Here is a 55,861-nt window from a genome sequence, read left to right as displayed (position 1 = left end):
TGCTGCAGGTATGTTCGAAAGAGTATGTGGAAAAGGGCCACTATCGAGTGGATGTTCAGGATGAGCAGTATGGCTATCTACCGCGGGTGGATTTTATGAGCGTTGGCACCTTTAAGCGTCGCTTTGGTTTGCCCGCCCAAGACATTCAACGCAATGTTCAAGAAGCCGACGTGCTAGTAGGCAAGGTTAAGCTGTGGCACGTGGCGCAATCGGAAACTCAAGGCCTGGAAAAAGTGCGGGTGTTTTTGGTTGACGACTTAAAAGCCTACTTTCAGATTGCCGAGCGTGAGCGCCTTGAGTGCTCCGTGTAACGGCTAAGTTGCGACTGAGACCCGCTAAAACGCTGCTTCGGCAGCGTTTTTTATTGCCCTAGATCATGCTGTTTTGCCCACGCCAGGATTAGTCTTTGCCCATGCGCTGCGAGCAGCGAGTTCAGAGACAACAGCCATGTTTAATTGCACATCCAAAGAGTACGTCGCTAAAGGTCATTACCGTGTCGATATCGACGCCAAGCAGGGCGGTTACTTTCCGCGTGTCGACTTTATGTCGGTGGGTACCTTTAAGCGCCGTTTTAATCTGCCCGATAGCCAAGACGTGCAGCGCAACGTGTTAGAAGGCGAATTGCTGGCGCGTAAGTTGGCCTTGTGGCACGAAGGCCAAGCGGAAACCCAAGGCGTGAGCAAATTAAAACTCTTTACCGTGGATGACCTAAAAGCCCATTATCGCCACCTGTTAAACCCTAAATAAGGTTTTAACAGGCAAAAAAAACCCGGGGATCACCCGGGTATAAAAAGCTCGCGCGCGGGGTGCGCGAGGCTAGGCTCGGTAAACGCCAGCACTTAAAAGTGCTGGCGTTGTTGTTTTTACGCGCTGTGCGCCAAGGGCAGTACGGCTTGCGCGTCTTGCGCGGCCACTTCGCCAATCACCAGCACCGCCGGGCTTTGCAGGGCCACTTGGGCAGCGGTGTGCTGCATCTCAGCCAAGGTGCTGCGGTATTCACGCTGGGTGGGCAGGGTGGCGTTTTCGATCATCGCCACCGGCATGTCATCGCGCATGCCACCGGCTAGCAGGCCGGCGCGGATATCACTCAGCTTGGCCACGCCCATGTACACCACTAAGGTGGTGCCGCTCTGCGCCAGTGCTGGCCAGTTAAGGCTGCTGTCGTCTTGGGTGTGCGCGGTGACTAAGGTCACGCCACGGCTCACGCCGCGCAGGGTCAGGCTGATGCCGCACTGGGTGGCGCCGGCCAAGCCTGCGGTAATGCCGTTGATGATTTGGCTGCTAACACCGTGACTGGCCAACCAGTCGGCTTCTTCCTGACCGCGACCAAAAATGCACGGGTCGCCGCCTTTCAGGCGCGCCACGCGCTTGCCTTGACGGGCATAGCGCAGCATCAGCCGGTGGATAAACGCTTGCGGGGTGCTGCGGCAGCCGCCGCGCTTGCCCACGCGCACCACACGGGCGTTGGGGCAGTGCTCGAGTACGGCCGGGTTAACCAGATCGTCGATCAACACCACATCGGCCTGCGCTAAGGCGCGCACGGCTTTTAGGGTGATCAGTTCCGGGTCGCCGGGGCCTGCGCCAATCAGGGCGACTGCGGGCAGGCTAGGGCAAGGCTTCGAGGACATAACTGGGCTCCTGCTTACAGTGCGGTGGCGAGTTGGCTGGCCTGACCTTGATTGATCAGGCGCTTGAGTTCGGGCACACAGCTGCCGCACTGAGTGCCGCAGCCGAGGTTTTGTTTCAGGCCGTCGAGGTCGGCGCCCGCGCCGATGGCGGCTTTAATGGCGTCTTCGTTGACGTTGACGCAGTTGCACACCACCTTGCTGGCCACCTTGTTGCCACCCGGCGGTGCGGACAGCGGGGCGAGCAGCCAGCGGCGCAGGCTGTCGTCGGTTTCGCCTTCTAAGTACAAGGCTTTCAGCCATTCACGGGCGGCGGATTCACCGGCTAAACGCAGTGCGGTGATGCGCCCGTCTTCCAGCTTGACGCGCTTGCCCACCGACTGACGCGGGTCGTCGTAGGCCATCACTGGGCCTTCGTCGAGGCCGAGCACTTCATCAATCGCCGCTAAGGTGGCTTTGTCCGGTGCACTGGTGTGTGCCGCGCGCATCACCACCGCCGGGGTGTCGCGGCCGACCAGTGACAGGCTCACGTAATCGCAACCATCGGCCAGTTCGCGCAGGCGGGTCAGGCGGTTTTGCACATCGCCTTCTACCAGCGCGTAGAGCGTCCACGGTAGCTCGACCGGCTTGACGGTGATGGCGCTGTGTTTGAGTTCCGGCTGCTGCGAATAGGGGTCGTAGTCGCCAAGGGTCAGGGTGTTGATACCCAGCGCCTTGAGGTAACGGCCGCCCCAGTGCATGGGCAGAAAGGCCTGCGCCATTTGCAGGCTGTCGTCGGCTTTAACCGGCAGAATCAGGCTGCCGCGGCGGCTTTTCACGCTCACCAGTTGGCCATCGCTGAGGTTACGCCGGCTTAGCTCACGCGGGTTTAGGCTCAGTACCGCTTCTTCGGTGTGGCTGAACAGGCGCGCGCAGGTGCCGGTACGGGTCATGCCGTGCCATTGGTCGCGCAGGCGGCCGGTCATCAGCGACAACTCGTAGCGCGCATCGCGGCGCTCGACGGTAGGCTCGTAGGCGCTGGCCATAAACTTGGCTTTGCCGTTGTCGGTGGCGAACTGGCGGTCTTGATACAAGCGCGCTGTGCCTTGCGCTGCGCCCTGCGGGAAGGGCCACTGCTGCGGGCCTTGGCTGTCGAGCACGGTGTAGTTGAGGCCGGACAAATCCAAGTCGCGCCCGGCGGTTAATGCTGCGTGCTCGAGGAAGATCTCTTCGGCGTGCTGGAACGGGAACAGGCTTGGTTGGTTGGCGCGCAGGCGCTGCTCTAGCCGCTTGGCAAAATCCACTGCAATGGCCCAGTCCGGGCGCGCTTCGCCGGGTGCCGGCACGGCGGCGCGCACGTGGCTGATGCGCCGCTCGGAGTTAGTCACGCTGCCTTCTTTCTCGCTCCAGCTAGCCGCTGGCAGCAGCAGGTCAGCGTAGGGCACGGTTTCGCTGGTGGTGAAGGCTTCTTGCACCACCACGAAGGGGCAGGCGGCCAGCGCTTCGTGAATCAGGGTTTGGTTGGGCAGCGACTGCGCTGGGTTGGTGCAGGCAATCCACAGCGCTTTGATCTTGCCGTCTTTGATCGCTTGGAACAGGTCGATGGCGGTCAGGCCGGGATTTTCCGGCAGGCTGTCGACACCCCAGAAGCGCGCGACTTCGGCGCGGTGCTCGGCGTTTTTCGGGTCGCGGTGGCCGGGCAGGATGCTTGCCATCGTGCCGGTTTCGCGGCCGCCCATGGCATTCGGCTGGCCGGTGAGCGAGAAGGGGCCGCTGCCGGGCTTGCCGATTTGTCCGGTGGCTAAGTGCAGATTGATCAGTGCGCCGACTTTATCGGTGCCGCAGCTCGACTGGTTAAGGCCCATGCACCACAGCGACAGAAAGCTCGGTGTGCTGCCAATCAGGCGCGCCACGTTGTGCAGGTCGCTGGCCTTGATGCCGCAGATCTCAGCAACGAGCTCGGGGGTGTAATCGCGCACTAAGGTTTTCAGCGCGTCGAAGCCTTCGGTGTGCGTCTCGATAAACGCGCGGTCGATCCAGCCTTCCCACAGCAAAATGTGCAGCAGGCCGTGACACAGCGCCACGTCGGTGCCGGGCTGAATGGGCAGGAAGATATCCGCCAGCTCTGCAGTGTCGGTGCGGCGTGGGTCGACCACGATCAGCTGCATGTCCGGGCGCGCGGCCTTGGCGGCCTCTAGGCGGCGGAACAACACCGGATGGGCGAAGGCCATGTTGGAGCCGATGATCAGCACACAATCGCTTTGCTCGATGTCTTCATACGAGCAGGGCGGGGCGTCGGCGCCTAAGGCTTTTTTGTAGCCGACCACCGCGCTGGACATACACAGGCGCGAGTTGCTGTCGACGTTATTGGTGCCCACCAAGCCGCGTACCAGCTTGTTGAAGGCAAAGTAATCTTCGGTCAGCAGCTGGCCCGATAGGTAAAACGCCACGCTGTCGGGGCCGTGTTCTGCGATGACCTGAGCGAACTGCTCGCTGGCGTGATCCAGCGCGGTGTCCCAATCGGTGCGGCTGCGGGCTAAGGTTTTGCCCAAACGCAGCTCGGGGTACAGGGCACGGGCGCTGCTGTCGCCGGTTAAGTGCAAGGTTGAGCCTTTGCTGCACAGGCGGCCTAAGTTGGCCGGGTGGTCAGGGTCACCGCTGACATTCAGCACCTTGGTGCCGTCGTGTTCGATCAACACGCCGCAGCCAACGCCGCAGTAACAACAGGTGGATTTGGTGATCTGACTCATCCGCTAATACTCCCGCGTGACGGCCGCTTATGTTTTGGTTTTATGCAGCCGGTATTGCCTTGGTGAAACAGGGCCTGACAGCGTGGCGATGGTCGTGGACACCGCTACGCTGTCAGGTAAAGCGCTTAGCGCTTAGCCGCGAGGGCCAAGCAACACTCGGCCGTTCTCGACCTTGGTCGGGTAACGGTGAGCGCAACCCACATCGGGGGCCAGGGCTTCGCCGCTGGCCAAGTCGATGTTCCAGCTGTGCAGCGGGCAGGTCACGGTTTTGCCGTGAATGATGCCTTGCGACAGCGGGCCGTGTTTGTGCGGGCAGCGGTCGGCGAGGGCAAACACTTCGTCATTGCTGGTGCGGAACAGGGCGATGTCGTGCTTTTCGCCTTTGATCACGCGGGAACCGAGCACCGGAATATCGGTGACGGCACAGATGTCTTGCCACTGGCTCATGCTGTTACCTCTTGAATCTGTACGGCAGGGATTACTTCAAATTCGCGCTTGAGCTCAGGCTGTTCGATACGCTCCAGCCATGGGTCTTTTTCCAGCGACAGGGTGTACTGCAGACGGGCATACAGGGCTTTACGGTTGGCTTCGTCTTCCAGCACGGCTTTCTTGATGTGCTCCATGCCGACGCGCTGCATGTAGTGCACGGTGCGTTCGAGGTAGAAGGCTTCTTCGCGGTACAGCTGCAAGAAGGCGCCGTTGTACTCCAACACTTCTTCTTCGGTTTTCAGCTTGACGAAGAACTCAGCCACTTCGGTTTTAATCCCGCCGTTACCGCCGATGTACATCTCCCAACCGGAGTCCACACCGATGATGCCAACGTCTTTAATCCCGGCCTCGGCGCAGTTACGCGGGCAACCGGACACAGCCAGTTTGACCTTGTGCGGCGACCACATGTTGAACAGGTCTTTCTCGAGCTTGACGCCCATGTCCATCGAACGCTGGGTGCCGAAGCGGCAGTGCTCGGCACCGACGCAGGTCTTCACGGTACGGATACTCTTGCCGTAGGCGTGGCCAGACGGCATGTCGAGGTCTTTCCAGATCGCCGGCAGGTCTTCTTTCTTGGCGCCGAGCAGGTCGATACGCTGGCCGCCGGTCACCTTCACGGTGGGGATGTTGTACTTCTCGGCTACGTCGGCAATGCGGCGCAGTTCGCTGGGGTTGGTCAGGCCGCCCCACATACGCGGTACCACCGAGTAGGTGCCGTCTTTCTGAATGTTGGCGTGGGCACGCTCGTTGATGAAGCGCGACTGCGGATCATCTTTGGCTTCACCCGGCCAGCTGGAGATCAGGTAGTAGTTCAGCGCAGGGCGACAGCTGGCACAGCCGTTGGGGGTGTGCCAGTTCATGTATTCGATGACCTGCGGAATGCTGGTCAGCTTCTGCTCGATGATGGCTTTGCGCACTTCGCCGTGGGTGTGGTCGGTACAACCACACATGGGCTTCTCGCTCTTGCCCTTCACATCGGCGGCGCCACCGACCGTGCTGATCAGAATCTGCTCGACCAAGCCGGTGCACGAACCGCAGCTGGAAGCCGCTTTGGTGTGCTTCTTCACTTCGTCAACACTGAACAGGCCTTGTTCTTTAATCGCCTTAACGATGGTGCCTTTGCACACGCCGTTACAGCCGCAGACTTCGGCTTCATCAGGCATAGCAGCGGCTTTGTCTTGGCCAGCATGGCCGACGTCACCGAGGCTGTTTTCACCAAACATCAGGTGATCGCGCATTTCGCTGATGTCATGGCCTTCGCGCAGCAGCTTGAAGTACCACGCACCATCAGCGGTGTCGCCGTACAGGCAAGCGCCGATCAGCTTGTTGTCGCGGATCACCAGCTTTTTGTACACGCCGCCGATGGGGTCGGCGAGGGTGATTTCTTCGCAGTCGTCACCGCCCATAAATTCGCCGGCGGAGAACAAGTCGATACCAGTCACTTTCAGCTTGGTGGAGGTTACCGAACCCTGATAGCGGGCAAAGCCCAGCTGCGCCAAGTGGTTAGCACACACTTTGGCTTGTTCAAACAGCGGGGCAACCAAACCGTAGGCAATGCCACGGTGGCTGGCGCATTCGCCGATGGCGTACACGCGCGGGTCGTAAGTTTGCAGGGTGTCGTTAACCAGAATGCCGCGGTTGCAGGCTAGGCCCGACTGCTCGGCCAGCTCAGTGTTGGGGCGAATACCAGCCGCCATCACTACGATGTCAGCCGGGATCACGTCGCCGTCTTTAAAGCGCACGCCGGCCACGTTGCCGTCGCCGTCATCCAGCAGAGCTTCGGTGAACTTCGGCAGGAGGAACTTCAGGCCACGGTCTTCCAAGGCTTTTTGCAGCAGCTTGCCGGAGGTCTTGTCCAGCTGGCGCTCCAGCAGCCAATCGGCGATGTGCACTACGGTCACATCCATGCCACGCAGCTTGAGGCCGTTGGCCGCTTCCAAGCCGAGCAGGCCACCGCCGATCACCACGGCGTGCTTCTTCACCTTGGCGGTGTCGATCATGGTTTGCGTGTCGGCGATGTCGCGGTAGCCAATCACGCCTTTCAAGTCATTACCGGGAATCGGCAGGATAAACGGGTTAGAGCCGGTGGCCATGAGCAGGCGGTCGTACTCGACTTCGCTGCCGTCATCGGCGATCACTTTGCGCTTGGCGCGGTCGATCTTGACCACTTTGCGGCCCAGACGCAGGTCGATGTTGTGCTCTTGGTACCAAGCCAGATCGTTAAGCACGATCTCATCGAAGGTCTGTTCGCCGGCCAGCACCGGGGACAACAGGATGCGGTTGTAGTTGGGGTGCGGCTCGGCGCCGAACACTGTGACGTCGTACAGGTCAGGGGTGAGCTTGAACAGCTCTTCCAGGGTGCGCACCCCGGCCATGCCGTTGCCCACCATCACCAATTTCAACTTTTGCATGCCTATCTCCCGTAATGCCGGCCGCGTGGTGTTTGCTTGGCCAGAAACAAAAAAAGCGCCTTGCCTGCTAGATGCAGAGAAGACGCCTTTGTCTTACTGCAGGTGCCATGCCCTGCGTATGTGTTGGGATCGCCATTGACCCCGTTGTTAACAGGGTTAAAGCAGATGTTGTGCCAAGTTTGTTAATGGTTAGGTTTTATAGGGCTTTTCAAGCTAGTTGAGAGTGGTTCTCAGCTGTTTTGGGTGCTTTTGCACCATGTTAGTGCGATATGCGCCAGCATGGCTCAGCCTTGCACCAGAAAGTAAAACAGCATGAGGTTAAGCAGCAGCGAGATCAGCGCGACGCTCTGCCAAACCTTGAGCGGCTCGCGTTCGATCAGCGGGCGATGCGCCGGCGCTTCGCGAATATCGCCACCGCGCTCCAGTGTTAGCAGCCATTCTTCGGCGGTTTCAAAACGCTGCTCGGGGTTGGCGGTGACCGCCTTGCTGAGCATATCGACCCACCAAGCCGGTAAGTCGGGGCGGTAACGGCTGGCGGCGGGTGCACTGCCAAAGCGCGGCGTTTGGAAGGGCTCGATTTCGCCGTAGGGATAATGGCCAGTGAGCAGGTAATAGAAAGTGACGCCGACAGCGTATAGATCGTTTTGCCGATCGGCTTCGGCGCCTTGGTAGCGTTCCGGGGCAATAAAGCTCGGGGTGCCGGGTTGGCTGCCGGGCTCGTCTTCGGTAAGGCCGGGGCAGTGCGCGACGCCGAAATCGAGAATGCGCAGCTCGCCATCGCTGCCTAAGTGCAGGTTCTCGGGTTTGATATCGCGGTGCAGAATATTCAGCCGGTGTAAGTTGCCTAGCCCGCGCAGCACGGCTTCCAGCTGCTCGTGGGCCTCACCCAAACTCATCGGACCTAAGCGCTTGTAGCGTGCAGCGAGGGTTTCGCCGCTGTGCTCGCGCATCACGTAATACAGGTGCTGGCGCTCGGGTAGCGGGCAGACCTCGGTAAAACTGCGTCCGCCTAGGCGTTTTAAAAACCATTCTTCTAACAGCAGGCGCTGCTGGGCGCGCTCGTCGCCGTCGTGGTTGCTCGGCAGGGTTTTTAGCAGCCAAGGCCGTTGCTGGTCGTCATACACGCGGTAGAGCAGCGAATGGCGTGACTCATGGATGAGTTTTTCTACGCGAAAGCCTTCAAAGCTTTGCTCGGCTTTGAGCTTGCCGGGTAACGGCCACTGCGCCAGTGAGGCGAGTTGGTCGTCCAGATCGCCATCGGGCAGGCTGTCGATACGCACAATAATGGCGCTGGCGTTGTCGTTGCTGCCGGCTTTGAAGGCGGTTTGCAGCATCAGTTGGCAGAGGTGTTCGGGGTTGTGCAGCTCGTTTTTCAGCATGTCGCTGAGCACGCCGTCGTTAAGTGCGGCCCACACGCCGTCAGACAGCAGCACGAAGCAGTCATCGACCTCTAGATCGCCTTCGCGGTAATCCACCACTAAGTGCTCATCGAGGCCCAAGGCGCGCTTGAGCACGTGCTCCATGCCCGGCTGGCTCCACACATGGTCTTCGGTGAGACGTTCTAAGCGCTGCTTACGCCAACGGTACAGGCGGCTGTCGCCGACGTGCGCCGCGGTGTAGCGGCGGCCGCGCAAAATAAGCCCAGTCAGGGTGGTCAGCAGTGGGCCTTGGCTACTTTGCGCGCGCAGCCAACGGTTATGGGCCACCAAGATGCGGTCTAGGGCTTGGCCAATCGCCCAAGTTTCTGGCGTGGCGTAGTAGTCGCTGGCCAGTGCTTGCACGCTGGCGCGCGCGGCGAGGCCGCCATCGGCACAACCGCTGACGCCATCGGCCAGCGCGAACACATACCCCTTGCTGGCCGCTAAGGCGGCGGGTGGAGTGACCACGCGCACGGCGTCTTGGTTGACGCTGCGCGGGCCTTTGGCGCTGGCTTCGGCAATGCTTAGGGTTAGGCTCATGGCGACGGCTCGTTGGGCAGAAGGACAATGCCTTGCAAGAAAAAAGCCCGCACAGAGAAAAATCAAGCTGTGCGGGCTGCGGGAGCTGAATCCTTCAGCAGATCAAGTCGGAGCAGCCGGGTGTCCTGCCCGGCTGTGCGGGGCTTAGACGCGTGCGCTGGTCATCGCGGCTGAACCCCAAGTGGTCCGCCAGCGCTGCTTCACGCTGAACAAACCGACGAAGGCCACCAGAGCCAAGCTGGCGAACAACCACAGGGCCAGCTGGTAGTTACCGGTGGAGGTTTTAATCGCGCCCATGCCGGCGGTCAGGCAGAAGCCGCCCACGCCACCGGCCATGCCGACCAAACCGGTCATCACGCCGATTTCGTTGCGGAAGCGCTGCGGCACCAGCTGGAACACCGCGCCATTGCCACTGCCCAAACCCAGCATGGCGACGATGAACAGGGTCAGAGCGGCGTACTGGCTCGACAGGTTGAAGCCAACGATAGCGATACAGCTAGCGGCGATGATGTACATGAACAGCAAGGTGCGGATACCGCCGATACGGTCGGCCAGCGCGCCGCCCAGCGGACGCATCAAGCTACCGCCCATAACGCAGGCAGCGGTGTAGAAGCCGGCTTTAACCGGGTCTAGGCCGTATTGGTCATAGAAGTAAGCAGGCAGCGAGCCGGCTAGGCCGACGAAGCCGCCGAAGGTCATGCTGTAGAAGAACATGAACCACCAGCTGTCTTTGTCGCCGAGGGCTTTCAGATAGTCGCTCATGGCTTTCGGAGCCGGACGATTCGGTGCGTTCTTAGCCATAAAGATGAACAGCACGAACACCACTGCCAGCGGAATCAGCGCCAGACCGAAGACGTTGTTCCAGCCGTAGGCCACGGCAAGGCCGGGGGCGAACAGGGCGGCCAGTACCGTGCCAGAGTTACCCGCGCCAGCAATACCCATGGCTTTGCCTTGGTGCTCCGGCGGATACCACTGCGAGGCCAGCGGCAGCGACACCGCGAACGAAGCGCCTGCCACGCCAAGGAACACGCCCAAGAGCAGTGCTTGCTCGTAGCTCTTCACTTCAAAGAACCATGCGGTGGCCAGTGCGCCCATCACAATCAGCTGCGAAATGATGGCGGTGGTTTTCGGGGAAATACGGTCGGCCATGTAGCCCAACACCAAACGCAGCACAGCGCCGCAGAGGATCGGTGTGGCGACCATCATTGAGCGCTGCTGGGCAGTCAGCTCCAGGGTGGCGGCAATTTGCACGGCCAGTGGGCCGAGCACGTACCAGACCATGAAGGCCAGGTCGAAGTAGAGGAAAGCGGCAAACAGCGTCGGCGTGTGGCCGGCTTTCCAGAAACTGCTGTTGTTGGACATACGTCACCTCAAGTGGTCGATATAAAGGGTCGGCCCAGACTGGCGGTATTGCTACGTCAGTCTGGGCGTTGACCAGCAGCTGGCTTGTGGCTGGCTGCAAGGTGAAACGAGTCACCGACTGATAATTGGGTCGGCATGCAGATGACGTCTGGATCACAGCCGTTATCTGCCCGGTATAAAACCGGCAGGCACAAAAAAGCGTCCGCGCGTTCACGCCATGCCAGTCAAGCCCGAGCCTTGTCTGGTTGGTGCGATTGCGGGGACGCCTGTGTCCTGTTGCCTATGACCGCCATTGGTCACTGCCCTGAATAAAGCAGATGGCGTGCCAAGATGTGTGGCGGCTTGTATTTAGTGGCTTTGCTAGGCGGCGGTGAGCGTTGTGCGCCGCAATGGTGCGCGCTGGCGGTGCGTGCGCAACCTATGCCTGCGTGATCTTGGTGCGCGGGCAGAGCTGCTTTGGTGCGCAGGGTTACTGCGGTGCGCAGTGATGCGCGATAAAGCAGCAGGCCGGCCTAGCGGGTGTTAGTCAGCAGCCGCTAGGCGCAGAGCTAGAGACAGAGATAGGCCGGCATAGATAGACGGCTTAGCGCGATTGGTTAGTCCTTTGCACCGAGCATGTGTTTGAAGTCCTGCGGAATGGGCGCAACTTTTTTGCCCGCATAGTCGAAAAATACAAAGCCCGATTTAGCCACGGCGATCAGGCGCTGATCGCTAGGGCGGGTGACTTTGAAGATGACGTCGCCGCCGTAGGCATTGAAGTCGGTCATGCCGAGGGCGAACTCAAGGGTGTCCCGCGCGTAAGCCTCGGCCTTATAAGTGGTGGCAAGATCGGTGACTATGATGCCCACGCTATTGTGCGGCGCTTCATCTACGCCGAGGGCGAATAAATAGCGCGCTCGTGCTTCGCTGAGCATGCTGATCATGGCGTCGTTGGCCAAGTGGTTGGCGGCATTGATATCGGTGATGCGCACCTGCATGGCGGTGGTGTAGGTGAATAACTCGGCGGGATAACTCAGGTCGATACGGGCCATGCGAACTGCTCAATAAGGCTGGGGGCGCTAGTTTACACCGCGCAGAAAGCACAACAGCCATCGGCTTGCGCACGATGGCTGTTGTTCAGCAGGTTTGTCGCTTTAGGCGTTATTGATTAGCCGTTGTAACGACGCAGAATCAGCGTGGCGTTAGTGCCGCCGAAGCCGAAGCTGTTGGACATCACCGTATCGATACGATGGTTTTCCAACGTTTCGCGCAGAATCGGCAGACCTTCGGCTTGCTCGTCCAAGGTTTCGACGTTGGCCGAGGCGGTCAGATAGTCGCCCTGCATCATCAGCAAGCTGTAGATGGCCTCATGTACGCCGGCAGCGCCGAGGGAGTGGCCGGACAAGCTCTTGGTCGAGCTAATCAGCGGCGCTTGCTCAGCAAACACAGCGCGAATGGCTTTCAGCTCGGCCACATCGCCCACTGGCGTTGAGGTGCCATGAGTGTTCAGGTAGTCGATCTTGCCGTCGGTCATGGCCAGCGCTTGCTGCATGCAGCGAATCGCGCCTTCGCCACTCGGGGCTACCATGTCGTAGCCATCGCTGGTGGCGCCGTAGCCGATGATTTCGGCATAAATCGGTGCGCCACGCTTGAGTGCGTGCTCCAGTTCTTCCACCACCACGATGCCGCCGCCACCGGCGATAACAAAACCGTCGCGGTTAGCGTCATAAGCGCGGGAGGCTTTCTCGGGGGTGTCGTTATAGCTGCTCGACAGCGCGCCCATGGCGTCGAACATGAACGACTGGCTCCAGTGTTCTTCTTCACCGCCGCCAGCAAACACGATGTCTTGCTTGCCGAGCTGGATCAGCTCCATCGCATGACCAATACAGTGCGCACTGGTGGCACAAGCCGAGGAAATCGAATAGTTCACGCCTTTGATCTGGAACGGTGTGGCCAAACAAGCCGACACTGTGCTGCCCATGGTGCGCGGCACGCGGTAGGGGCCAACGCGCTTAACGCCTTTCTCGCGCAGGGTGTCGACCGCTTCCATTTGGTTGAAGGTGGAGGCGCCACCGGAGCCAGCGACTAAGCCCGTGCGTACGTTAGAGACTTGCTCTTCAGACAGCTTGGCGTCTTCGATAGCTTGCTGCATGGCCAGATAGGCATAGGCAGCGGCATCGCCCATAAAGCGCTTCACTTTGCGGTCGATCAGTTCTTCCAGATTGATCTCGACGCTGCCAGAGACTTGGCTACGCAGGCCCATTTCGGCGTAGCTGGGGTTGGCACGAATGCCGCTTTTGCCTTGGCGCAGATTGCTGCTGACCGTGGCTTTGTCGTTACCCAGACACGAAACAATGCCTAGACCGGTAATCACGACACGACGCATGTCGGGCTCCTTAGAAATTGTCGGTAGAAGTAAACAGGCCTACGCGCAGGCCTTCAGCACTGTAAATTTCGCGGCCATCAACCGCTACGCTGCCATCGGCAATCGCCATGATCAGGGTGCGGTTGATCACGCGCTTAATATGCAGGGTGTAGGTGACTTTTTTCGCGCTGGGCAGTACTTGGCCGAAGAACTTAACCTCGCCAGAGCCCAACGCACGACCACGACCGGGGTGGCCCAGCCAGCCTAAGTGAAAGCCCACCAGTTGCCACATCGCATCTAGGCCTAAGCAGCCCGGCATTACAGGGTCGCCTTCGAAGTGACAACCGAAGAACCACAAATCAGGGGTGATATCCAGCTCGGCGACCACTTCGCCTTTGCCGTATTTGCCGCCGGTTTCGCTGATGTGAGTGATGCGGTCCATCATTAGCATGTTGGGTGCCGGCAGCTGGGCATTACCTGGGCCAAACAGTTCGCCGCGGCTGCAGCTTAAAAGTTCTTCCCGGGTATAGGCCGCTTGTTTGCTCATAAAAGCTCCTTGGTGGTCCCTGTGGCAGGGTGCGCGTAAGTCCAAACCCCTGAGCGTTGGGGCTGTGATCTTGTCATAGACAGCAGGTGGCTAGAGCGAGTCACAGTAAACTGAATCAGGATTCATTTTTTGTCGTGCTACCGCCACCGGCCATCGGTCGGGTTTTAAGCCAGTGAGCGATCAATTCTTGCAGGTCGGCGCGTTTGAAGGGCTTGGCCATGTAGTCGTCCATACCGGCGGCTAAACATTCTTCACGGTCACCCTGCAGCGCATTGGCGGTCAGGGCAATGATTGGGCACTGTGCCATGGGGTTGGCCAGCTGGCGAATGCGTCGGGTTGCTTCATAGCCATCCATTAAGGGAAGGCGGCAGTCCATCAAGATCAGGTCAAAGTGCTGCTCTTGCGCACGTTGTACCGCTTGGCTGCCGTCATCCACCAAGGTAACCGCGTAACCCAGCGACCGTAACATGGCCTCAATGACGGTTTGGTTAACGGGGTTGTCTTCAACCAGCAATATACGCTGCCCTTGGCCTTCGTCGCTGAGCGCGCGGCTGGCGGCTTTTTGCGCGGGCTTTTTGCTGTTAAAGGGCAGGGGGATTTCCAAAATAAACACTGAACCTGCGCCTTCTTGGCTGTGCGCTTGCAAGCTGCCGCCCATGTGCTCCGCTAAGGTGCGGGCGATGGCTAGACCAAGCCCGGTGCCGCCATAACGCCGCGAAGTGGAGGTGTCCGCTTGCTGAAAGGCATCGAACATGCGGCTGAGGTTGTCGGCGGAGATACCGATGCCGGTGTCGCGCACTTCACAGCTGAGCCAGAGGATATTTTCATCCAGACGCTGGCCTTTCACCGTCAAATACACCCCACCTTGCTCGGTGAACTTCAGTGCGTTGCCAATCAGGTTCACTAAGATTTGCCGTAGGCGCGTGGGGTCGCCGCGAACTTCTAGGGCGTCTAGCTCGGTGGCGTAATCCAGCTCTAAGGCTAAGTTGCGCTGCGCGGCGCTGTGCTGAAAAACCTGTACGGCGTTATGCACTAAGTCGTGCAAGTCAAAAGGAATGCGCTCAATTTCCAGCGCACCACGCTCGATACGGGAGAAGTCGAGAATGTCGTTGATGACTTTGAGCAAGTGCTCGGTGGACTCAGTCGCAACCGAGGTGTATTCGCTTTGCTCGTGGGTTTGTTCGGTGGTTTCGAGCAGCTGCAGCATACCCAGTACGCCGTTCATGGGGGTGCGCAGCTCGTGGCTCATCATGGCGAGAAATTCGCTTTTCGCTTGGTTGGCGGCTTCGGCGTCTTCGCGCGCGCGCACCAGCTCAGCAATGGCTTGCTCTTGCTGGGCTCGGCTGTGCGTCAAGGTTTGTGTCAGGGTGTTGATGTGTTCGGCGACTTGGCCGATTTCGCCTTCGTCAAAGCGCGGTAGGCGTTGATCGTATTGGCCGTCATTGAGGGCTTGTAGGCTGCTGCCCATCTGCGTGAGGGGTTTCGACAAGCTGGCAGCCAAGCGCCGCGCAACCACGTAGGTCAGGCTTAAGGCAAACAGCATCAGCGCGCCGGCCCTCAGCAGAATGTCACGCTGGCGCACTAAGTAGGCATCGTTGGAAACCCCGACCATCACCTTGCCAATGGTTGCGCCATAGTTGGTTTGTGGGCGGCTGGGTACATCGAACAGCTCGCTATCGACGCTGACCTGCTGAGAGCGGATCGGCGCGGAGAACACCGCCACGTCGCGGCTATGCTGGTCGTATTGGCTAGAGGCATGGAAGGCCAGCATCTGATTGCTGGCGTTGCGGATCTCAATAAAGCGGACTTGGGTGGTCTCGAGGGTGGCTTCTAACAGGCCTTCCACCGCGGTGAGGTTGCCGGAAATCACCGCGTATTCGACGGCGGGTGCCAGTTGCTCGGCAATCATTTGCCCGTTGCGCTCAAGCTCAATACGTAAATCGCTCAAACGCTGCTGCATAAAAAAGCCGGTTAATAAAATCGTCAGCAATACGGCCGGGCCAAGGCTAATAAACAGCGTGCGGGTACGGATGTCCCAGCTGTGTTTGAGCTTCATGGCTGTTCTCCTTGGCGCAACTGCTCGGCTAATTGCGCGGCGTCAGCATTGGTTAAGCCCAACGAGTGAGCAACCTGCTGGTTAAGCATGACTTTGAAATAGCGCGCAAAGGCGCTGCGCGGCCGTTGCTTGGCCGGCATGTCGAGCAGTTCGTTGAGCTGCTTGAGCCAGTCCTGCTGATCGCTATAAGTGCTGGCTAAGCTGCCAGCCTGTACATAGCCAGCGTTGGGGCCAATTAACACGCGCTTTTGCCGGTACGCACCGAGCAACAGGGGTTTGATGGTGGTCGGGTTGAAGAGGCTGGGGTCATCGAGGGCCAATAGCCACTGACTGTCTTCAAGAACCCGCTGCACTTGGCTAGAGGGGAAGGTGCCATCCCATGATTTGCTGACCAGTTTGATCTGCCGCTGCTGCGCGGTTTGCTCCAGTGCCCTCAATTGCTGCTGGCTCGCGGCGCTGAACAGTACCCCTACACGGCTATGCAGCGGCATTAATAGCTGCCCCAGCTTGAGTTGCCGGCTGGCCGGTGCCTCGCGCCAGAGTAAAGTCAGCGGCAGATTGGCTGGAATGTTCAGGTGTTGAGTTTGTTGCTGGCTAATTAGCAAAGCTAAAGCCGGGGCGCTGGCATTGTGTTGCAGGTGCCAGGTGAGAGCCTTATCGCCGAGTAAGATCCACGTACCTTGCGGCGAAGGCGTGGCTGCCGCTTGGTTTAAGGTCACTAGGCTGACGGTGTCTTGTCGGCGTTGTGCTTGCAGGGTGTGTTGGAAGCTTTGTACGGCGGCAGTGTCGTGCTCGGCCAACACCCATAAAGAAGCTGCCTGCAACATAGCGGCGCCGCCCAGCAGACTCATGCCGAGTAGCAGTTTGCAGAAGGTTTGCCACATCCATGTGCGCCGCATGCTTTAGAAGTCCAGCTCGGCGCTTAGCAGCCACTGCGAGCGGCTTCGCTGATTGTTTTCGGCCCAAGTAAGCGGCTCGTCATCAAGACGTAACTGCCACATCAAGGCGATTTCGAGACGTTGCTCATGAGCCAGCTGAAAGCGCTTGGCCAAGCGCCAATCCGTGCGGGCAAAGGGGTATTCGTTGAGCTGGTCGGCGCCGTAATAAAACACACTGGTGTGCCAATCATGATTCCATTCGTGCATCCAGCCGGCGCTACCGCTATGGCGGGCGGTGAGGCGTCGATCAATTTTATCGCTCGCGGTGTTATCGACATACGCATAGGTCAGGCGCAGTCGGTCACGCGGGCTGGCTTGCCAGTCTAATTGCCCTTCGGCGCCATGGAAGCGCGACTGGTTAGCATTGCTGGGGTTGAAGTTGTCTAGGCGCAGCGGTTCGCTGATCTGTTTGTGCAACTCTTCATAAAACAGACGAATGTCGCTGGAGAGCTGCCAGGTGCTCCAGTAGGCGTTCCAGCCTAATTCGCTGGCATGAATGTGCTCAGGCTCAAGGTCGCCCGGCGCGCGCGCGACTTGGTAATAGCTGGCGGTACTGCTGCCGCTAATCAGCGGCGACATATTGCGGCCCTGATAAGACCACACCGCGTTTTGCTCAAACATGTCGGGGCGGCGTACGGCTTCGGAATAAACCGCGCGCAGGCTTTGCTCGGGTACGAATAGCCAGTTCAATGCGATGCGTGGAGAGAAGTTGCTGCCCGACAGTTCGTCATGCTCAAACATGCCACCAGCGTTGAGCAGCCAATTCGGTGCAAAGCGCCATTCCGCGTTGCTGAAGGCTCGCCAACTGTCGTTGCTGACGGTGCCGCCTAAAAAAGTCTGCGAATCAGCGCGATCATGCCGCGCGCCTAAGCCGCTGACCAGCGAGAAGTTATCAAAGGGGCGCCAGGTGTCTTGCAGCTCTATATCGGTGCGGCGTTCGTGGGTGCGCGCTTGGGTAGTGCCGGTGCTTTCGTTGCATGAAGTCATGCAGTTGTTGTTTACCACCGTCATTTGAAACGCAGTTAGCAGTGCAGTCTCTTCAGGCGTAGTGCCGACAACAGCAAATGGGTTTTTAACGGTTGCATTCGCAAGCTGGGGATTTAATTGATAGAGCTTACCCAGCGACGGATCAAACAACGGAATCGGCACCCGTGTATGCCAATCTTGGCTGCGGTTTTGCTGTTGGATATACCCCTGTACCTGCAGCTCATGGCTGGTTGAAACCGCGCCTTTCCAGCGCATCAGACCAAAGTAGTCTTCGGCTTCGACATCTGGGTCGCTCAGGCCAAAGTCTTCCGTAGGGCGCTCGTTTTCACCTTGTTTGGCGCCCACTTGCCATTCCAGTGTTTGCTCGCCGACAAGGTTATGCAGGGCACTTAAGGTGAAATATTCGGCGTGGCTGCCATTGTGGTAATTGCTGCCGTCGGCGAGTTCATCGAAACCATCGAACTGGCGACTACCCAAGCTTAAACGCAGACTGGCGTTGCCGGCGGTAAAGCCATGCGAGCCGTAAAACTCACGCACGCCGCGCTCACCGACGGTGACTTTACTGCGTGTGCCGAGGCTGTCTTGTGGGTTGCGGGTGATGACATTGACCACGGCTTGCAGCGCGTTGGCGCCGTAAGTGACGGTATTGGGGCCGCGGAATACCTCAATGCGCTCGATATCTTCGATCGCCAGTGGAATATCTACCCAATCAACACTGGCAAGCCCCGGACGGTACACCGAGCGGCCATCGACCAGTACTTGCATGCGCCGTGCTTCAGTAATGCTAGTGCCGTGATAATTAACGTTGACCTGATTGCCGTTGCGATAGCCCACTTTCATGCCGGGCACTAAGCGCAAAAGCTCGGGAATAGAGCGTGCCCCAGAGGCGCGGATCAACTCGCGGTCTAGCACTGTGACGCTGCCGGGTACTTCAGTGGAGGGTTGCCGTAGGCGGGTGGCGGTGAGGACTTCAGGCACTTCACTGCTATTAGTGAACAGGTCCTCTGCGCCGATTGGCAGGGAAGTTACTGCTGAGCTGCCTGCGCAAAGCCATAAGGCTGCGCAAAGTGGTCGCAATCCTTGGCGCAATGGCAGCTCCTTAGTTAACTGTTGTTTCACCGTATCTTAACCCAAGCCTTTGATATTGCCAGTCTTTTGCCGGCATGCTGGGTGATCGGCAGAATCGTGGAAAAATACAGTCAAGGTTTTGCATCTAAGGTAATTAATCGCCATAGTGCGCGCATCGTTTTAACGACAAGCCTGAATAGCTAAGAGGCTGATTTTATGCAGGAAAAACAACCCGTTGCGGTACTTGGTGGTGGCAGCTTTGGCACCGCCTTGGCCAAGGTGTTGGCAGAAAATGGTCGTGAAGTCTTGTTTTGGATGCGCGATAGCGAGCAAGCGCAAGCCATTAATCTGGAACGCCGTAACCCGCGCTATTTAAGCCAAGTGGCGCTGCCGGAAGGTATTTTGGCAACCACCGATTTGCGCGCGGTGCTGCTGCAGTGCCAGCTTATTTTTGTCGCTTTGCCCTCGAGCGCGCTGCGCAGTGTGTTGCCTCCCATTGCGGCCAGCTTGCACGGCAAATACCTTGTCAGCACCACCAAAGGCATTGAACAGCACAGCTTCAAGCTGATGAGCCAAATCATCGAGGAAGTGGTTGCCGATGCTGCAATCGGTGTGCTGTCCGGCCCCAACCTTGCCGGCGAAATTGCCGCCAATGCACTCACCGCAACAGTGATTGCCAGTGAGGATGAGGCGCTTTGTAAAGCGGTGCAGTCCGCTTTGCATGGCCGCACCTTGCGGGTTTATGCCAGTCGTGATCGTTTTGGGGTTGAGCTGGGTGGTGCGCTAAAGAATGTCTACGCGATTATCGCCGGCATGGCCGCAGCGCTGGATATGGGTGAGAACACCAAAAGCATGCTGATCACTCGGGCGTTGGCGGAAATGACGCGGCTTGCCGTGCATTTGGGCGCAAACCCCATGACGTTCCTGGGTTTGGCTGGGGTGGGCGACTTGATCGTGACCTGCACCTCGCCGAAGAGCCGTAACTTTCAGGTGGGCTACGCTTTAGGGCAGGGCACTACGCTGGAGCAAGCGGTGAGCGAGCTTGGTCAGGTCGCCGAAGGGGTTAATACGCTTAAGGCCCTTAAGGAAAAAGCCGATGAGCTGGGGGTCTATATGCCCTTGGTGGCTGGCCTGTTTGCCGTTATTTTCCAAGGGATGACCTTGCAGCAAGTCATTGCGCAATTAATGAGCGGTGAAGCGAAAAGTGACGTTGATTTCATTCCGACACAAGGCTTTAGCGATCACGTTTAAACCATGCACAAGGGAGAGCTCTCGATGGATATGGCCAAACAGCAAGCACGCGAGTCATTGATTCTGCGGCTTGCATGGATGTTGTTCTTTTTTATCGCGTGGCACTTGGGCGAAATGCTCTTGGGTTTGGTGGTGCTTTTGCAGCTGGGCTACCGCCTGTTTTACGGCGCACCAAGCGCCAACTTGCTCAGCTTTGGTGACAGCTTGAGTCAGTTCATGGCGCACATCGGCCGCTTTATGACCTTTAACACCGATGAAAAGCCCTGGCCCGTGGCTGATTGGCCAACAGCCGCTGCCCCGCAGGGCGAGCCTGCGCATGTTGTACCGCCGGCTGCCCACCCGGCGCGCGATGAAGAACCCAAACTATGAAGGTTTGGGTTTTGCGCCATGGCGAAGCACAGGCTCAGGCCGCTAGCGATCGAGAGCGCCCGCTGACGTCAACGGGGCTCACTCAGGCGCAAGGGGTTGGGCAGTTTATCGCTCAGCATGCCGCTATAGATCGTGTCTTCGTCAGCCCTTACCTGCGTGCGCAGCAAACCTGCGCCGAAGTGCTGCGACCACTTGGGCTCACGGCGCAAACGGTCGACTGGCTAACCCCCGATGTTTCGCCTGAGCAGGTGATTGATGCGCTGGAGCGCATGCAGGGCGAAGAACAGGTTTGGGAGGTTTTGCTGGTCAGCCATCAACCCTTGGTGAGTCAGTTAGTCAGCCTATTGGTTGACGGGCATCTACAAGGCTATTACCCCATGGCGCCGGCAAGCTTAGTGGCGCTGGAGGGCGATTTTGTGGCGCCGGGACTCATGCACGTTGTGCAGACCCGCCACGCATAAATATTTTTTCGCCGTGCTTGTGTTTAGTTAAAGCTGGACTAGGGTTTGCTGTGCAGCTTCGGAAGTGCTGCATCCAACTTTCACAGGAGGTGAATCCTATGCGCAATCATGTGCACGCTGTTCTGTTGTCCCTTTCTTTGGCTATGGCTAACGCGGCAGTCGCTACGGAGCAACCCGTTGCGGCGGTGCAAGCCGAAGTGGCCACCATCAACATCAATACTGCTGACGAAACGACCCTCGATCGTGCTCTGCACGGCGTTGGCCCTGCCAAGGCGCAAGCGATTGTGGCCTACCGCAACGAACATGGGCCGTTTCAGACGTTGGATGAGTTGTTGGAAGTGAAGGGCATCGGGCCAGCGATTCTGGAAAACAATCGCACCCGATTGAGCTTGAAGTAACCCTTAGGGTTTACGGAGCAGGCGGCGTTGTTTGCGTTGCCGCCAGCTTTTAGCCACCCACCAGCGCCATAGCAGATGGGCGGTGAAATAGCCCAACACGGCCATGCCAAGGCCGATTACCACAGAGCCAGCATACAGCGGCTGCCAGTGTTCTAAGAAAATCTGCTCAAACCAAGCCAAGTCTAGTTTCTCTGGAAACGCTAACGGCGGCGTGTCGAGCATCCAAGCGCCGAGTTTATAGGTGCAATAAAAAATTGGCGGCATGGTCAGTGGGTTGGTCAGCCACACCAAGGCGATGGAAATGGGTAGGTTGGCCCGCCACATCACCGCAAAAATGGCGGCGGCGACCATTTGCATCGGCATGGGGATTAATGCCCAGAAGAGGCCCACTGCCATAGCCCGCGCAACGGAATGCCGATTGAGATGCCAAAGGTTTGGGTCATGAATCACGTCCCCCATAAAGCGCAAAGACTTGTTGCTTTTGATCGCTTCGGGGCTGGGCAAATAGCGCTTGATGATACGGCGGGGCATGTTCATTCGACTCGCTGAGGCGCGGCTATTATGCCGACAAAGCGCCGAGGGCTCTATATGCACAAAGGACTAATCGCCTTTGTTGTGGGCTTGCTGTGTATACGGGTGTTTCCGGCATCTCTTGAGTCTAGCCATCTTCTGTTGACGTTATTGTTGATCGGCTTCTTGGTTGCCAAGCGTTGGCTCGTTGTAGCCAGCTTATTTGCCGGCTTGGCAGTGGCGCAGTGGTCGCTATCGAGCTGGCAGGCTGACCGCTTAGAGCCGCGCTTCGATGGCGCACGTTTATGGGTAACCGCACAGATTGAGCACGCACCACAATGGCACGCCACAACGGCAGCGCTGTTGGTAGAGGGTGCCTATTCGCGACGGACACGTCTGCCAGAAAAAATATGGCTGGTGTGGCCAGAGGCGCCTGCGCTTAAGCAGGGCCAGCAATGGCGTTGGTTGGTTAGCCTGAGGCGCCAGGCTGGCTTGACCAGCTTCGCGGGCTTCGACAAAGCGCGCTGGTTGGCCAGCCAAGGGGTTGGTGCTTATGCCGTGGTTAAGCAGGCGCAGCTCTTGGAGGATGTGCCGCAGGCCAGCTTTCGCCAACGCTTGCGTGAGCAGTTATTAGCGCTCGATGTGCCCAATACCGATGCCTTGCTGGCGCTCACGCTGGCCGATGGCAGTGCAATGGCGGCTGAGCGCTGGGCGTTATTGCAGCAAACCGGCACGGTGCACTTGTTTGTGGTGTCTGGCTCACACATTGCGCTGCTGGCGGCGTTTGCCTTTGGCTTGGTCAGTGTGCTGCGACGCATCCCTTGGGTGCCCGCCAGTGAGTATTGGCGGGACGCCGCTTTTTGCGTGAGCTTGCTGTTGGCCACGCTGTACGCCTGGTTGGCTGCATGGTCTTTGCCGGTGCAACGTGCTTGGCTGATGTTGCTGGTGTTTCTGCTCTGCCGCTGGGGCGCGCGGGCCTTAAGCCCGTGGCTGGCGTGGTGGTTGGCGCTGCTCTTGGTGCTGCTATTACAGCCGATGGCGCCCTTGCAGGCAGGCTTTTGGCTGTCGTTCGTGGCGGTGGCGCTGCTCTTGGCATACGCCCACGGGCGCTTGCTCCGGCGGTCGTGGTGGCTCGAACTAATCGCCCTGCAATGGTTAATTGGCTGGGCCTTGCTGCCCTGGCTGAATTGGCACGACTTGCCCGGCAGTGGACTTGGCTTGTTGGCTAATTTAGTGGCCATCCCTTTGCTGGGGTTTGTGGTTGTACCGCTGGCTTTGCTGGGCTGCTTGCTATTGCCGGTCAGCAGTGCGGCTGAAGTCGTGCTGTCGCTGGCCGGTGCATTGCTAACGATGTGCTTTGCATTTTTTACCTGGCTTGTGGAGCACGCCGGCAGCTGGCCGCTGCCCATGATCAGTGGTTGGCAGTCTGCCTTGTTGTTGCTGGCCTCTTTATTACTGCTGTTGCCCAGAATCATGCCGCTTTATGGTTTGGCGGTTCCTTTGTTAGTGCTTGGGTTGCTCTGGCCTAAGGAGCGTCCGCCGCACGGTCAGGCGCAGATCACTGTATTAGATGTAGGGCAGGGGCTGGCTGTGCTGGTTGAAACGGCCGAGCAGGTGTTGCTTTACGACACCGGTAGCGCTTGGGCTGGCGGCAGTCGAGCGGAGCAGGTCGTTATCCCATATTTACGTCAACGCGGCTGGCCGGCGTTGGATGTTTTGCTCATCAGTCATGCCGACAATGACCACGCTGGAGGGCTGCAAGTGCTGACCCAGCAAATCCCAACCAAAGCAGTCATTGCCGGCGAGGCTTTGCCAGACAGTAGCCCCTGCTTAGCCCATCAAACATGGCAGTGGCAGGGGGTGAGCTTTAGGCTTTGGCAGGCCGAAGGCGAAGAGGGAAACGCCGCCTCGTGTGTACTGCACGTGCGTGCAAGAGATCAGTCGGTGTTGCTGACCGGTGATATCGGCCAGCGTGAAGAGGCAGCGCTACTTCGCGAAGCATGGCTGAGCGCCGATTGGCTGATTGCGCCGCATCATGGCAGCAACAGTTCATCATCGGCACGGTTTATTCAAACGCTTAAGCCGGCTCATGTCGTGTTTAGTCGCGGGGCGTATAACGCCTTTGCTCATCCGCATCCGGCGGTGTTGGCGCGCTACCGAGCAGCGGCAAGCCTGATATACGATACCGGCGTCGATGGCAGCCTACGTTGGCGTCTAGGTGGCGATAGCCCGCAGCCGGAGCGTGCCGTTGCCCGCTGGGGATTCTGGCGCGAAAAATGAGAGCTGCCGCGCTGTTGTCCAGTGCGCCTGTGCTACAGTGGCGCACCATTATAAGTCCATGATTTTTGGGGGATCTTGCTGTGTGGGAATTGGTCAAGGCAGGCGGTTGGATGATGCTGCCGATTATCTTGAGCTCGATCGTGGCGGCAGCCATTACGGCTGAGCGTTTATGGTCGCTGCGCCCCAGTAAGGTCACACCGGCGCACTTGGTCGGCCAAGTGTGGCGCTGGATCAAAGAGAAACAACTGAACAGTCAAAAGCTGCGCGAGCTGCGCTCCGACTCGCCGCTGGGGGAAATTCTTGCCGCCGGTTTGGCGAACTCCAAGCATGGTCGCGAGATCATGAAAGAGTGCATCGAAGAAGCCGCGCAGCGCGTGATTCACGACTTGGAAAAATACCTCAACGCCCTCGGCACTATTGCTGCGGTTGCGCCGCTGCTGGGCTTGCTCGGTACTGTGCTGGGGATGATCGAGATTTTTAGCGCCTTCACCGGTGCCGGCATGGCCAATGCGCCGATTCTCGCCAGTGGTATTTCGAAGGCCTTGATCACCACCGCCGCTGGTTTGATGGTGGCAATTCCTGCGCTGTTCTTCCATCGCTATTTGCAGCGCCGTGTCGACGAACTGGTCGTCGGTATGGAGCAAGAAGCGGTCAAGCTGGTGGAAGTCGTGCAAGGCAACCGTGACGTGGACATGGGCGAGGGCAAGGCGTGAAGTTCCGTCGCCGCCCCCGTGAAGAGGTCAGCATCAATCTGGCCTCACTCATCGATGTGGTGTTCATTCTGCTGCTGTTTTTCGTGGTGACCACCACGTTCACCCGCGAAACGCAGTTACGCGTTGATCTGCCGGAAGCCAGCAGCGCCGCGCCAGCTGAGCAAACCCCAGACACGCTGGAAATTTTGATCAGTGCCGGCGGTGAGTTTGCCCTTAACGGGCAAAACCTCAATAAGCACGATTTGAGCACCTTGATGGCCGCTTTACAGCGCGAATCCAAGGGCAATGCCGAGTTGCCTGTGGTGATCAGTGCCGATGCCAATACTCCGCACCAAGCCGTGGTGATTGCCATGGATGCCGCCGGCAAGCTGGGCTTTGCGCGCTTACGCATTACCACCGTTGAGGCCAGTGAGGCGCCGTAAGTGGGGCTTTCGCGCTGGTTGCAGCAGGCTTGGTATGAGGGGCACCCGCTGCTCAACGTACTCACTCCGCTGGAGGGCCTCTACCGCAAGGTGGTTGCCCGCCAGCGGCAGCAGTTTTTAAGCGGTGAGAAAGTCGTCTACCGCGCCCCTGTCCCTGTGCTGGTGGTGGGCAATATCACCGTCGGCGGCACGGGCAAGACGCCGACCATTCTCTGGCTAATCGAGCGCTGTCGGCAGCTGGGCTTGCGCGTTGGCGTGGTCAGTCGTGGTTATGGCGCTCAGCCGCCGAGTTATCCGTGGCGCGTTACCGCCGATGGCAAGGCTGCCGAATGTGGCGACGAGCCATTGATGCTGGTGCAGCGCAGCGGCGTGCCGTTGATGATCGACCCAGATCGTCCGCGTGCGGCGCAAGCGCTGCTTGCCCAAGAGCCGCTGGATATCCTCTTAAGTGACGATGGCTTGCAGCACCATGCGCTAGGTCGCGACCTAGAGCTGGTGGTGATTGATCATGCGCGCGGTTTAGGCAATGGTCGCTGTCTGCCGGCTGGGCCACTGCGTGAGCCGCTGGAGCGACTGCATGATGTCGATGCCTGCTTGCTCAACGGGGCATTGCAGGATGATGCCTCCGGCTACGCCATGCAGTTGCGCCCCATCATGCTGGTGAATGTGCGGAGCGGGCAGCGTGTTGCGCTCAGCCACTTTGCCAGCGGGCAAACCCTGCACGCGGTTGCTGGCATTGGCAATCCCGAGCGTTTCTTCACTACCTTGGAAGGGTTACACTGGCGCCCGATTCGGCATGCCTTCGCCGATCACGCTATCTATACCGCCGCGTCGTTGCCGGCTGATGAATTGCCGCTGGTGATGACCGAAAAAGACGCAGTTAAATGCCGCGCGTTTGCCCGCGATAACTGGTGGTATTTGGCCGTCGATGCGGAGCTGTCGGCAGCCTTCACCGCATGGCTGGATGAGCAACTCTTGGCGAAGGTGCGTACCCACTCTGTTTGAGGTGTCACCATGGACCCGAAACTGCTCGATATTCTCGCCTGCCCCCTGTGCAAAGGCCCGCTGAAGCTCAGCGACGATCAACACGAACTGATCTGCAAGGCCGATGGCTTGGCTTACCCGATTCGCGACGGTATTCCAGTGATGCTGGAAGGCGAAGCACGCACCTTAACCGTTGACGAACGTCTGGATAAATAACCCATGTTTACTGTGGTGATTCCGGCGCGTTATGCCTCGTCGCGCCTGCCCGGCAAACCGCTGCAAGAGATTGCCGGCCTGCCGATGATTCAGCATGTGTGGCAGCAGGCGAAAAAAAGCGCTGCCGGGCGTGTAGTGGTGGCAACGGACGACGCGCGCATTCAAGCCGCTTGCCAGGCCTTCGGTGCCGAAGTGGTGATGACCCGCGCCGAGCATAACTCTGGCACCGATCGCCTGGCTGAAGTCTCTGATCAGTTAGGTCTGCCTGACGATGCCTTGGTGGTGAATGTGCAGGGCGATGAGCCGTTGATTCCGCCGGCGATTATCGATCAAGTAGCGGCCAATTTAGCCGCGAACCCGCAAGCGGGGATTGCTACGCTGGCCGAGCCGATCAGCGATGCAGCGAGTCTGTTTAACCCTAACGTGGTGAAGGTGGTGAGCAATGCGCAAGGCTTGGCGCTGACCTTCTCGCGTGCGCCGCTACCGTGGGCACGCGATGCCTTCGCCGCTAATCGTGACGCGCTGCCGACGGGTGTGCCGTTCCGTCGCCATATCGGCATCTATGCCTACCGTGCTGGCTTCTTGCGTGACTTTGTGCGCTGGGGGCCGTGTGACTATGAAAACACCGAGTGCCTAGAGCAGCTGCGCGCCTTGTGGCATGGCGTGGCGATTCATGTGGCCGATGCGCTGGAAGCACCGCCAGCGGGCGTGGATACCGCAGAAGACTTAGCCCGCGTGCGGCAGCTGTTAGCAGGTCGTACATGATTCGTGTGCTGTTTGTTTGTTTAGGCAATATTTGTCGCTCGCCCACCGCCGAAGGCGTATTTCGCGCCAAAGTGGCAGCGGCGGGTTTGGCCGAGCACGTTGAGATCGACTCAGCCGGCACTGCGGCGTGGCATATCGGCAAATCGCCGGACAGCCGCACCCGTGCGGCAGCCAAGCAGCGCGGATACGATCTTGAGACTTTGCGTGCTCGCCAAGTGCAACCGACTGATTTTGCTCGGTTTGACTGGGTGTTAGCGATGGATCGCAGCAATCTGGCTGATCTGCAGAAGCTCCGTCAGTTCGCCGGTGGCACACAGCCGCAGTTGTTTTTGCCCTTGGCGGATTTAAGCGAAAGCGAAGTGCCAGACCCGTACTACGGCGGCGCCGATGGCTTTGAACAGGTGTTGGATTTGATCGAAGCGGCCAGCGATGCCTTGCTGCAAAGGGTTCGGGAGCAGCTGTGAAGTCCGTCAGCAATGCGTCACTGCGAGCACTGAATACCTTCGCCTTGCCGGCGAACGCCGCGCAGTTCTGCCGGCTAGAGGTGGCTGAGCAATTATCTGCAGCGCTTGAGCAGCAAGCGGCTTCTGGCTTGCCGCTGTTTGTGCTGGGTGGCGGTAGTAACTTATTACTGACACAAGACCTGCCGGCTTTTGTGCTGCACATGGCTACACGTGGCAAACGGGTGCTTGAACAGCAGGGCGAGCAAGCGATTATCGAGGCCGAAGCCGGTGAGGCTTGGCATCCGTTTGTGCAATGGACCTTAGCGCAGGGCTGGGCGGGGTTGGAAAACCTGTCTTTAATCCCCGGCACAGTCGGCGCCGCGCCGGTACAAAACATCGGTGCTTATGGTGTTGAGCTGGCAGATCGGCTGCATTCGCTGGATGCGTGGGATTGCCAGCGTGGCGAACAGGTCACGCTTCTGCCTCAGCAGTGCGCCTTTGCCTACCGTGACAGCTGCTTTAAGCGTGAGCCGGGGCGCTGGATTATCCTGCGTGTGCGCTTTTTACTCACCGCGCTGGAGCATGCCGAGCTTGCTGTGGATTACGGGCCAATTCGTCAGCGCTTAGCGGGCGTGCTTGCGCCGACAGCGCAAGACGTTGCTGCCGTGGTGTGCGCGGTGCGAAGTGAGAAGCTGCCAGACCCAGCCAAACTGGGTAACGCGGGTAGCTTCTTTAAAAATCCGTTGGTGAGTGCCGAGCAAGCCCAAGCGTTGTTGGCGCAATACCCAGCGATGCCGCATTACCCGCAAACTGGCGGGCAAGTGAAGTTGGCGGCGGGCTGGTTAATTGAGCAAGCGGGTTGGAAAGGGCACCGCGAGGGCGATGCCGGTGTGCATCGTGAGCAGGCTTTGGTGTTGGTAAATTACGGCAGTGCTACAGGGGCGCAGATTTATGCGCTGGCGCAGTCGATTCGTGCCGATATTGCCGCACGGTTTGCGGTGGATTTAGAGATTGAGCCGATCGTGATCTAGCACAGGCTAGGCAATTAGCTAAACAAGAACCGGCCTTGCGCCGGTTTTTTTATGCCTGCATTTAGTTGCTTAAAAAACGCGGCCAAGAAAAAGGCCACCCGAAGGTGGCCTCTCTCAAACACTAGGAACAGTCTGCTGAGTATCAGCCGAACTGGTTCATGGTGTTGTCTTTACCGCCGGCTTTCAGAGCGGCTTCGCCAGCGAAGTACTCTTTGTGGTTGTCGCCGATGTCGGAACCAGCCATGTTCTGGTGCTTCACGCAGGCGATGCCCTGACGGATTTCTTGACGCTGAACGCCCTTCACGTAGGCCAGCATGCCTTGGTCGGCGAAGTAGCCTTTGGCCAGGTTGTCGGTAGACAGGGCCGCAGTGTGGTAGGTCGGCAGAGTGATCAGGTGGTGGAAGATACCGGCCTGAGCAGAACCGTCGCGCTGGAAGGTACGGATCTTCTCATCAGCGGCAGCAGCCAGTTCGGTTTCGTCGTACTCAACGCTCATCAGGTTAGCGCGGTCGTAAGCAGAAACGTCCTTGCCTTCAGCAACCATGGCATCGAATACCTGCTGACGGAAGTTCAGAGTCCAGTTGAACGACGGGCTGTTGTTGTACACCAGCTTGGCGTTCGGGATGGTCTTACGAATTTCGTTAACCATTTCTGCGATCTGGCCAACGTGCGGCTTCTCGGTTTCGATCCACAGCAGGTCAGCGCCGTTCTGCAGCGAGGTGATGCAGTCCAGTACGCAGCGCGCTTCACCAGTGCCCTTACGGAACTGGAACAGGTTAGAAGGCAGACGCTTCGGACGCAGCAGCTTGCCGTCACGCTTGATCACTACGTCACCGTTGCCCAGCTCGGCTTCGGAGATTTCGTCGCAATCCAGGAACGAGTTGTACTGGTCGCCCAGGTCGCCCGGCTCGTTGGTTACAGCGATTTGCTTGGTCAGGCCAGCACCCAGGGAGTCAGTACGGGCAACGATCACGCCGTCATCAACGCCCAGCTCAAGGAAGGCGTAACGTACAGCGGCGATCTTGGCCAGGAAGTCAGCGTGCGGAACGGTTACTTTGCCGTCCTGGTGGCCACACTGCTTCTCGTCAGATACTTGGTTTTCGATCTGGATGCAGCAAGCACCGGCTTCGATCATCTTCTTAGCCAGCAGGTAGGTGGCTTCCGGGTTACCGAAACCAGCGTCGATGTCGGCGATGATCGGCACTACGTGAGTTTCGTAGTTGTCGATTTGCTTCTGGATTTCTTCAGCCTTGGCCTTGTCGCCAGCGTCGCGGGCAGCGTCCAGAGCGGTGAACAGCAGGTCCAGCTCACGGCTGTCAGCTTGACGCAGGAAGGTGTACAGCTCTTCGATCAGCGCAGCAACGGCAGTTTTCTCGTGCATGGACTGGTCAGGCAGCGGGCCGAACTCAGAACGCAGAGCAGCAACCATCCAGCCGGACAGGTACAGGTAGCGCTTGTTGGTGGTCTTCAGGTGCTTCTTGATGGAGATCAGCTTCTGCTGACCGATGAAGCCGTGCCAGCAACCCAGCGACTGGGTGTACACAGAAGAATCAGCATCGTACTCAGCCATGTCTTTGCGCATGATGGCCGCAGTGTACTTGGCAACGTCCAGACCGGTCTTGAAGCGGTTCTGGGCACGCATACGAGCTACGGATTCTGGGTTGATGGCGCTCCAGCTGCTGCCGAAAGTTTCTTTCAGAGCGGCAACGGCTTTGATGTCGTTTTGATATGCAGACATGGTCAATCCTACGTTAGTGATTGTTCAAGCACAGTCCGAAGCTAGGCTGGGGCAAACAAGACGATAGGATTGCGAATGGAGGCGGCGTACGAGGAGGCGATACACAGGGACGGCGCAAGGCCGTAACCACACAGTGTTCCCGTCCCTCAGGACGATCTGTTTCCAGTCGTAACCCTACTCAACTGCCTTGTGGGCCCCTGAGACACGAGAAACAACCTGGGGTGACCTGTTGTTTCACGGAGGCATCTAAGCGCCTCTGGCTATCGGGTGCGCAAATGATGCGCTGCAAACCGGCTGACGTCAAATCAATTTTGTAGTGAGTTTGTTGCTGGCACTACAAAAACGACGAGCGTCAGTTCATGGTCTCCACCTTGAGGCGCAAGGTAACGTCCTCACGGCCTTGGGTGGTTTTGTTGCGCAGAAAATCGCTGTCGTTGCCGCTTGATGATTCACTGATGCCGCCAAAGGTCACCCACTCGCCAAGTCGCGTGGTTAGACGCGTGTCGGTGCTCTGGGTGTCGATCACCCCGGGTTGGCTTTGGCTCAGGCGGTCGTTACGGCTGGAAAGGGTGATATGCGCGATATTGCCGCTTAAGGTGACGGTCACGTAGTAGCCGCGGGTGACGTCGCGGTATTGGGTATTACTCCAGCCGCCGTAGGGCGTCACGGTGTTGGTGGTCAGTGGCACGCTTTGGCCGATCTGAATAAACGCGGGATAGCCTTCAGTGGCTTGTACTTGTTGCTGGCCGCCGCCACGGGTTTCGGTGGTGCGGCGAATAATCCGTACTTGGTCTTTGTCGTCGATTTCGCCGTCACCACTGATCACGCTTACGCCGCCGGCGGAGAGTTCGCCGTCAACCCGATAGCCGCGCTCGTTGAGCTGGCTGTCGCTGCTGGTGTCCACGGTAATCAGCAAGCGTTGCGGGCTTTTGTCCAACTGGCGCAGCACGTCCTGCACTTCACGAATCTTCTGGTGTTCGGCATTGATAATCAGCTGATTGCCGTAAGCAGACACGCGGCCTTCGCTGCCCAAAATAGACTGCACTGTGGGCAGCAAATCTTCCGCGGTGTTGTAGTTGAGCTGAATAATCTCAGTGCGCGGCGCGGCCCAGCTTAAGGCGCTGAACAGGCAGAGGGTGAGGGCAAGCAAACGGATCACAGCGGCAGGCTCCGTAGGTTGGGATCGAATTGACTGGTATTCCAATGCTGTTCAAACAGATTAGCGCGCTGGCGGCCTTTTGCCGGCTCGTGATACCACGCGTAGCCGGCGTAGCTGTCGACTTCTGGGCGGCGCAGGTAGGCGCGCTGGTCGACCAGCAAATAGGCATCGCCGCTGTCGGGGTATTCGGGGTGGCGCAGGCGAATGTCGGTTTGCGAGGTGAACTTGCGGCAAAGCTGCAGCAGCACGTGGCCGTGGCGAATCATCCGTTGGCTGTCGCCGAGCAGAATGCGCAGGCGGGCTTTGGGGCTTTGCAGCAAAAAACGCTGGCAGGCGTCGCGTAGCGCGCTGTGGTTATACAGCCAAGGCTCGCCGTCGGGGCTGTACAGGCACAGCTCTAAACGGGCTTGCTGCACTAAAGCCAGTGCGTGGGCGCGGGCGGCGTTGGCTTCGCTAAAGCGCTCAAGACTTAGGTGTTCGCCCAGCACAAAGGGCGCTGGCTCTACGTGGGCGACGTCTTTGCTGATTTCTTCGGGGTTGTGAATGCTAAACCGCCCCGGGGATGCAAACTCGATAGCGGGCAGTTCTTCGCGGGTATCGGGGGCATCGCTGGGGCGGTCTTGGCTCATGCTGGGTGCTCGTAACGCATATCGACGTGGGGAATGCCAGCGTCGTCATAAGGCTCGCTGGTCACTTGATAGCCTAAGCGCTCATAGAAGGCGATGGCGTGAACCTGTGCAGAAAGCAGAAACACACGCATGCCTTGCTCAAGGCCTAACTGCATGGCGGCTTGCATCAACTTAAGGCCGACTTGATGACCGCGCCAGTCTTTTAATACCGCAACACGGCCAATATGCCCATCGGCGAGCAGGCGGGCGGTGCCAATCGCGGTATCGCCGGCCATGGCCAGCAAGTGCTGGCAGCGGGCGTCTTCGGCGTCCCACTCCAGCTCCGCTGGCACAGCTTGTTCGTCAATGAACACGGCTTGGCGAATGGCTGTCAGCAGCGCTTGGTCGGCCTGCCAGTCGGCGAGGCGTACGTGGATATCACTCATCGTCGGCAAACTCCAAGCTGCCTTGTTTGAGCAGTTCTACCAGCAGCAGGCGCGCGTCGTCGAACTCGATCCAATCCAGCAGGTTTTCTGCGTGCAGGCAGTCGGCGGTGCACACCAGTTTTAAGAAGTCGCGCAGCTCAACCGGCATGCCGCGCGATAAGCCGCTGACAAAGATCACTAGGTCATCGTCGCGTTCGGCCCAGGCCAGTCGCGCGCTGGGGTTGCGCACCAGCACGGCACCGTCTTCGAGGGCGTCGAGCAGTTGGTCTTCGTCGATGTCTTCGCCTTCCACCAGCTCCGGGTAGCGCGGCTCGGTCATAAACTGGCCGAACCAAGTCAGCAGCGCGCCTTTGTCTTGCATGTGCTTGTCGAGCAGGGCCTTGAGGCGCTCGAGCGATTCGCCGTCGATCTCGCTGGGGTCTTCTGCGGGCTTGCACGCAGCGTCGCTGTAGCGCTCTTCATCGGGCAAATGCTGAGCGAGGAAGTCGGTGAAGTGGGTCAGCACTTCGGCGGCGCTGGGCGCGCGGAAGCCCACCGAGTAGGTCATGCAATCGTCGCTGTCGGCGGTGCCGAAGTGCGCCAAGCGCGGCGGCAGATAGAGCATGTCGCCGGGGTTTAATACCCAGTCGTCGCTGCCGTTAAATTCGTTAAGAATGCGCAGGTCGCTGTGCTGCATCAGCGGCGAGGTGCTGTCGCACAGCTGGCCGACGCGCCAGCGGCGCTGGCCCATGCCTTGCAGGAGGAATACGTCGTAGTTGTCGTAATGCGGGCCAACGCCGCCGCCATAGGTGGCGTAGCTGATCATCACGTCGTCGATGCGCCAGCTGGGCAGAAAACGGAACTGCTCCAGCAGCTCGGCGACTTCCGGCACGAACTGATCAACCGCCTGCACTAGCAAGGTCCAGTGGCTTTTCGGCAGTTCTTGGAAGTCTTCTTCCACGAAGGGGCCGCGGCGCAGTTCGTAGGGCTCAACGCCTTTTTCCAGAATCAGCCGCGATTCGACTTCTTCTTCCAGCGCAAGACCAGCCAGCTCGTCGGGGCTTAGGGGGCTTTCGAAGTCTTCGATGGCGTTGCGCACCAGTAGCGGCTTTTGCTGCCAATAGTTACGCAGAAATTCGTCGGCAGTCAGGCCGCCCAAAAGGGCGAGGGGGATGTTGTGGGGCATGTTAACTCGCTAAAAAAACAAAAACGCCCGGCCGACTGGCCGGGCGTCGTAAGTGCTTGATTTGCCTTAGATAGCTTTGGCCTGCGCGACCGCGTTGCCGATGTAGTTGGCCGGGGTCATGGCGTGCAGCTCGTCTTTGGCTTGCTGCGGAATCTCAAGGCTGTCGATAAAGACCTTCAGCGCGTCGGCAGTGATGCCTTTGCCGCGGGTCATTTCCTTGAGCTTCTCGTACGGGTTGGCAACGCCGTAGCGGCGCATCACGGTCTGGATCGGCTCGGCGAGCACTTCCCAGCAATTGTTCAGGTCGTCGGCTAGGCGCTGCACGTTGATTTCCAGCTTGCCGATGCCTTTGAGGCTAGCTTCGTAGGCGATCAGGCTGTGCGCTAAGCCTACACCTAAGTTACGCAGTACGGTGGAGTCAGTCAGGTCGCGCTGCCAGCGGGAAATCGGCAACTTGCTGGCCAAGTGCTGCAGCAAGGCGTTGGCGATGCCCAGATTGCCTTCGCTGTTTTCGAAGTCGATCGGGTTGACCTTGTGCGGCATGGTGGACGAGCCCACTTCACCGGCGACGGTTTTTTGCTTGAAGAAGCCCAAGCTGATGTAGCCCCACACATCGCGATCGAAGTCGATCAGGATGGTGTTGAAGCGCGCTACTGCGTCGAACAGCTCGGCGATGTAGTCGTGCGGCTCGATCTGGGTGGTGTAGGGGTTCCATGCCAAGCCCAAATCTTGCTCGATAAAGGCTTGCGCGTTGGCTTGCCAGTCGATTTCGGGATAGGCCGACAGGTGCGCGTTGTAGTTGCCCACCGCGCCATTGATCTTGCCCAGCAGCGGTGCGGCAGCCACTTGAGCGATTTGCCGTTCAAGGCGGTACACGACGTTGGCCATTTCTTTGCCCATGGTGGAGGGCGATGCCGGCTGGCCGTGGGTGCGCGACAGCATGGGCACTTCGGCTTGCTGCTGGGCCAGGGCGCGGATGGCGTTAGCAACTTTGCGCATCAGTGGCAGCAATACTTGGTCGCGGCCTTCGCGCAGCATTAGGGCGTGGGACAGGTTGTTGATGTCCTCGCTGGTGCAGGCGAAGTGGATAAATTCGTTGATCTTGTCCAGCTCAGGCAGGTTTTTTACCTGTTCCTTGAGGAAGTACTCCACGGCTTTCACGTCGTGGTTAGTGGTGCGCTCGATTTCTTTGATGCGCTGCGCGTGTTCCACGTTGAAGTTGTCGGCCAAGTTGTTCAGCAGCGCTTGCGCTTCTGCCGAGAAGGGCGCGACTTCTTGCACTTGCGGGTGCGCGGCCAAGCGTTGCAGCCAGCGGATTTCCACAATAACGCGGAAACGAATCAAACCAAATTCACTGAAGATGGGGCGCAGGGCGTCGGCTTTGCTGGCGTAGCGGCCGTCGACGGGGGAAACCGCCGTGAGCGTGGAAAGCTGCATGGTTGTTCTCGTCAGGAGGGCAAGAAAAAAAGGCGGCAAACTATACACCAAAAGCGCCGTTGGCTCAGCCTTTGTTATTGCTTGGCTGACGATTGGCCCAGAGTGCCGCCAAGCTGGAAATAAAGATCAGCACAGCTCCTATGCAAGACGACAGGCTCGGCACCTCGTGCCACTGCCACCAAGCAATCAGCGCTGAGAACACAATGGCCAGATAAGCAAACGGGCCAATCACCCCTGGCGGCGCCAAACTGTAAGCCTTGGACATGATGATCTGGCTGGTGGTGGCCAACACGCCTACAAGCGCCAGCAGGCTTAACTGCTGCGCGTTAAGTGGCTGCCAAGCCCACAGCATAGGAATGGCCGAGAGCAGGGTGCTGAACAGGGCGAAATAAAACACAATGCGAAACGCCGGCTCGCTGTCACTCATTTCGCGAATCGAGACAAACGCAAAGGCGGCCAGAATGCTCGCGGCAAGGCCGACCAGTGCAATCGCTTCAAAAATTGCGTCCGATGGCTTGGCGACTAACAACACACCGCAAAAGCCGATGGCAGCCGCGGCGGCGATCTTTTTCGTCAGTGGCTCTTTAAGCCAAAAGTAGGCGATAAACGGGGTAAACACCGGCGCCGAATAGGTAAACAGCATGGCGTCGGCCAGCGGCAGGTGGGCGATGGCGTAGAAGAAGCAGTACATCGCCGCCAAGCCAAAAAAGGCCCGCCAAAGGTGTGAGCGTAGTCGCGTAGTTTTCAGTGGCGCCACGCCGCGCCAGAACACTAAAGGCAAGAAGAACAGCACGCCGACGAGATTGCGGAAAAACACCACTGACTCGTTATTCACAGTGGTTGAGAGTTCGCGAATACCCACACCCATGAGGGAGAACAATAACGCGGATAACGCCAGCAGCATGGCGCCGGGCAGAATGCGCTGCTGGCGTGTGGTGATCACTGGGGTTATTCCGGCTGCGTGTGGCGCATCAGGCTGTAGAGGGTTTTCAGCAGCTTGGCGCGGTAGAACACTAAGTGCCAGCGGCGGCCACCCACTTGATGCCACAAGCGTGCCGAACGAATGCCGCACAGCAGCAGGGCGCGTACCTTGTCGGCGTTTTGCGCGACTTGCAGGTGGCGCATATCACCTTGCACCTGAATGCGCAGGCTGAAGGTGCTTAGGGTGTCTTGATAGAGGCTGGCGCAGGCGGCGATCACGTTGTCGTTGACCAAGCCAAAGTGGCCGACTTGTTTCTCGATTTGCTCAAGGCGCCGGCCCATGACTTCCAGCATGTCGTCGCGTTTGGCGAGCATGCGCTCCAGTTGCAGCAGGTTGAGCGAGTAACGCAGCGGCTGACGCTGCAGGGCGTTGGGGTCGCGCTCCAGTGCTGAGGCCAGTGCGCGCATACCATCACGCAGCGCGGTGAAGTCATTGCCGTACACCGCGCCGGTGTCGGCGGGGTTACGCTCCAGCAGGCTATTGAGCATGCAGCTCAGCGGGGTTTCGGCAATGGTGCCGGTGCGCGCGAGCTTATCCACCAGGCTGGTGGCGGTGAACACGCCAACCAAGGCCAGCACTTGTTGTTCGTAGCGATTCATGGGCGCTGAATCCCCGCGTCAGCGGGTTCGGCTTGCTCAATTACACCGCCGCCTAAGCACACCTCGCCGTCGTAAAACACCACGGATTGCCCCGGCGTAACCGCGCGCTGCGGTTGCTCGAAAGTGACGCGATAGCCGTCAGCGGTTTTTTCCAGCACACAGGCTTGGTCGCTCTGCCGATAACGCACTTTGGCGGTTAAGCGGCGCGGGCTGGATAAGTCGATGGGGTTGACCCAGTAGATGTCGCTGGCGTGCAGGGTGCCGCTAAACAGCCAAGGATGATCGTTGCCTTGGCCGACAATCAGCACGTTGCGCGCTAGGTCTTTAGCGAGCACATACCAAGGCTCGTCACTGGCGTCTTTCATGCCGCCGATCCCCAAGCCCTGACGCTGACCGATAGTGTGGTACATCAAGCCGTGATGCTGGCCGATTTCTTCGCCATCAACAGTTTCGATTTTGCCGGGCTGAGCGGGCAGGTACTGCTTTAAGAAGTCACTGAAACGGCGTTCGCCGATAAAGCAAATACCGGTGGAGTCTTTCTTTTTCGCCGTGGCCAGACCGTGCTCTTCGGCAATGCGGCGCACTTTGGGTTTTTCCAGCTCGCCCACGGGGAACAAGGTTTTGCCGATTTGCTCGCCGCCTACCGCATGCAGAAAGTAGCTTTGGTCCTTGTTGCCATCCAAACCTTTAAGCAGCAGCGATTGGCCTTGGCTATCCCGGCGGCGCACATAGTGGCCGGTGGCGATCAGGTCGGCGCCAAGACTTAAGGCATAATCGAGAAAGGCTTTGAACTTGATCTCGCGGTTACACAGGATGTCCGGGTTCGGCGTGCGACCGGCTTTGTATTCAGCCAGAAAGTGCTCAAACACGTTGTCCCAGTATTCAGCGGCAAAGTTGGCGGTGTGCAGCTTCATGCCCAGCTTGTCAGCAACGGCTTGCGCATCGGCCAAGTCTTCTTTGGCGGTGCAGTAGTCGGTGCCGTCGTCTTCGTCCCAGTTTTTCATAAACAGGCCTTCGACCTGATAGCCCTGTTGCTGGAGCAGCAAGGCAGAAACTGAGGAATCTACGCCGCCGGACATGCCGACGATGACGCGGGTATTGGCTGGATCAGGCATGGTGTGTCGGGAATCTGTAAAAGCGCGCGATTGTACTACGAATACACTTAGGCTGGCGCAGCGCTTTCTGCGTGGCTGACTGGGCGCACCAGGCTTAATGGGTAGCGATGGCCGGCAAGGTAGTCGTCAATGCATTCCAGCAGCAAATGGCTGCGCCATTGTTCACGGCAGGCTAGTAGCTCGTCACGGGTTAGCCAGCGTGGGCCGAGAATGCCGTCGTCCAGCACCGCGTCGGGCACCTCGCGGATTGCCTTGGCGGCAAAGCACACGCGCTGATAGGTCACGCCATTAGCCGGCGCGGTGTACAGGTAAATGCCGACTACGCCGGTTAACTCAACCTGCCAGCCGGTTTCCTCAAGGGTTTCACGCAGGGCGGCTTCTAGCAGGGTTTCATCGGCATCCAAATGGCCGGCCGGTTGATTGAGCACCTGGCGGCCGCTGGCGATTTCTTCAACCAGTAAGAAACGGCCGTTATGTTCAACAACCGTTGCGACAGTGACATGGGGCGTGAAACGCATAGCAACATCCTTTCAAGGCAGATCGGGTAAACGCCTGCTAGGCTTTGCCGACACACAGCGGCGGCGGTCATTGTAGCGGTCTGTGGAACTTAGCGAGGTCATTACGATCTTAGCTTGCGGCTAAAGTTCGATGCGCTAAGTGCCTAAGGTGCGTGACTTTTTGTAAGAAAACTACAAAAATAGGCCGCTTCCCGAGCAAGCAAAACAATTTCAACGGCGCTGTATCTGTGACCCAGTACGGCGCTAGTCACCCTAAGCAACGGAGTCCAGCATGGGATACCAGAAGATTGTGGTGCCGGCGGACGGCGACAAAATCACCGTCAATGCCGACCAGTCCCTGAACGTACCGAACAACCCGATCATTCCTTTCATCGAAGGCGATGGCATCGGCGTTGATATCACCCCGGTAATGCAGAAAGTTGTTGATGCCTCAGTAGAGAAAGCCTACGGCGGCAGCAAGAAAATCGCTTGGATGGAAGTCTACGCCGGCGAAAAAGCTACCCGTGAATACACTCCAGACACTTGGCTGCCGGCCGAAACCCTCGAAGCCGTACGCGACTTCGTGGTGTCGATCAAAGGCCCGATGACCACCCCGGTTGGCGGTGGCATTCGCTCGCTGAACGTAGCGCTGCGTCAGGAACTTGACCTGTACGTATGTCTGCGTCCGGTGCGTTATTACGCCGGTACTCCGAGCCCGCTGAAGGCGCCGGAGAAGACCGACATGGTGATCTTCCGTGAGAACACTGAAGACATCTACTGCGGTATCGAATTCCAGGCCGAGACCGATTCGGCGCGCAAAGTAATCGAGTTCCTGCGCACTGAAATGGGCGTGAACAAGATTCGCTTCCCGGAAACTTCCGGTATCGGCGTGAAGCCGGTTTCCCGCGAAGGTACTGAGCGTCTGGTGCGCAAGGCCATTCAGTACGCGATCGACAACGACCGCGACTCTGTGACCTTGGTCCACAAGGGCAACATCATGAAGTTCACCGAAGGTGGCTTCCGTGATTGGGGCTACGGCTTGGCGCAGAAAGAGTTCGGCGCACAGCTGATCGACAACGGCCCGTGGTGCTCGTTCAAGAACCCGAAAACTGGCCGCGACATCGTGGTGAAAGACTCCATCGCCGACGCCTTCCTGCAGCAAATCCTGCTGCGTCCGGATGAGTACGATGTGATCGCGACCCTGAACCTGAACGGCGACTACGTGTCTGACGCACTGGCTGCACAAGTAGGCGGTATCGGTATTGCACCGGGCGCCAACCTGTCTGACAGCGTGGCTATGTTCGAGGCGACTCACGGTACTGCACCGAAGTACGCCGGTCAGGACAAAGTGAACCCCGGTTCGCTGATCCTGTCTGCGGAAATGATGCTGCGCCACATGGGTTGGACTGAAGCCGCCGACCTGATCGTCAAGGGCATGGAAGGCGCGATTGCTGCCAAGACCGTGACCTATGACTTCGAGCGTTTGATGGATGGCGCTAAGCTGCTGTCTTGCTCCGAGTTTGGCGACGCTATGATCGCCAACATGTAAGAGCCTCGCGCTTAACAACAAACCTCGGCCAAGTGCCGGGGTTTGTTGTTTTATTACCAGATTTTTTGTGTGGCTACCCAGCGCATGGCTGGATAGCTACATGGTTTTAGCGCAGCACAACGTTCAGTGCTTGGCTTTGCCCTTGCGTGGCAGCATTCACTAAACGTTCGCGGGCCTGGCTGTTTAGGTCAGCAAAACTCACGACGGTATGGCTATGCCCAAGGCGCAGCGCTTGTTCGGCCAGTTGCAGGGCGCTTTGCCCAGCTTTGGGCACCAGCATCAGAATGCGCTCACGGTTTACCCCGCTTTGTCGTAGCCACTGACGGTTCAGTGCTTTGGGTGGTGCAATCAGCGTCAGCCAGCGATCACCTTGCTCGGCGCTTAATTCACGCAACATTGGCGTGAGTAAGTGCAGGCTAAGACTGCTGCTGCCACTTAAGCTCAACTCGTTTAAGCGGTTTTCCGCGCTGGTGGCGTCTGCTTGAAACAGACCCAGCTGTGCCGAGTGGGTTTGCGGGGTAGCTGAGGAAAGCGCGTACTGCATCTGTGAGCCCTCACGATCAGTGGCGAATAACGCCGACACTTAAACCTTCGATAACAAATTCGTCGTTGGCTAAATCCACCTCAATCGGCGCGAACTCAGCGTTTTCGGCAAACAAAGTGACCTTGTTGCCTTGGCGATGGAAGCGTTTCACGGTGACTTCTTCACCGATACGCGCCACCACCACTTGGCCGTTGCGGGCCTCGCGGGTGATATGCACGGCGAGCAAATCGCCATCCAAAATACCGATGTCTTTCATGCTTTCGCCGCGTACCCGCAGCAGATAATCGGCACGCGGGTTAAAGAACTCTGGCGGAATCTTGCAGTGATCATCCACATGCTGTTCAGCCAGAATGGGGCTGCCAGCGGCGACGCGGCCAATCACCGGCAAGCCATCGTCGTTGGCAGCGGGGTGGTCATCGCACAGACGAATGCCGCGTGAGGCGCCGGGAATCATCTCAATCGCGCCTTTTTTCGCCAGCGCTTTTAAGTGTTCTTCAGCGGCGTTGGGCGAACGAAAGCCCAGTTCTTGGGCGATTTCCGCACGGGTAGGTGGGTAGCCGTTGTCTTCCACGCAGCGACGAATGAAGCCAAGGATTTCCGCTTGGCGGGGCGTCAGCTTGATCATGGATATTCCTCTGTTTGTTTATACAGTAATTGGGATTATATCCAGTGTTTTTGCCTCTGCAAGCGCTACTTTTACTGTGTTGGTTAACCTATTGATATGCAATAAAAAAGCCCTGCTAAACGAGATGTTTGCGCAGGGCCGTCCCAAACAGGTGCGGTTGGAATTAGGCTTTGCGCCGCTGCCGTTGCGCGAATAACCAGAGGCCGCTGGCGGCCAACAGCGCATTGGCTAAGGCGAAGAGGCTTAACAAGATGTCTTTGCCGAGCTTGCCGAACACTTCTAGCCACTGCGCTTTGTGCAGGTAGGCGAAGGCAAAGCCCTCGAAGCGATCGGCGCCTTGAATGCGTGCCGCTAGCGTGGCGTCGCTAGGGTCGATATACAGCGTGGTGCTGCGGGTATCGCCATAGCTGCTCGCCCACACCGGTAGGCGTTTGAAGATAAAGCCGTACTCATGGCTGAACTGGGTTTGCCAGTCTTGCTTGATTGCAGCCTTGAGGCCTAGGGCTTTGGCGTAGTGCTGCGCCCACAACGCACCCAAGTTAGCGCCAGTGTGCTCAGGCAACGGGCGGCCATCCAACGCATGCCAACGCGTGCTGATGCCTTGTGAACTTTGCACGCGTAGCGCCCATGCGTGCTGGCCGCCGGCCTCTAGCAGCGCTGCGCTTAACAGCTGCTCGCTGGGCAGTAGCCATGTTTGGCTGGGGGGCTGGGCGTGTTGCCAATCGAGCTGCATCACATACTGGGCTGGCAGTGGCGTGCCGGCTTTTTTGTGCACTAGGTGCCACAGGCCGGTGCTGGCAAAGGCGAGGGTGGATAAAGCAATGCCTAAGCCGCACCACGCATGCCAACGGCGGTGCCCTTGGCGGGCATGGCGAGCAACGGCGCGACGAGTAAAAAACAGCCCTAAACCCAGCGCCGTGGCGCACAGGCAGCTGAGCAGTAACAGGCCCATGATTAGCTCACGCACTAGCCCTAAGCCATTCAGTGGAGCAAAGTTATGCAGCAGCTTAAAGGCTTGGCTGTAGAGGGCTTTCGGCGTGTCGATTAGGCTGGCGAGGCGGTCGTTAAACACATCTACATACACCCGCAGGCCGTCGCTACGCGCGGTGTCGACGCGCGCCACCGGTAGTAAGCGGTTGATAAACACATATTCGTTATCAAAGCGGCTTTGCTGGCCGACGTATTTCAGCGGCTCTTGGCTGGCGAGATAGTGCTGGGCGAGCTGCTCGGCATGCTTAGCCAGTAGATCGTGCTCTTGGCCTGTGAGGGCATCGAAGTAGCGCGCGTGATTGGCACTGCGCACTTGATAGTAGGGCCGCTGATTAAGGCTGAGCAAGCGCAGCGCGGTAATGGGCTCAGTGCCGTTAAGCGCAAGCTGGGCAGGCGCCAGTAGCGGCTGTTGCAGGCTGATGGCGGTGCTCGGCGGGGTAAACACCGCAGGCTTAGGCTGTAACGCGCCCATTAGCGGGTGTAATAAGCCGCTGATGCTCCATGCCAGCACGGCAATACAGGCCGCCACGGCCAAGCGGCGGTGCCAAGTGAGCAGCACGCGCAGCCAGCGGCTACGCGTGCTGGTGAGGGTACTGGGTAAGGCGGCGGTCACAGGCGCCACTCCACGCCGGCAAATACCGCACGGCCATCGCCGGGCAGGAATTGCGCTTGGTCTTGGCCTTTGGCATCGGCCACCACGCCGGTGGTGGCGATGTAGGTTTTATCGCTTAAGTTGCGGCCTTCAACAAAGAAGCCAAAGCCGTGTGGCTGGCGATAACCCAACTTGGCGCCCCAGATGGCATAGCCTTTGGCATACAGGGTTTCGGCGTGGTCGACATTGTAGTGACCGGGCACCCATTCTAGCGTGGGGCCGGCGTACCAGCCGTTCTGCTGCCAGAGTACTTCACCTTTAACAAATTGCTTAGGAATGCCGCCTAAGCGATTGTCACCATAGACGTTATCGTTATCGAAACGGAAGTCGTTGAGCAGGTATTGGCCGCGCACCACGAACTGATCGAGCGTCCAGCTGCCGCCAAACTCGACACCTTGGTGCAAAGTACGGTCGGCGTTGATGGTGCCTAGAGCGTTGCCGTTGGCATCGTTTAAAGCCAGCAGCTCGTCACGAATCTCGCTGCGGTACACGGCCAAGTCTAAGTCCAGCGTGTCGTATTTCCAGCGCAGGCCCAGCTCTAGGGTGTTGGCGGTTTGCGCAGCGTTTTTATTGATGACTTGTGCGCCGGCCATTTCGCTTAACGTCGGCGGCTCGTGACTTTGACTGAGGTTGCCGTAGAACTGAATGCCCGGCGCGTAGTCGTGGCGCAGACCTAAACGCCCCACGCGGCCGGTGTAGCTTTGCTCAACGGACTCGTCTTGCTTTAAGCAAAAGCTGCTGACAAAAGCGTTGCACTGGAGGCGATCGTCAATTTGCCGATCGCTGTGCAGCCAAGCACCGCCCACGATAGCAGCCCAGCGTTCGGCTAGGGGGATTTCCAGCTCGCTGAAGACATTGCTGTTGCGCGCGGTGTTGTGTAGCTCGTTGACTTTGCGGCCTTTATTGCCGGCCACGTTGACGTAGCGGGAATCCCACGCGCGGCCGTGGCTGTGCTCGATGCCTGTGGCCAAGCGCCAGCCGTCGTGGCTGCGGTAGTGATGGGTTAAGCGCAGGCCGTAGTCTTCGTTGTGAATGTCGAGCACCTGAAAAATCGGGTGGTCGAGGTACTTGTCGGAGTAGAAACTCGCCAGCTCAAGGCTGTGCTCGTCGTTAAGGCTCAACGTGGTGAGGTTGCCGATACGGTTGAGCGTGAGGTTGCGCTGTTGATCGCCGGTGATATTGCCGGCAGCAGCTTGGCTGGCGTCGGCGCGCAGTTGGCTTTTGGTTAAGTTGCCGGGCAAGTCGGAATTGCTATTGATATTGCTGAAGTAAAACCGCGTGCTGACGCGCTCGTTAATGCGTCCGCCTAAGTTGGCGAAGTAGCGCTGGTTTTCTTGTTTGCTGTGATCGCGAAAGCCGTCTTGGCGGTAATCCGACACGCTGAACGTGCCGTCGGCCGCGCCAAAATCATGCCCGCCTGCGGCAAACAAACGGCGATAGCCAAAGCTGCCGCCCTCAGCGCGCAAGTCCAACGGCGCCATATCGTGCACACTGGGGGTGACGAAGTTAATCGCACCGCCCAAGTTGGCTGCGCCGTATTGCCACGCATTGGCACCGCGATAGACCTGAATGTGATCCAACGCGAGCGGCTCGATGGCTTGGAAGTCGCCACTGCCATCGGCCAAGTTGATGGGCACACCGTCTTGCATCAACAAGATGCCGCGCTGGTGAAAGGTGCGTTGAATGCCCGAGCCACGAATCGACAGGCGCGATTCTTCTGAGCCAAAGCGCGGCTGGACAAACACCCCGGTGGCCATGCCTAAGCTGTCTTGCAGGGTGCTGGCGCGGCCTTGTTTGTAGGTGCGCTCGGCATCCACTAAGGTGGCGCCGCCGGGAATGTGCGCCTGTTTGGCGCGCACGGCGTTCTTGCTCGGACGGGTTGGGTCGACTTGGTATTTGCCGTTTTTAATCAGCAGCGGTTTGGCGCTGTTATCGGCAAATTCGTCGTCAGGGTGGCCGGCTAACGCGGCGCCGGGCAGCAGCAACAAGGCCAAGGCGAGTGGGTGCAGGCGAAACTTAGGCAGGCGAGGGTGCATGCGTGGGCATCCTTTTCTTATCACGTGGCAGAATGCACGCACTCTAGAGACAGCGGCCCAAAGCGTGAATGCGACACAAGGTCGCATCAGGAATGGCTATGCGAATTAACTGCGCGCAGTGTCTGCGCCCCGAAGTACAGTGTTTGTGTGCCTACCTGCCACGCTTAGAGTCGCGTTGGCAGGTGCTGATTTTGCGCCACAGCAGTGAGGCCAAACATGCGCTGAATACTGCACGCTTAGCCGTGTTGGGCCTTAAGCAGTGCCGCTTGATGGATGGGGAAGTGTTTGCTCAGCTGCCCGCGCTGCTGGCCGAACCCGGTTGGCAGAATTGGCTGTTGTTTCCCGCTGCCAGCGCCCAGTTAGTGGAGCAGGGCGTGGCGAGTGAGGCCGGGCAACGGCAGCGCTTGATTGTGTTGGATGGCAGTTGGCGCAAGGCCAAGCGCCTGCTGCACTGCAATCCCTGTTTGGCTGCCTTGCCGCGATTAAGTTTTGCTTCGCCGCCGCCCTCGCGCTACCGGCTGCGCAAAGTGCCGACGGCGGAGGCGCTATCGACCATCGAGGCCATCACCTACGCCTTAGAGCAGTTAGAAGGGCGTAGTTTTCAGTCGTTATTAGCACCGTTTGAAGCGTTAATCGAGCAGCAGATAAGCGCCATGGGTAGCAAGCGTTATCAGGCCGATTTTGCCGCACGTAACGCGCATTTAGACGCTTAGTTATTGGCTTTATGGATGCTGGCTTGGCGTGACTATTCGCCAATCTGATGCAGCTGGGGTTTGCCGTGGGATTGCCTACACTGGCTGCAATCTACAACCACAAGGAAAACCCTTATGACCGCACAACGGGTAATGATTACCGGCGCAGGCTCTGGCTTAGGCCGCGAAATGGCACTGCGCTGGGCCAAGGAAGGCGCACAACTGGCGCTGAGCGATGTTAACGATGCCGGTTTGGCAGAGACATTAAGCATGGTCAAAGCCGCGGGCGGTAGTGGTTTTACCCGCCGTTGTGATGTGCGTGATTACAGCCAGCTGAGCGCCTTGGCCGAAGCCTGTGAAGCGCAATTGGGCGGCATTGATGTGATCATCAATAACGCTGGTGTGGCCTCGGGCGGTTTCTTTACTCAGCTGTCGTTGGACGATTGGGATTGGCAGCTGTCGATCAACCTGATGGGCGTGGTCAAAGGTTGTAAGGCCTTCTTGCCGATGCTGCTAAAAAGCCGCGGCAAGATCATCAACATTGCCTCAATGGCAGCGCTGATGCAGGGCCCGGCGATGAGTAACTACAATGTGGCCAAAGCCGGTGTGGTGGCCTTGTCGGAAAGCCTGCTGATTGAGCTCAAGCCCATGGGGGTGGATGTGCACGTGGTGTGCCCGTCGTTCTTCCAGACCAATCTGCTCGATTCGTTCCGTGGCCCAACCCCGGCCATGAAAGGTGAAGTAGCCAAGCTGCTGGCCGGCTCGCCGATCAGTGCCGAAGACATTGCCAATTACGTTTATGAGCAGGTGGCCAACGGCGAATTTATGATTCTGCCGCACGAGCAAGGCCGCATGGCTTGGCAGCTCAAGCGCCAGCAGCCTGAGGCGCTGTACAAAGAAATGACCACCATGACGGAAAAGATGCTGTCTAAGGCAACCAGCCAGTAATCGCCAATAATCTGATTTAATCGGCGGACGGCTTAAGCACAAGGCGTACGGAGCGCAGGAAGCGAGGCATACCGTGTGGTAGGTGAGCTTGCGAGCACCGCACAACGCAGTGATTAAGCCGTGCAGGCATTAAATCATCGCCTCTTAGCCGCGCCGTTGCTGGCGGCGGTAGTCACCCGGTGTACTACCGCTCCAGCGTTTAAAGGCACGCTGAAACGCACCGGCCGAGGCAAAGCCGAGCAAATAGGCGATTTCGCCAAAGCTTAGGTCAGTGTCACGCACATAGGTGGTGGCGAGGTCGTGGCGGGTTTCGTTGAGTAATTGGCGAAAGCCGCTGCCTTCGTCGGTGAGTTTGCGGCGTAGCGTCCAGCTCGGCAGGCCTAAGCGCGCGGCGATGTCTTCAATGTCCGGTTCATGGCCCAATAACAGCGGGCCAATTTGCTGAATGACTTTTTCCCGCAGGGTGCGCGTATGGGTGCGTTGCTCGCGCTCGCGCTCGGCCAGCTGCTTGAGTTTGCTCCAGGTGCTGGGGCAGTGCTCGGGCAGGGCCATATCAAGGCAGCTTTTGCTTAAGCGCAGTTGATTGCGCTCACTGGAAAACTCCACCGGCGCCTTGAAGTGTGCGCTGTAAGCGGCGTGATAGCTCGGTGCGGCAAACTCGATCTGTACTTGCTCAAGACAAGGCTGGCTGCCGGCCAGCTGGCTGAGCTGGGTCGCCCAGCCGGCCAGTACCGAGTCCACCACGAAGCGGTTGTAGTCGTTGTACGGGCTGATCGAGTAGAAGCGCAGCCATGCGCCGCTGGCGTCTTCGTGAAAGCTCGACTGGCCGCGGTAGTTCTGTGCGTACAGGCTTTCAAATTCGGTGATGCAGCGCAGCGCCTCACGCAAGGTCGGCGCGCTACGGGCCAGAATGCCGGCTAGGCCTAAGTGCGTGGCGTTATGCCGGGCACCGGCCAGCAGACCAATATCAGCGCGCCCGGTCAGCTCTATGCAGGCGTGGCCCAAGCGCATGTAGCGCGGAATCGACAAGCGCCCATCGGCTTCACTTAAACGCTGTGGGGTGAGGGCAAAGCGCTCGCGCAGTTCGCGGGTGTCGTGGCCCAAGCTATTCACGGTGTCCAGCAGGTTATGGATAAAACCAACGGACAAATCCCCTAGGCGAACAGCAAAGCGATTTACAGCCATAGATTAAGCAGCTGCGCGACGTCGCTGTCGTGAATGCCTTGCGGGGTTTGTCCGGGCAGGGCGATAAAGCTACGCCCGTCGGTGTCTAAGTCCCACAGTTTGCCGCGCGAAAACACCGTCATGCCGGCGATGGCGCCACTTTTACCAATTTGCCCGCCGAGTGCCAGTTGGTGCCAGGCTTGCTCTTCGGTTAGTTCGCCGGGTTCTGGCATGTCGTCACCAGGTAGCGAGCCATCGAGGCCCTCCCACAGGGCTTGCCATTGGCCTGCGCCGCGCAAAAACGCCGGTACCACGAGCAGCTGACTGCTGGCCAGGGCCAGCGGCGCATAGCTGCTTTCTTGCAGGCTATCGGCGCCGAGCAATACGCCTAAGCGTCCGGCGGGGCTCTGTAGTACGCCAAGCTGGCTAGTTTGCCCGGGCTCGGTAAAGGCTAGTTCCGACTTGATGGGGAACACTTTGCGCTGCGGCAAGCCCAGCGGACGGCCGTCGCGGTCGAAGGTCAGGCTGACGTTATACAGCGGGCCGGTGCCCGGCAGCAGTTGGCCGTCTACTAGGCTGGGGGTCGGCAGCAGAATCGAGCCGGCGACGATCGTCACGCCAAATTCACTGGCCAGCGAGCCAAACACTTGCTGGTAGTTCTCGGCCATGTAGTCGGCGTGCATTTTGAACACGGCGGCTTTGTAGTCCTCACGGGCTTCGCTACTGAGCAGGGCACTCAAGTAGTCGAACGGGCGGCTGGCAATCAGCCAGTGGGTGGCTTCTAGCAAGGTATCGGCGGAGTACACATGTGGTTTGGCGTTAGCCGCCACCAGCCAAGTGCCGATGTGCTCGGGGAACACCACGATGGTTTTGGCATTCAGCAGGCCTTGCTCACGGGCCTCACGCAGATGCCCCTGCAGCTTTAAGTACAAGCGCCCAGCACTTTGGTAATCGCCGGGGTAGAGGCGCGGCTCAATGCCGAGCAGGTTGCCGCGCCCGGCATCGTTGCCCACATTGAGCGCCACTTCGGCACGTAAATCGGACAAAAACAGTTCGACCGGGCGGATCTGCGTCCAGGCGAATAAAAAAGCGATCAGGCTGGCGCCAATCAAGCCCGGTAAGGCCAAACGACGCAGCGAACGGTGCACTAGGCGGTTAAACACGGCAGGTTCCAGTCTGTTAGTTAGGGTTATTAACTTGTTAATTAGGGTTATTGTGACACAAAGCCTGTGGGCTTATCGTCTTTGCAACCCTGACCAAGGTGCCCTTCATAATGCCTTGGCAGCTCTGTGAAATCAGCTTGTTTGGAGGTTCCATGACCGCCGCTTTGTACCCGAATCTGTTGGCCCCGCTTGATCTGGGCTTTACCACGCTGAAAAACCGCACCCTGATGGGCTCGATGCACACCGGCCTAGAAGAGCGTCCGGGCGGCTTTGAGCGCATGGCCGCTTACTTTGCTGAGCGTGCGCGCGGCGGCGTTGGCTTGATGGTCACCGGCGGCATTGGCCCCAACGAAGAAGGCGGCGTGTACTCTGGCGCAGCCAAGCTGAGCACCGTTGAAGAAGCTGAAAAGCACAAGATCGTCACCCAAGCGGTGCATGAAGCCGACGGCAAAATCTGTATGCAGATTCTGCACGCTGGCCGTTATGCCTACAGCCCCAAATCGGTAGCGCCGTCGGCCATTCAAGCGCCGATCAACCCGTTCAAGCCCACTGAGTTGGACGAAGACGGCATCGAAAAGCAGATTGCCGACTTCGTAAACTGCGCCTCGCTGGCGCAATACGCCGGCTATGACGGCGTAGAGATCATGGGCTCGGAAGGTTACTTCATTAACCAGTTCATCGCGAAACACACCAACCAGCGTACTGATCAGTGGGGCGGCAGCTACGAAAACCGTATCCGTCTGCCGATCGAAATCGTCCGTCGTGTGCGTGAAAAGGTCGGCGCTAACTTCATCATCATCTACCGTCTGTCGATGCTCGACTTGGTAGAAGGCGGCAGCGACTGGGAAGAAATCGTCCAGCTGGCCAAAGCCATCGAAGCCGCTGGCGCGACCATCATCAACACCGGTATCGGCTGGCACGAAGCGCGTGTACCGACCATCGCTACTATGGTGCCGCGTGCGGCGTTCACCAAAGTGACCGCTAAGCTGCGTGGCGAAATCGGCATTCCGCTGGTCACCACCAACCGCATCAACACCCCGGAAGTGGCTGAGCAAGTGCTGGCCGAAGGCGATGCGGACATGATCTCCATGGCGCGTCCGTTCTTGGCTGACCCGGATTTCGTCAACAAGGCCGCCGAAGGCCGCGCCGATGAAATCAACACTTGTATCGGCTGTAACCAAGCCTGTTTGGACCACACCTTTGGCGGCAAGCTGACCAGCTGCTTGGTCAACCCGCGCGCGTGTCACGAAACTGAGCTGAACTACATTCCGACCACCAACGTGAAGAAGATCGCCGTGGTCGGTGCTGGCCCTGCGGGTTTGGCGGCAGCCACGGTAGCGGCTGAGCGTGGCCACGAAGTGACCCTGTTCGACAGCAGCAGCGAAATCGGCGGCCAGTTCAACGTGGCTAAGCGTATTCCGGGTAAGGAAGAGTTCTACGAAACCCTGCGTTACTTCAAAAAGCGTATCGAAGTCACCGGCGTGAACCTGCAGCTGAACACCCGCGTGAGTGCTGACGACCTGATCGCTGGCGGCTTTGATGAGATTTTGCTGGCCACGGGTATTAGTCCGCGTACTCCGGGTATTCCGGGTGTTGAACACGCTAAAGTGATCAGCTATCTGGATGCCATCTTAGGTCGCAAGCCGGTTGGTCAGAAGGTTGCGGTGATCGGTGCTGGCGGTATCGGCTTCGACGTGTCTGAACTGATCACTCAAGTCGGCGAGTCCACCAGTTTGTCGCGTGAAGAGTTCTGGAAAGAGTGGGGCATCGACCAAGCGCTGAACGCCCGTGGCGGTGTGGCTGGGGTTAAGGCCGAGCATCCGCAAGTGGCCCGTGAAGTGTTCTTGCTGCAGCGTAAGAAGAGCAAGGTCGGTGACGGCTTGGGTAAAACCACTGGCTGGATTCACCGCGCCACCCTGAAGAACAAGCAAGTGCAGATGATCAGCGCCTGTGACTACCTGAAGATCGACGACGCAGGTCTGCACCTGACCATCGCCGGTGGCGAGCCGCAGGTATTGCCGGTGGATACGGTGATTCTGTGTGCCGGCCAAGAGCCGATGCGCGAGCTGCAAGACGCCTTGGTCGCTGCTAAGCAGTCAGTACACCTGATCGGCGGTGCCGATGTGGCTGCCGAGCTGGATGCCAAGCGCGCCATCAACCAAGGTTCGCGACTAGCTGCTGAGCTGTAAGCGTTTCGCGGTCAATAAAAAGGGCATGCCACGGCATGCCCTTTTTTGTTGGCGCAGTATTGATTAACTGCGTGCTTTGTTTAAAAACGCACGGTAATGCTCGGCGGTTTCTTCCGGGCGTTCGAGCATCGGCGCGTGGCCGCAGTCTTTCATGATCACCACGCTGGGCTTGGCCAGCAGCGGTTGCATCACTTCGATGCTGCTCACATCCAATACGCGGTCTTGATCGCCCCACAGCAACAAAGTCGGAACTTTGATTTTGCCCAGCTCCGGCTCAAGGGGAATATAACGATCACGCAGATGGCTAAAAATTAGGTCATTCTGGCCTTGGTTGGCCAAGGCTTCGGCGGCGAAGTGCGCTTTCAGCGGGGCGGGGATCGGCGGCTGCTTTACGAAGACAAACTCCAGCAGCTTGTCGAAGTCTTCCGGCTTATACACCACCAGCGGGTTCGGTTCGCCGCGCTCTAGGCGCTCAAACAGTTCGCTTTTTTTCGGCGCGGTAATGCCGCCGTTATCCAACAGACCAAGGCTGAGCACGCGACTGGGGTGACGCGCCGCGACTAACGCGGCGATATGCCCGCCCATCGAGTTGCCGGCAATGTGAAAGCGCGTGATGCCGAGTTCTTTCGTCAGCTGAGCAACGCGCTCGGCTTGGCTGCCCACGTCGTAACTGATGTTGTTGGGTTTATCGCTGTCACCAAAGCCGGGCAGGTCGATGGCGATCACTTGGTAATCTTGGGTTAAGTGCTGGGCCATGCGCACCCAATTGTCTTTGTTGGCGCCAAAGCCGTGCAGTAGCACCAGCGTTGGTGCATCGGTTGGGCCACCGCGATAAAAGTGGTAATTGATTTGCCCCACGCGTGCGCTTTCATGCTCGAGATCAGCACGCAGTAGTTCGTACTGGCGGGCCACGGGCAGTACAGCTTGGGGATAGAAATACACGGTGGCAGCAGCGGCGCCGAGCAGCAGGCCTAGGGCGAGAGCGGCTTTTTTAAGCATGGGATTTCCTTATATGGGTTGGCTGCACGAGGAGCCGGCGCGGCGTGCGGACAGAGTGCGCGTCATTCCGCCGGCTTGGGCGGGTAGCTTGGCTACACTACCATAAGGCGTTTGCCGTTCTAGCTTAAGAGGAAGTACGCCGTGCTTAAGTCAGGCCTGGTTTTGCTAGGTGCGTTGTGTGTCAGCTGGTCGTTGCAGGCTGCAGAGCATCGTTGTGAGCAGTTGTTACTTACGGGCAATCCCGAATACCCGCCGTATTTGTGGCGCGACCCGCAGCAGCCGCAGCAACTGATAGGTGCCAATGCCGATTTAGCCAAGCGTATTGGCTTAGAGCTCGGCATTAAGGTGCAAGTGCTGTACACGGGGCCTTGGTCGCGTGCCCAGCAAGAGGTTAAAAGCGGTCGCTACGACATGCTCGCTGGCGCTTTTTTAACGGCAGAGCGTTTGGGCTGGATGGATTACGTGTATCCGGCATTTCTCAGTGCCACCAGCGTCGTGTGGCAGCGCAAAGAGGCCGACTGGCCGTATCTGGGTTGGGAAAGTCTGCGTAATCGCAAAGGCGCGACAGTGGTGAATAACAGCTTTGGTCAAGCCTTTGACCGCTTTGCCGAAGACTTTCTGACCGTTGAAGAGGTGCCGGCTTTAGATCAAGCCTTGGGCATGTTGCTGCGTGGGCGTATCGACTACGTGCTGTACGAGCGTTATCCGGCGCAGGCGCATGTGGATAAGCAAGGGTTCACCGGGCAGATAGAAGCTCAGGACCCGGCCATTAGCGCGGAAGGCTTGTATCTAACCTTGTCGCACACCTCACCCTGTAATACACCCACACTGCGCGGGCAGTTAGCCCAAGTGATGTTGCGTTTGGCCGGCAGTGGCGTGCCTGAAGAGTTGCTGGCGATCAATGCTGCTCGTTGGCGCGAGCAGCAACGCAACCACATAGCGCCTAAAGAGAGCCCTTAACGCGCTTGCCAATACTGCTGCGCGCGCTGCTGGGCTTCGTCTTGTTCGAGGCCTAAGCCGCGTAAGGCCAGGGCCATGGTTGCCTGTGCGGCCAGTTCTCCGTACGCATCGCTGGTGGTTTTCGTCCACACGCTACGCAACTGGGCTGGGTCAAGCTGCTCGGGCTTCATCAGGCGTTGGTTGCTCAGTGCCGACCAGCGCTCCGTCCACGAGGTTCCGGCTTGGGTGCCGAGCACGTCGCTGTCGACGTCGGGGCGCATTTCCACTTCGCCACCGTCGCCTTTGATCACCAAAGCATGGTCGCCCAGTAAGCGGCTAGCTTCTTGGTGTACGGCTTGGTAGCCGGGATGGAAAATACTTTGCAGGCCGCAACGGGCCTGCAGCGGGTTGATCAAACGCACTAGGGAGTGAATCGGCGAGCGCAGACCTAAGATATTGCGCAGGTCGATCATGTGTTGCAGACGCGGCGACCAAGCAGCCAGCGGCATGAAGGCAATGTTGTGCTGGTCCAACGCTTGCGCCACGCTCTGCCAGTCGTGACAGAGGGGAATGTCGAGATCAGCGAGCAGTGCTTCGCTATACAAGCGCCCAGCGGTGTGCGCGCCGCCTCCATGCAAAAACACGCGATGGCCTTGCTTGGCCAAACACTTGGCCGCCAGCAGATACCAATTCAGCTGACGTTTTTTGCCGGCATAGCTGGGCCAGTCAAGGTCGACGGCAATCTCTGGGGCGTTGATTTCGGCGCGTACGGCACTGCAAAAACCGGCCAGCTCTTCGGGCGACTCTTCTTTAAAGCGCAGCAGCATGAGAAAGGCGCCGAGTTGCTCATCGGTCACTTCGCCGCGCATCACCATGCCCATGGCGTGCTCAGCCTCTTCGCGGGTGAGCCCGCGCGAGCCGCGCTGGCCCTTGCCGAGAATACGGACATAGGTGGCGAAGGGGTGTTCTGCGGGCGTGGTCAGGGTCATAAGCAATTATTCGGTTTGGGCAAACCCGCGAGGCGGGCAGACAGTTTGGCGGGGCTGCCGGGAAACAGCTGATTCAAGCGCAGGCTATTGCCCAGCTCGCTGCCGGCGTGTTGCGCAATGTATTTGACCAAAGGACGCATGGCCGGAGCCAGCTGAAATTCAGCATAAAACTGACGCTGCAAGTGAATGACCTGCCAGTGCGCGTCGCTCAGCGTGAGGTTTTCTAGTGCAGCCAAGGCTTGCGCGGCGGGCTCGCTCCACTGGTTAAAGTCAGCCAGAAAGCCGTCTTTATCCAGCGCTAGCTGACTGCCATCGGCTAGCAGCAAGATGCTCATAGCCAGCTGTTGACCTTGTCCGCTTGCAGGCTTAATGCCACGAAGCGAGGGTAATCAACGCTGTTCACGCGCTCGGGCAGACAGTCTTGCAAGTGGCGGGCTATCAGGTCTTCTTCTAGCGCAAAGAGCTGCACCCCGGCGGGCATTAGCTCTAACGCTTTGCGCTGTAGACTGCCGGGCTGTAGCGCCAGTACGGCATCGCCGGTGAGTAACAAACCGTCGTTCGCGCCGATCACATGCAGGCAGCTGGTCAGGCGCTGGTCGGTAAAGGGCGAGTGGCTGAGTAAGTGCAGGGTTTTCATCACAGCGTTATCACTAAGTCGTGGCTTGCATACAAGGCACTGATCGCGGCGTCATCTAAACACTGCACGGCAGGTTGAGCTTTGGTGCTGTCTAAACCGCGATCACGCAGGCAGCGCTCGGCCACGTAAAGCTGCTCGACGCCAAACATCGGCAAGGCTTGCAGGTTGGCGCTTAAGTTTTTCTGCTCAAGGGCGGCGAAGTTCGGGGTAAATAACTGAAACACGCCGTCATCCAAAAACAGCAGGCTGATCGGTAAATCAAACGCGCCGCCAGCGAGGGCGATGTCTAACAGTTCGCGCGGCGTGCTGCCGGAGCAGGGCGCATGACGGCTGACCAATAACAGAGATTTGCTCATCACGGCCCCCCAAAGCAGATCAGTCGATCGGCGCTTTGCGCGGCGTCGTGCAGCTGGCCTAAGCCGGACAACTCCCACGGTGTCTGCACACTGTAGCCGTCGCGGTTATAGCGTTCAGCTTCTGCTTGGTTCAGCTGGCCACGGCGCAGGGCAGCGGCAATGCACACCACCGCATCGAGCTGGTGCTGGGTAACAAACTCGTGCCAGGCGCGGGGCAAATCCAGCTCATCTTGCGCGGTGACTTGCTGGCTTGACGCACTGTGTACACCGGCTTGATAGAAGAACAAGCGGCTAATCGCATGACCTTCGGCCAAGACGGCTTCGGCAAAGCGCAGTGCGCGGCGGTTAGAGGCTTGTTCAGGGGCGCTGAAAACGGCGATGGCAAATTGCATAGAAAAAAAGGCCCGCGCTAGGCGAGCCTCTCCGTGGTGCGGGCTTGATCAGTCGTCACTGAAGGCGCCAATCAGCTGTAGCAGGCTGACGAACAAGTTGTAGATCGATACATACAGGCCAATGGTGGCCATGATGTAGTTACGCTCGCCGCCGTGGATGATGTTGCTGGTTTCAAACAGGATGCACGCCGAAGCAAACAGCACAAAACCGGCGCTGATCGCCAGCTGCAAGCCCGGGATCTGGAAAAAGAAACCCAGCAGCATGGCACCGATCAAGACAAAGAAGCCGGCGACAATAAAGCCACCTAAGAAGCTCATGTCTTTACGGGTAGTTAGTACATAGGCCGACAAACCGAAGAACACCAGCGCAGTCATACCCATGGCCGAGCTGATGATGCTACCGCCATTGGCCATGCCGAGGTAGTGGTTAAGAATCGGGCCTAAGGTGTAACCCATAAAGCCGGTCAGGGCGAACGTGGTGACTAAGCCCCAGCCTGAATTACGCAGTTTGTAAGTGGCAAAGAACAGGCCGTAGAAGGCCACCAAGGTGATGATGATGCCTGGGTGTGGCAGGCGCATTTGCTGCGAGACATAAGCCATCAGAGCACTGAAAGCCAGTGTCATCGCTAGCAGGCCATAGGTGTTGCGCAGCACGGCACTGACGTCGCTGCTGCCTTGTGCCTGCTCCAGTGTTTGATATTGCTGCTGTTGCATCGCTATCTCCTTAGGGAAAACGCGCTCCATGCGCGACACGGACGTGTGGGATTGATCATACCAGAGCGACTGATTTCGCCAAGACCTCAAAACCCAGCAAAAATATCCTGTAACTCTTTGATTTTTTAAGGTGATGCTTTGACAGATGAAAAAGTTTAGGTATATTGCGCGGACATTTTG

The 55,861-nt window shown here is 58.5% G+C and carries 56 protein-coding genes and 1 tRNA gene (2 of these 57 only partly in view); 21 read left to right on the top strand and 36 right to left on the bottom strand.

The window, feature by feature from the left end; translation table 11 throughout:
* On the top strand, window positions 1-311 hold the 3' portion of the coding sequence (locus tag BMX80_RS14400) for a hypothetical protein (protein WP_071872432.1). Its footprint begins 1 nt before the window's first position; the window shows 311 of its 312 coding nt (coding positions 2-312); the start codon is cut by the window's left edge — 2 of its three bases fall inside, at window positions 1-2; its stop codon occupies window positions 309-311.
* 136 nt (window positions 312-447) lie between these two features.
* On the top strand, window positions 448-747 hold the full coding sequence (locus tag BMX80_RS14395; protein WP_074869781.1) for a hypothetical protein: 300 nt from the start codon (window positions 448-450) through the stop codon (window positions 745-747).
* 116 nt (window positions 748-863) lie between these two features.
* Here the strand turns inward: BMX80_RS14395 and cobA are convergent, their stop codons facing one another.
* The 12 genes from cobA to BMX80_RS14335 all read right to left on the bottom strand — a co-directional run bounded on the left by cobA (window position 864) and on the right by BMX80_RS14335 (window position 18,424).
* Window positions 864-1,628: a uroporphyrinogen-III C-methyltransferase gene (cobA, locus tag BMX80_RS14390; protein WP_074869778.1), complete on the bottom strand. Its 765-nt coding sequence runs from the start codon at window positions 1,626-1,628 to the stop codon at window positions 864-866.
* Window positions 1,629-1,642: 14 nt separating this feature from the next.
* On the bottom strand, window positions 1,643-4,354 hold the full coding sequence (locus BMX80_RS14385; RefSeq protein WP_074869776.1) for a nitrate reductase: 2,712 nt from the start codon (window positions 4,352-4,354) through the stop codon (window positions 1,643-1,645).
* Window positions 4,355-4,486: 132 nt separating this feature from the next.
* The gene (gene nirD, locus BMX80_RS14380; protein ID WP_074869774.1) at window positions 4,487-4,801 is read right to left on the bottom strand and encodes a nitrite reductase small subunit NirD; all 315 of its coding nucleotides are present in this window, start codon (window positions 4,799-4,801) and stop codon (window positions 4,487-4,489) included.
* On the bottom strand, window positions 4,798-7,254 hold the full coding sequence (gene nirB / locus BMX80_RS14375; protein ID WP_071872427.1) for a nitrite reductase large subunit NirB: 2,457 nt from the start codon (window positions 7,252-7,254) through the stop codon (window positions 4,798-4,800). Before nirB ends, nirD begins: the two co-directional genes overlap by 4 nt.
* 284 nt (window positions 7,255-7,538) lie before the next feature.
* Window positions 7,539-9,212, bottom strand: coding sequence for a bifunctional protein-serine/threonine kinase/phosphatase (locus BMX80_RS14370; RefSeq protein ID WP_074869771.1), 1,674 nt, complete (start codon window positions 9,210-9,212; stop codon window positions 7,539-7,541).
* Between the two features lie 144 nt (window positions 9,213-9,356).
* A complete protein-coding gene (locus BMX80_RS14365) occupies window positions 9,357-10,574 on the bottom strand; it encodes a nitrate/nitrite transporter (RefSeq protein WP_074869768.1) in 1,218 nt (405 codons plus the stop codon).
* A 596-nt stretch (window positions 10,575-11,170) separates the two neighbouring features.
* Window positions 11,171-11,605, bottom strand: a complete 435-nt coding sequence (locus BMX80_RS14360; protein ID WP_074869765.1) for a thioesterase family protein — start codon at window positions 11,603-11,605, stop codon at window positions 11,171-11,173.
* 116 nt (window positions 11,606-11,721) lie between these two features.
* Window positions 11,722-12,939 carry a beta-ketoacyl-ACP synthase I gene (gene fabB, locus BMX80_RS14355; RefSeq protein ID WP_074869761.1) on the bottom strand — a complete coding sequence of 406 codons (1,218 nt, stop codon included), beginning with the start codon at window positions 12,937-12,939 and terminating at the stop codon, window positions 11,722-11,724.
* Window positions 12,940-12,949: 10 nt separating this feature from the next.
* Window positions 12,950-13,465 carry a 3-hydroxyacyl-[acyl-carrier-protein] dehydratase FabA gene (gene fabA / locus BMX80_RS14350; protein WP_071872422.1) on the bottom strand — a complete coding sequence of 172 codons (516 nt, stop codon included), beginning with the start codon at window positions 13,463-13,465 and terminating at the stop codon, window positions 12,950-12,952.
* Window positions 13,466-13,580: 115 nt separating this feature from the next.
* On the bottom strand, window positions 13,581-15,521 hold the full coding sequence (locus BMX80_RS14345) for a response regulator (RefSeq protein ID WP_074869758.1): 1,941 nt from the start codon (window positions 15,519-15,521) through the stop codon (window positions 13,581-13,583).
* Entirely contained in the window at window positions 15,518-16,420 is a 903-nt protein-coding gene (locus BMX80_RS14340) for a hypothetical protein (RefSeq protein ID WP_074869755.1), read from the bottom strand. Before BMX80_RS14340 ends, BMX80_RS14345 begins: the two co-directional genes overlap by 4 nt.
* Before the next feature lie 3 nt (window positions 16,421-16,423).
* Window positions 16,424-18,424, bottom strand: coding sequence for a TonB-dependent receptor plug domain-containing protein (locus BMX80_RS14335; RefSeq protein WP_235821652.1), 2,001 nt, complete (start codon window positions 18,422-18,424; stop codon window positions 16,424-16,426).
* A gap of 306 nt (window positions 18,425-18,730) precedes the next feature.
* Here BMX80_RS14335 and BMX80_RS14330 point away from each other — a divergent pair, with 306 nt between their 5' ends.
* The 4 genes from BMX80_RS14330 to BMX80_RS14315 all read left to right on the top strand — a co-directional run bounded on the left by BMX80_RS14330 (window position 18,731) and on the right by BMX80_RS14315 (window position 20,993).
* Window positions 18,731-19,765 (top strand): NAD(P)H-dependent glycerol-3-phosphate dehydrogenase, encoded by a 1,035-nt coding sequence (locus BMX80_RS14330; protein WP_071872419.1) that lies wholly within the window; start codon window positions 18,731-18,733, stop codon window positions 19,763-19,765.
* A 24-nt stretch (window positions 19,766-19,789) separates the two neighbouring features.
* Window positions 19,790-20,134: a DUF4389 domain-containing protein gene (locus BMX80_RS14325; RefSeq protein ID WP_139214151.1), complete on the top strand. Its 345-nt coding sequence runs from the start codon at window positions 19,790-19,792 to the stop codon at window positions 20,132-20,134.
* On the top strand, window positions 20,131-20,595 hold the full coding sequence (gene sixA / locus BMX80_RS14320) for a phosphohistidine phosphatase SixA (protein ID WP_074869751.1): 465 nt from the start codon (window positions 20,131-20,133) through the stop codon (window positions 20,593-20,595). The genes BMX80_RS14325 and sixA overlap by 4 nt, the downstream gene beginning before the upstream one ends.
* 98 nt (window positions 20,596-20,693) lie before the next feature.
* Window positions 20,694-20,993: a ComEA family DNA-binding protein gene (locus BMX80_RS14315; RefSeq protein WP_074869746.1), complete on the top strand. Its 300-nt coding sequence runs from the start codon at window positions 20,694-20,696 to the stop codon at window positions 20,991-20,993.
* A gap of 3 nt (window positions 20,994-20,996) precedes the next feature.
* Here the strand turns inward: BMX80_RS14315 and BMX80_RS14310 are convergent, their stop codons facing one another.
* Window positions 20,997-21,524, bottom strand: coding sequence for a DUF2062 domain-containing protein (locus tag BMX80_RS14310; RefSeq protein ID WP_074869821.1), 528 nt, complete (start codon window positions 21,522-21,524; stop codon window positions 20,997-20,999).
* A gap of 57 nt (window positions 21,525-21,581) precedes the next feature.
* On the opposite strand from BMX80_RS14310, the gene BMX80_RS14305 reads away from it, so the two are divergent.
* From BMX80_RS14305 to murB, 8 genes are all read left to right on the top strand, one after another.
* On the top strand, window positions 21,582-23,783 hold the full coding sequence (locus BMX80_RS14305; protein ID WP_074869744.1) for a DNA internalization-related competence protein ComEC/Rec2: 2,202 nt from the start codon (window positions 21,582-21,584) through the stop codon (window positions 23,781-23,783).
* A gap of 80 nt (window positions 23,784-23,863) precedes the next feature.
* On the top strand, window positions 23,864-24,496 hold the full coding sequence (locus BMX80_RS14300) for a MotA/TolQ/ExbB proton channel family protein (RefSeq protein ID WP_071872415.1): 633 nt from the start codon (window positions 23,864-23,866) through the stop codon (window positions 24,494-24,496).
* Window positions 24,493-24,918: an ExbD/TolR family protein gene (locus BMX80_RS14295; protein WP_071872414.1), complete on the top strand. Its 426-nt coding sequence runs from the start codon at window positions 24,493-24,495 to the stop codon at window positions 24,916-24,918. The genes BMX80_RS14300 and BMX80_RS14295 overlap by 4 nt, the downstream gene beginning before the upstream one ends.
* Window positions 24,919-25,923: a tetraacyldisaccharide 4'-kinase gene (gene lpxK / locus BMX80_RS14290; protein WP_074869743.1), complete on the top strand. Its 1,005-nt coding sequence runs from the start codon at window positions 24,919-24,921 to the stop codon at window positions 25,921-25,923.
* 9 nt (window positions 25,924-25,932) lie between these two features.
* Window positions 25,933-26,118, top strand: a complete 186-nt coding sequence (locus tag BMX80_RS14285; protein WP_071872412.1) for a Trm112 family protein — start codon at window positions 25,933-25,935, stop codon at window positions 26,116-26,118.
* A 3-nt stretch (window positions 26,119-26,121) separates the two neighbouring features.
* Window positions 26,122-26,883, top strand: coding sequence for a 3-deoxy-manno-octulosonate cytidylyltransferase (kdsB, locus tag BMX80_RS14280; protein ID WP_074869741.1), 762 nt, complete (start codon window positions 26,122-26,124; stop codon window positions 26,881-26,883).
* The gene (locus BMX80_RS14275) at window positions 26,883-27,347 is read left to right on the top strand and encodes a low molecular weight protein-tyrosine-phosphatase (RefSeq protein ID WP_074869819.1); all 465 of its coding nucleotides are present in this window, start codon (window positions 26,883-26,885) and stop codon (window positions 27,345-27,347) included. Before kdsB ends, BMX80_RS14275 begins: the two co-directional genes overlap by 1 nt.
* Entirely contained in the window at window positions 27,344-28,357 is a 1,014-nt protein-coding gene (gene murB, locus BMX80_RS14270; protein WP_074869738.1) for a UDP-N-acetylmuramate dehydrogenase, read from the top strand. The genes BMX80_RS14275 and murB overlap by 4 nt, the downstream gene beginning before the upstream one ends.
* Before the next feature lie 142 nt (window positions 28,358-28,499).
* Here murB and BMX80_RS14265 read toward each other — a convergent pair whose 3' ends face one another.
* From BMX80_RS14265 to BMX80_RS14220, 10 genes are all read right to left on the bottom strand, one after another.
* Window positions 28,500-30,095 carry an isocitrate lyase gene (locus BMX80_RS14265; RefSeq protein WP_074869735.1) on the bottom strand — a complete coding sequence of 532 codons (1,596 nt, stop codon included), beginning with the start codon at window positions 30,093-30,095 and terminating at the stop codon, window positions 28,500-28,502.
* 352 nt (window positions 30,096-30,447) lie between these two features.
* Complete coding sequence (locus BMX80_RS14260) at window positions 30,448-31,251, bottom strand: secretin N-terminal domain-containing protein (protein WP_235821653.1); 804 nt, start codon at window positions 31,249-31,251, stop codon at window positions 30,448-30,450.
* Window positions 31,251-31,883: a DUF7931 domain-containing protein gene (locus BMX80_RS14255; protein ID WP_074869729.1), complete on the bottom strand. Its 633-nt coding sequence runs from the start codon at window positions 31,881-31,883 to the stop codon at window positions 31,251-31,253. Before BMX80_RS14255 ends, BMX80_RS14260 begins: the two co-directional genes overlap by 1 nt.
* Window positions 31,880-32,308, bottom strand: coding sequence for a GNAT family N-acetyltransferase (locus tag BMX80_RS14250; protein ID WP_074869726.1), 429 nt, complete (start codon window positions 32,306-32,308; stop codon window positions 31,880-31,882). The genes BMX80_RS14255 and BMX80_RS14250 overlap by 4 nt, the downstream gene beginning before the upstream one ends.
* Entirely contained in the window at window positions 32,301-33,473 is a 1,173-nt protein-coding gene (locus tag BMX80_RS14245; protein WP_074869723.1) for a ribosomal protein uL16 3-hydroxylase, read from the bottom strand. The genes BMX80_RS14250 and BMX80_RS14245 overlap by 8 nt, the downstream gene beginning before the upstream one ends.
* A 66-nt stretch (window positions 33,474-33,539) precedes the next feature.
* Window positions 33,540-34,910, bottom strand: coding sequence for an adenylosuccinate lyase (gene purB / locus BMX80_RS14240; RefSeq protein ID WP_074869721.1), 1,371 nt, complete (start codon window positions 34,908-34,910; stop codon window positions 33,540-33,542).
* A 64-nt stretch (window positions 34,911-34,974) separates the two neighbouring features.
* Window positions 34,975-35,814 carry a DMT family transporter gene (locus BMX80_RS14235; protein WP_074869818.1) on the bottom strand — a complete coding sequence of 280 codons (840 nt, stop codon included), beginning with the start codon at window positions 35,812-35,814 and terminating at the stop codon, window positions 34,975-34,977.
* Between the two features lie 44 nt (window positions 35,815-35,858).
* Window positions 35,859-36,491, bottom strand: coding sequence for a high frequency lysogenization protein HflD (gene hflD, locus BMX80_RS14230; protein ID WP_074869716.1), 633 nt, complete (start codon window positions 36,489-36,491; stop codon window positions 35,859-35,861).
* A complete protein-coding gene (gene mnmA, locus BMX80_RS14225) occupies window positions 36,488-37,606 on the bottom strand; it encodes a tRNA 2-thiouridine(34) synthase MnmA (protein ID WP_074869713.1) in 1,119 nt (372 codons plus the stop codon). The genes hflD and mnmA overlap by 4 nt, the downstream gene beginning before the upstream one ends.
* A gap of 47 nt (window positions 37,607-37,653) precedes the next feature.
* Window positions 37,654-38,124, bottom strand: coding sequence for an NUDIX hydrolase (locus BMX80_RS14220; RefSeq protein WP_074869710.1), 471 nt, complete (start codon window positions 38,122-38,124; stop codon window positions 37,654-37,656).
* A gap of 271 nt (window positions 38,125-38,395) precedes the next feature.
* Between BMX80_RS14220 and icd the strand changes: the two genes are divergently transcribed.
* Window positions 38,396-39,652 carry an NADP-dependent isocitrate dehydrogenase gene (gene icd / locus BMX80_RS14215; RefSeq protein WP_071872400.1) on the top strand — a complete coding sequence of 419 codons (1,257 nt, stop codon included), beginning with the start codon at window positions 38,396-38,398 and terminating at the stop codon, window positions 39,650-39,652.
* Between the two features lie 106 nt (window positions 39,653-39,758).
* Here icd and sulA read toward each other — a convergent pair whose 3' ends face one another.
* Together sulA and lexA are read right to left on the bottom strand one after the other, a co-directional pair.
* On the bottom strand, window positions 39,759-40,196 hold the full coding sequence (gene sulA / locus BMX80_RS14210) for an SOS-induced cell division inhibitor SulA (protein WP_074869707.1): 438 nt from the start codon (window positions 40,194-40,196) through the stop codon (window positions 39,759-39,761).
* 16 nt (window positions 40,197-40,212) lie between these two features.
* A complete protein-coding gene (gene lexA, locus BMX80_RS14205; RefSeq protein ID WP_074869705.1) occupies window positions 40,213-40,821 on the bottom strand; it encodes a transcriptional repressor LexA in 609 nt (202 codons plus the stop codon).
* Here lexA and BMX80_RS17710 point away from each other — a divergent pair.
* Window positions 40,820-41,017, top strand: coding sequence for a hypothetical protein (locus tag BMX80_RS17710; protein WP_139214149.1), 198 nt, complete (start codon window positions 40,820-40,822; stop codon window positions 41,015-41,017). The two genes, lexA and BMX80_RS17710, sit on opposite strands and share 2 nt — an antisense overlap.
* On the opposite strand, the gene BMX80_RS14200 is transcribed toward BMX80_RS17710, so the two are convergent.
* Window positions 40,985-42,424, bottom strand: coding sequence for a PepSY domain-containing protein (locus BMX80_RS14200; RefSeq protein WP_074869702.1), 1,440 nt, complete (start codon window positions 42,422-42,424; stop codon window positions 40,985-40,987). The two genes, BMX80_RS17710 and BMX80_RS14200, sit on opposite strands and share 33 nt — an antisense overlap.
* Entirely contained in the window at window positions 42,421-44,499 is a 2,079-nt protein-coding gene (locus BMX80_RS14195; protein ID WP_074869700.1) for a TonB-dependent receptor family protein, read from the bottom strand. The genes BMX80_RS14200 and BMX80_RS14195 overlap by 4 nt, the downstream gene beginning before the upstream one ends.
* A 98-nt stretch (window positions 44,500-44,597) precedes the next feature.
* Here BMX80_RS14195 and BMX80_RS14190 point away from each other — a divergent pair, with 98 nt between their 5' ends.
* Window positions 44,598-45,212 carry a tRNA-uridine aminocarboxypropyltransferase gene (locus tag BMX80_RS14190; RefSeq protein ID WP_074869698.1) on the top strand — a complete coding sequence of 205 codons (615 nt, stop codon included), beginning with the start codon at window positions 44,598-44,600 and terminating at the stop codon, window positions 45,210-45,212.
* 114 nt (window positions 45,213-45,326) lie between these two features.
* Complete coding sequence (locus BMX80_RS14185) at window positions 45,327-46,139, top strand: SDR family oxidoreductase (RefSeq protein WP_074869696.1); 813 nt, start codon at window positions 45,327-45,329, stop codon at window positions 46,137-46,139.
* Between the two features lie 144 nt (window positions 46,140-46,283).
* On the opposite strand, the gene BMX80_RS14180 is transcribed toward BMX80_RS14185, so the two are convergent.
* The gene (locus BMX80_RS14180) at window positions 46,284-47,324 is read right to left on the bottom strand and encodes an AraC family transcriptional regulator (RefSeq protein WP_074869693.1); all 1,041 of its coding nucleotides are present in this window, start codon (window positions 47,322-47,324) and stop codon (window positions 46,284-46,286) included.
* A complete protein-coding gene (locus tag BMX80_RS14175; RefSeq protein WP_235821650.1) occupies window positions 47,315-48,466 on the bottom strand; it encodes a carbon-nitrogen hydrolase family protein in 1,152 nt (383 codons plus the stop codon). The genes BMX80_RS14180 and BMX80_RS14175 overlap by 10 nt, the downstream gene beginning before the upstream one ends.
* A gap of 152 nt (window positions 48,467-48,618) precedes the next feature.
* Here BMX80_RS14175 and BMX80_RS14170 point away from each other — a divergent pair, with 152 nt between their 5' ends.
* Window positions 48,619-50,655 (top strand): NADPH-dependent 2,4-dienoyl-CoA reductase, encoded by a 2,037-nt coding sequence (locus tag BMX80_RS14170; protein WP_074869691.1) that lies wholly within the window; start codon window positions 48,619-48,621, stop codon window positions 50,653-50,655.
* A gap of 63 nt (window positions 50,656-50,718) precedes the next feature.
* On the opposite strand, the gene BMX80_RS14165 is transcribed toward BMX80_RS14170, so the two are convergent.
* Window positions 50,719-51,654: an alpha/beta fold hydrolase gene (locus BMX80_RS14165; RefSeq protein WP_074869688.1), complete on the bottom strand. Its 936-nt coding sequence runs from the start codon at window positions 51,652-51,654 to the stop codon at window positions 50,719-50,721.
* Between the two features lie 141 nt (window positions 51,655-51,795).
* Here BMX80_RS14165 and BMX80_RS14160 point away from each other — a divergent pair, with 141 nt between their 5' ends.
* Window positions 51,796-52,614: a substrate-binding periplasmic protein gene (locus tag BMX80_RS14160; protein ID WP_074869686.1), complete on the top strand. Its 819-nt coding sequence runs from the start codon at window positions 51,796-51,798 to the stop codon at window positions 52,612-52,614.
* On the opposite strand, the gene BMX80_RS14155 is transcribed toward BMX80_RS14160, so the two are convergent.
* From BMX80_RS14155 to BMX80_RS14130, 6 genes are read right to left on the bottom strand one after another with little or no spacing between them, the layout of a single operon-like run.
* A complete protein-coding gene (locus tag BMX80_RS14155; protein ID WP_074869683.1) occupies window positions 52,611-53,582 on the bottom strand; it encodes a glycosyl transferase family protein in 972 nt (323 codons plus the stop codon). The genes BMX80_RS14160 and BMX80_RS14155 overlap by 4 nt on opposite strands.
* Entirely contained in the window at window positions 53,579-53,917 is a 339-nt protein-coding gene (locus BMX80_RS14150) for a TusE/DsrC/DsvC family sulfur relay protein (protein WP_074869682.1), read from the bottom strand. Before BMX80_RS14150 ends, BMX80_RS14155 begins: the two co-directional genes overlap by 4 nt.
* On the bottom strand, window positions 53,914-54,219 hold the full coding sequence (tusB, locus tag BMX80_RS14145) for a sulfurtransferase complex subunit TusB (protein ID WP_074869679.1): 306 nt from the start codon (window positions 54,217-54,219) through the stop codon (window positions 53,914-53,916). Before tusB ends, BMX80_RS14150 begins: the two co-directional genes overlap by 4 nt.
* A complete protein-coding gene (gene tusC / locus BMX80_RS14140; protein ID WP_074869676.1) occupies window positions 54,219-54,575 on the bottom strand; it encodes a sulfurtransferase complex subunit TusC in 357 nt (118 codons plus the stop codon). Before tusC ends, tusB begins: the two co-directional genes overlap by 1 nt.
* Window positions 54,575-54,967, bottom strand: coding sequence for a sulfurtransferase complex subunit TusD (gene tusD / locus BMX80_RS14135; protein WP_074869673.1), 393 nt, complete (start codon window positions 54,965-54,967; stop codon window positions 54,575-54,577). The genes tusC and tusD overlap by 1 nt, the downstream gene beginning before the upstream one ends.
* Window positions 54,968-55,015: 48 nt before the next feature.
* On the bottom strand, window positions 55,016-55,681 hold the full coding sequence (locus tag BMX80_RS14130; protein WP_071872384.1) for a Bax inhibitor-1/YccA family protein: 666 nt from the start codon (window positions 55,679-55,681) through the stop codon (window positions 55,016-55,018).
* Between the two features lie 179 nt (window positions 55,682-55,860).
* Here BMX80_RS14130 and BMX80_RS14125 point away from each other — a divergent pair.
* Window position 55,861, top strand: a tRNA-Ser gene (locus BMX80_RS14125); it runs 89 nt beyond the window's last position.

It is taken from the genome of Atopomonas hussainii (genome assembly GCF_900109735.1).
In the GTDB taxonomy this organism is placed as follows: Bacteria; Pseudomonadota; Gammaproteobacteria; order Pseudomonadales; family Pseudomonadaceae; genus Atopomonas; species Atopomonas hussainii.
This window is presented reverse-complemented; position numbering and strand designations above follow the sequence as displayed.

Bases quoted from the DNA above. Each gene is read 5' to 3' on its own strand.
- BMX80_RS14385 (WP_074869776.1), bottom strand. From the start codon at position 4,354: ATGAGTCAGATCACCAAATCCACCTGTTGTTACTGCGGCGTTGGCTGC.
- BMX80_RS14330 (WP_071872419.1), top strand. From the start codon at position 18,731: ATGCAGGAAAAACAACCCGTTGCGGTACTTGGTGGTGGCAGCTTTGGC.
- BMX80_RS14370 (WP_074869771.1), bottom strand. From the start codon at position 9,212: ATGAGCCTAACCCTAAGCATTGCCGAAGCCAGCGCCAAAGGCCCGCGC.
- BMX80_RS14130 (WP_071872384.1), bottom strand. From the start codon at position 55,681: ATGCAACAGCAGCAATATCAAACACTGGAGCAGGCACAAGGCAGCAGC.
- cobA (WP_074869778.1), bottom strand. From the start codon at position 1,628: ATGTCCTCGAAGCCTTGCCCTAGCCTGCCCGCAGTCGCCCTGATTGGC.
- BMX80_RS17710 (WP_139214149.1), top strand. From the start codon at position 40,820: ATGGATATTCCTCTGTTTGTTTATACAGTAATTGGGATTATATCCAGT.
- BMX80_RS14305 (WP_074869744.1), top strand. From the start codon at position 21,582: ATGCACAAAGGACTAATCGCCTTTGTTGTGGGCTTGCTGTGTATACGG.
- BMX80_RS14220 (WP_074869710.1), bottom strand. From the start codon at position 38,124: ATGCGTTTCACGCCCCATGTCACTGTCGCAACGGTTGTTGAACATAAC.
- BMX80_RS14165 (WP_074869688.1), bottom strand. From the start codon at position 51,654: ATGCTTAAAAAAGCCGCTCTCGCCCTAGGCCTGCTGCTCGGCGCCGCT.
- BMX80_RS14395 (WP_074869781.1), top strand. From the start codon at position 448: ATGTTTAATTGCACATCCAAAGAGTACGTCGCTAAAGGTCATTACCGT.
- nirD (WP_074869774.1), bottom strand. From the start codon at position 4,801: ATGAGCCAGTGGCAAGACATCTGTGCCGTCACCGATATTCCGGTGCTC.
- BMX80_RS14285 (WP_071872412.1), top strand. From the start codon at position 25,933: ATGGACCCGAAACTGCTCGATATTCTCGCCTGCCCCCTGTGCAAAGGC.
- BMX80_RS14345 (WP_074869758.1), bottom strand. From the start codon at position 15,521: ATGAAGCTCAAACACAGCTGGGACATCCGTACCCGCACGCTGTTTATT.
- BMX80_RS14190 (WP_074869698.1), top strand. From the start codon at position 44,598: ATGCGAATTAACTGCGCGCAGTGTCTGCGCCCCGAAGTACAGTGTTTG.
- BMX80_RS14315 (WP_074869746.1), top strand. From the start codon at position 20,694: ATGCGCAATCATGTGCACGCTGTTCTGTTGTCCCTTTCTTTGGCTATG.
- mnmA (WP_074869713.1), bottom strand. From the start codon at position 37,606: ATGCCTGATCCAGCCAATACCCGCGTCATCGTCGGCATGTCCGGCGGC.
- BMX80_RS14325 (WP_139214151.1), top strand. From the start codon at position 19,790: ATGGATATGGCCAAACAGCAAGCACGCGAGTCATTGATTCTGCGGCTT.
- BMX80_RS14235 (WP_074869818.1), bottom strand. From the start codon at position 35,814: ATGCTGCTGGCGTTATCCGCGTTATTGTTCTCCCTCATGGGTGTGGGT.
- fabB (WP_074869761.1), bottom strand. From the start codon at position 12,939: ATGCGTCGTGTCGTGATTACCGGTCTAGGCATTGTTTCGTGTCTGGGT.
- tusC (WP_074869676.1), bottom strand. From the start codon at position 54,575: ATGAGCAAATCTCTGTTATTGGTCAGCCGTCATGCGCCCTGCTCCGGC.
- BMX80_RS14185 (WP_074869696.1), top strand. From the start codon at position 45,327: ATGACCGCACAACGGGTAATGATTACCGGCGCAGGCTCTGGCTTAGGC.
- BMX80_RS14195 (WP_074869700.1), bottom strand. From the start codon at position 44,499: ATGCACCCTCGCCTGCCTAAGTTTCGCCTGCACCCACTCGCCTTGGCC.
- kdsB (WP_074869741.1), top strand. From the start codon at position 26,122: ATGTTTACTGTGGTGATTCCGGCGCGTTATGCCTCGTCGCGCCTGCCC.
- BMX80_RS14265 (WP_074869735.1), bottom strand. From the start codon at position 30,095: ATGTCTGCATATCAAAACGACATCAAAGCCGTTGCCGCTCTGAAAGAA.
- BMX80_RS14170 (WP_074869691.1), top strand. From the start codon at position 48,619: ATGACCGCCGCTTTGTACCCGAATCTGTTGGCCCCGCTTGATCTGGGC.
- tusB (WP_074869679.1), bottom strand. From the start codon at position 54,219: ATGAAAACCCTGCACTTACTCAGCCACTCGCCCTTTACCGACCAGCGC.
- BMX80_RS14250 (WP_074869726.1), bottom strand. From the start codon at position 32,308: ATGAGTGATATCCACGTACGCCTCGCCGACTGGCAGGCCGACCAAGCG.
- sulA (WP_074869707.1), bottom strand. From the start codon at position 40,196: ATGCAGTACGCGCTTTCCTCAGCTACCCCGCAAACCCACTCGGCACAG.
- sixA (WP_074869751.1), top strand. From the start codon at position 20,131: ATGAAGGTTTGGGTTTTGCGCCATGGCGAAGCACAGGCTCAGGCCGCT.
- BMX80_RS14245 (WP_074869723.1), bottom strand. From the start codon at position 33,473: ATGCCCCACAACATCCCCCTCGCCCTTTTGGGCGGCCTGACTGCCGAC.
- BMX80_RS14365 (WP_074869768.1), bottom strand. From the start codon at position 10,574: ATGTCCAACAACAGCAGTTTCTGGAAAGCCGGCCACACGCCGACGCTG.
- BMX80_RS14255 (WP_074869729.1), bottom strand. From the start codon at position 31,883: ATGAGCCAAGACCGCCCCAGCGATGCCCCCGATACCCGCGAAGAACTG.
- BMX80_RS14150 (WP_074869682.1), bottom strand. From the start codon at position 53,917: ATGAGCATCTTGCTGCTAGCCGATGGCAGTCAGCTAGCGCTGGATAAA.
- hflD (WP_074869716.1), bottom strand. From the start codon at position 36,491: ATGAATCGCTACGAACAACAAGTGCTGGCCTTGGTTGGCGTGTTCACC.
- BMX80_RS14360 (WP_074869765.1), bottom strand. From the start codon at position 11,605: ATGGCCCGTATCGACCTGAGTTATCCCGCCGAGTTATTCACCTACACC.
- BMX80_RS14340 (WP_074869755.1), bottom strand. From the start codon at position 16,420: ATGCGGCGCACATGGATGTGGCAAACCTTCTGCAAACTGCTACTCGGC.
- fabA (WP_071872422.1), bottom strand. From the start codon at position 13,465: ATGAGCAAACAAGCGGCCTATACCCGGGAAGAACTTTTAAGCTGCAGC.
- nirB (WP_071872427.1), bottom strand. From the start codon at position 7,254: ATGCAAAAGTTGAAATTGGTGATGGTGGGCAACGGCATGGCCGGGGTG.
- purB (WP_074869721.1), bottom strand. From the start codon at position 34,910: ATGCAGCTTTCCACGCTCACGGCGGTTTCCCCCGTCGACGGCCGCTAC.
- lexA (WP_074869705.1), bottom strand. From the start codon at position 40,821: ATGATCAAGCTGACGCCCCGCCAAGCGGAAATCCTTGGCTTCATTCGT.
- BMX80_RS14155 (WP_074869683.1), bottom strand. From the start codon at position 53,582: ATGACCCTGACCACGCCCGCAGAACACCCCTTCGCCACCTATGTCCGT.
- icd (WP_071872400.1), top strand. From the start codon at position 38,396: ATGGGATACCAGAAGATTGTGGTGCCGGCGGACGGCGACAAAATCACC.
- BMX80_RS14180 (WP_074869693.1), bottom strand. From the start codon at position 47,324: ATGGCTGTAAATCGCTTTGCTGTTCGCCTAGGGGATTTGTCCGTTGGT.
- tusD (WP_074869673.1), bottom strand. From the start codon at position 54,967: ATGCAATTTGCCATCGCCGTTTTCAGCGCCCCTGAACAAGCCTCTAAC.
- BMX80_RS14310 (WP_074869821.1), bottom strand. From the start codon at position 21,524: ATGCCCCGCCGTATCATCAAGCGCTATTTGCCCAGCCCCGAAGCGATC.